Source organism: Agrobacterium tumefaciens, assembly GCF_009649785.1.
Taxonomy (GTDB): domain Bacteria; phylum Pseudomonadota; class Alphaproteobacteria; order Rhizobiales; family Rhizobiaceae; genus Agrobacterium; species Agrobacterium tumefaciens.
In genome coordinates this window covers 115,343-172,652 of the sequence record NZ_WJOK01000007.1, presented here as the reverse complement: position 1 = coordinate 172,652, position 57,310 = coordinate 115,343, and the positions used below count along the sequence as shown (strand labels likewise).

General features: G+C 59.8%; 52 protein-coding genes (2 of these 52 cut by a window edge). 31 read left to right on the top strand and 21 right to left on the bottom strand.

Going from position 1 to position 57,310, the window contains the following annotated elements; all coding sequences use genetic code 11:
* Positions 1-11, bottom strand: the beginning of a protein-coding gene (locus GH784_RS09785) for an alpha/beta fold hydrolase (RefSeq protein WP_065704297.1). The gene continues 817 nt to the left of window position 1, outside the view; 11 of the gene's 828 nt are visible here — the first part of the coding sequence; it begins with the start codon at positions 9-11; the stop codon falls past the left edge of the window.
* Positions 12-140: 129 nt separating this feature from the next.
* Here GH784_RS09785 and GH784_RS09780 point away from each other — a divergent pair, with 129 nt between their 5' ends.
* Both GH784_RS09780 and GH784_RS09775 read left to right on the top strand, forming a co-directional pair.
* A complete protein-coding gene (locus tag GH784_RS09780) occupies positions 141-1,127 on the top strand; it encodes a GlxA family transcriptional regulator (RefSeq protein ID WP_065704531.1) in 987 nt (328 codons plus the stop codon).
* Positions 1,128-1,248: 121 nt separating this feature from the next.
* Complete coding sequence (locus GH784_RS09775) at positions 1,249-1,980, top strand: FadR/GntR family transcriptional regulator (RefSeq protein WP_003511162.1); 732 nt, start codon at positions 1,249-1,251, stop codon at positions 1,978-1,980.
* Between the two features lie 27 nt (positions 1,981-2,007).
* Here the strand turns inward: GH784_RS09775 and GH784_RS09770 are convergent, their stop codons facing one another.
* Complete coding sequence (locus GH784_RS09770; protein WP_065704529.1) at positions 2,008-2,643, bottom strand: LysE family translocator; 636 nt, start codon at positions 2,641-2,643, stop codon at positions 2,008-2,010.
* 331 nt (positions 2,644-2,974) lie between these two features.
* Here GH784_RS09770 and GH784_RS09760 point away from each other — a divergent pair, with 331 nt between their 5' ends.
* The 4 genes from GH784_RS09760 to GH784_RS09745 are packed head-to-tail and all read left to right on the top strand — an operon-like array spanning position 2,975 to position 6,483.
* Positions 2,975-3,997, top strand: coding sequence for an ABC transporter permease (locus GH784_RS09760; protein WP_065704295.1), 1,023 nt, complete (start codon positions 2,975-2,977; stop codon positions 3,995-3,997).
* Positions 3,997-4,884 (top strand): ABC transporter permease, encoded by an 888-nt coding sequence (locus GH784_RS09755; protein WP_003511156.1) that lies wholly within the window; start codon positions 3,997-3,999, stop codon positions 4,882-4,884. Before GH784_RS09760 ends, GH784_RS09755 begins: the two co-directional genes overlap by 1 nt.
* A gap of 4 nt (positions 4,885-4,888) precedes the next feature.
* Positions 4,889-5,725 (top strand): ABC transporter ATP-binding protein, encoded by an 837-nt coding sequence (locus GH784_RS09750; RefSeq protein WP_013761686.1) that lies wholly within the window; start codon positions 4,889-4,891, stop codon positions 5,723-5,725.
* Complete coding sequence (locus GH784_RS09745) at positions 5,725-6,483, top strand: ABC transporter ATP-binding protein (protein WP_003511153.1); 759 nt, start codon at positions 5,725-5,727, stop codon at positions 6,481-6,483. The genes GH784_RS09750 and GH784_RS09745 overlap by 1 nt, the downstream gene beginning before the upstream one ends.
* Positions 6,484-6,765: 282 nt before the next feature.
* Here GH784_RS09745 and GH784_RS09740 read toward each other — a convergent pair whose 3' ends face one another.
* From GH784_RS09740 to GH784_RS09730, 3 genes are all read right to left on the bottom strand, one after another.
* Positions 6,766-8,364: an ABC transporter substrate-binding protein gene (locus GH784_RS09740; RefSeq protein ID WP_025595510.1), complete on the bottom strand. Its 1,599-nt coding sequence runs from the start codon at positions 8,362-8,364 to the stop codon at positions 6,766-6,768.
* Positions 8,365-8,442: 78 nt separating this feature from the next.
* Entirely contained in the window at positions 8,443-9,072 is a 630-nt protein-coding gene (locus tag GH784_RS09735) for an SGNH/GDSL hydrolase family protein (RefSeq protein WP_065704292.1), read from the bottom strand.
* A gap of 4 nt (positions 9,073-9,076) precedes the next feature.
* The gene (locus tag GH784_RS09730; protein WP_003511150.1) at positions 9,077-10,225 is read right to left on the bottom strand and encodes a mandelate racemase family protein; all 1,149 of its coding nucleotides are present in this window, start codon (positions 10,223-10,225) and stop codon (positions 9,077-9,079) included.
* Between the two features lie 385 nt (positions 10,226-10,610).
* Here GH784_RS09730 and GH784_RS09725 point away from each other — a divergent pair, with 385 nt between their 5' ends.
* A complete protein-coding gene (locus GH784_RS09725) occupies positions 10,611-11,639 on the top strand; it encodes an LLM class flavin-dependent oxidoreductase (RefSeq protein ID WP_065704527.1) in 1,029 nt (342 codons plus the stop codon).
* A 61-nt stretch (positions 11,640-11,700) separates the two neighbouring features.
* Here GH784_RS09725 and GH784_RS09720 read toward each other — a convergent pair whose 3' ends face one another.
* On the bottom strand, positions 11,701-13,008 hold the full coding sequence (locus GH784_RS09720; protein WP_065704290.1) for an NtaA/DmoA family FMN-dependent monooxygenase: 1,308 nt from the start codon (positions 13,006-13,008) through the stop codon (positions 11,701-11,703).
* A 359-nt stretch (positions 13,009-13,367) separates the two neighbouring features.
* Between GH784_RS09720 and GH784_RS09715 the strand changes: the two genes are divergently transcribed.
* The 8 genes from GH784_RS09715 (at position 13,368) to GH784_RS09680 (ending at position 23,084) form a co-directional block, all read left to right on the top strand.
* Positions 13,368-14,423, top strand: a complete 1,056-nt coding sequence (locus GH784_RS09715) for an ABC transporter substrate-binding protein (protein WP_065704287.1) — start codon at positions 13,368-13,370, stop codon at positions 14,421-14,423.
* A gap of 7 nt (positions 14,424-14,430) precedes the next feature.
* The gene (locus GH784_RS09710) at positions 14,431-15,327 is read left to right on the top strand and encodes an NmrA family NAD(P)-binding protein (RefSeq protein WP_065704284.1); all 897 of its coding nucleotides are present in this window, start codon (positions 14,431-14,433) and stop codon (positions 15,325-15,327) included.
* Positions 15,318-16,487 carry an LLM class flavin-dependent oxidoreductase gene (locus GH784_RS09705; RefSeq protein ID WP_065704280.1) on the top strand — a complete coding sequence of 390 codons (1,170 nt, stop codon included), beginning with the start codon at positions 15,318-15,320 and terminating at the stop codon, positions 16,485-16,487. Before GH784_RS09710 ends, GH784_RS09705 begins: the two co-directional genes overlap by 10 nt.
* A 93-nt stretch (positions 16,488-16,580) precedes the next feature.
* Positions 16,581-17,780, top strand: a complete 1,200-nt coding sequence (locus GH784_RS09700; protein ID WP_065704278.1) for a M20 aminoacylase family protein — start codon at positions 16,581-16,583, stop codon at positions 17,778-17,780.
* 34 nt (positions 17,781-17,814) lie between these two features.
* On the top strand, positions 17,815-19,404 hold the full coding sequence (locus GH784_RS09695) for an ABC transporter substrate-binding protein (RefSeq protein WP_065704276.1): 1,590 nt from the start codon (positions 17,815-17,817) through the stop codon (positions 19,402-19,404).
* Between the two features lie 296 nt (positions 19,405-19,700).
* Complete coding sequence (locus GH784_RS09690) at positions 19,701-20,039, top strand: DUF3088 domain-containing protein (protein WP_026330699.1); 339 nt, start codon at positions 19,701-19,703, stop codon at positions 20,037-20,039.
* Between the two features lie 41 nt (positions 20,040-20,080).
* The gene (locus GH784_RS09685; RefSeq protein WP_065704274.1) at positions 20,081-21,676 is read left to right on the top strand and encodes an ABC transporter substrate-binding protein; all 1,596 of its coding nucleotides are present in this window, start codon (positions 20,081-20,083) and stop codon (positions 21,674-21,676) included.
* A 55-nt stretch (positions 21,677-21,731) separates the two neighbouring features.
* Positions 21,732-23,084, top strand: coding sequence for an LLM class flavin-dependent oxidoreductase (locus GH784_RS09680; RefSeq protein WP_003511124.1), 1,353 nt, complete (start codon positions 21,732-21,734; stop codon positions 23,082-23,084).
* 16 nt (positions 23,085-23,100) lie between these two features.
* Here the strand turns inward: GH784_RS09680 and GH784_RS09675 are convergent, their stop codons facing one another.
* The 7 genes from GH784_RS09675 to GH784_RS09645 form a co-directional block, all read right to left on the bottom strand.
* On the bottom strand, positions 23,101-24,072 hold the full coding sequence (locus tag GH784_RS09675) for a LysR substrate-binding domain-containing protein (RefSeq protein WP_065704272.1): 972 nt from the start codon (positions 24,070-24,072) through the stop codon (positions 23,101-23,103).
* A 19-nt stretch (positions 24,073-24,091) separates the two neighbouring features.
* Positions 24,092-25,330 carry an acyl-CoA dehydrogenase family protein gene (locus GH784_RS09670; RefSeq protein ID WP_019564762.1) on the bottom strand — a complete coding sequence of 413 codons (1,239 nt, stop codon included), beginning with the start codon at positions 25,328-25,330 and terminating at the stop codon, positions 24,092-24,094.
* A 69-nt stretch (positions 25,331-25,399) separates the two neighbouring features.
* Positions 25,400-26,455: an aldo/keto reductase gene (locus GH784_RS09665; RefSeq protein ID WP_003511118.1), complete on the bottom strand. Its 1,056-nt coding sequence runs from the start codon at positions 26,453-26,455 to the stop codon at positions 25,400-25,402.
* An 18-nt stretch (positions 26,456-26,473) separates the two neighbouring features.
* Positions 26,474-27,409, bottom strand: coding sequence for an ABC transporter ATP-binding protein (locus tag GH784_RS09660; RefSeq protein WP_065704270.1), 936 nt, complete (start codon positions 27,407-27,409; stop codon positions 26,474-26,476).
* Entirely contained in the window at positions 27,387-28,385 is a 999-nt protein-coding gene (locus GH784_RS09655) for an ABC transporter ATP-binding protein (protein ID WP_065704268.1), read from the bottom strand. The genes GH784_RS09660 and GH784_RS09655 overlap by 23 nt, the downstream gene beginning before the upstream one ends.
* Positions 28,382-29,377 (bottom strand): ABC transporter permease, encoded by a 996-nt coding sequence (locus GH784_RS09650; RefSeq protein WP_065704266.1) that lies wholly within the window; start codon positions 29,375-29,377, stop codon positions 28,382-28,384. Before GH784_RS09650 ends, GH784_RS09655 begins: the two co-directional genes overlap by 4 nt.
* Positions 29,374-30,363 (bottom strand): ABC transporter permease, encoded by a 990-nt coding sequence (locus tag GH784_RS09645; RefSeq protein WP_026330697.1) that lies wholly within the window; start codon positions 30,361-30,363, stop codon positions 29,374-29,376. The genes GH784_RS09650 and GH784_RS09645 overlap by 4 nt, the downstream gene beginning before the upstream one ends.
* A gap of 269 nt (positions 30,364-30,632) precedes the next feature.
* Between GH784_RS09645 and GH784_RS09640 the strand changes: the two genes are divergently transcribed.
* The 3 genes from GH784_RS09640 to GH784_RS09630 all read left to right on the top strand — a co-directional run bounded on the left by GH784_RS09640 (position 30,633) and on the right by GH784_RS09630 (position 34,556).
* A complete protein-coding gene (locus GH784_RS09640) occupies positions 30,633-32,240 on the top strand; it encodes an ABC transporter substrate-binding protein (RefSeq protein ID WP_065704264.1) in 1,608 nt (535 codons plus the stop codon).
* A gap of 112 nt (positions 32,241-32,352) precedes the next feature.
* Entirely contained in the window at positions 32,353-33,384 is a 1,032-nt protein-coding gene (locus tag GH784_RS09635) for an ABC transporter substrate-binding protein (RefSeq protein ID WP_065704525.1), read from the top strand.
* The gene (locus GH784_RS09630) at positions 33,381-34,556 is read left to right on the top strand and encodes an acyl-CoA dehydrogenase family protein (protein ID WP_065704262.1); all 1,176 of its coding nucleotides are present in this window, start codon (positions 33,381-33,383) and stop codon (positions 34,554-34,556) included. Before GH784_RS09635 ends, GH784_RS09630 begins: the two co-directional genes overlap by 4 nt.
* 57 nt (positions 34,557-34,613) lie before the next feature.
* On the opposite strand, the gene GH784_RS09625 is transcribed toward GH784_RS09630, so the two are convergent.
* Entirely contained in the window at positions 34,614-35,684 is a 1,071-nt protein-coding gene (locus tag GH784_RS09625; protein ID WP_065704523.1) for an LLM class flavin-dependent oxidoreductase, read from the bottom strand.
* Positions 35,685-36,083: 399 nt separating this feature from the next.
* Between GH784_RS09625 and GH784_RS09620 the strand changes: the two genes are divergently transcribed.
* From GH784_RS09620 to GH784_RS09600, 5 genes are all read left to right on the top strand, one after another.
* A complete protein-coding gene (locus GH784_RS09620) occupies positions 36,084-36,701 on the top strand; it encodes an alpha/beta hydrolase (RefSeq protein ID WP_065704260.1) in 618 nt (205 codons plus the stop codon).
* 217 nt (positions 36,702-36,918) lie between these two features.
* Positions 36,919-37,116: a hypothetical protein gene (locus GH784_RS09615; RefSeq protein WP_035199524.1), complete on the top strand. Its 198-nt coding sequence runs from the start codon at positions 36,919-36,921 to the stop codon at positions 37,114-37,116.
* A 171-nt stretch (positions 37,117-37,287) separates the two neighbouring features.
* Positions 37,288-38,457 carry an FMNH2-dependent alkanesulfonate monooxygenase gene (ssuD, locus tag GH784_RS09610; protein ID WP_003511099.1) on the top strand — a complete coding sequence of 390 codons (1,170 nt, stop codon included), beginning with the start codon at positions 37,288-37,290 and terminating at the stop codon, positions 38,455-38,457.
* A 195-nt stretch (positions 38,458-38,652) separates the two neighbouring features.
* The gene (locus GH784_RS09605) at positions 38,653-39,198 is read left to right on the top strand and encodes a flavin reductase family protein (RefSeq protein ID WP_003511097.1); all 546 of its coding nucleotides are present in this window, start codon (positions 38,653-38,655) and stop codon (positions 39,196-39,198) included.
* Positions 39,199-39,249: 51 nt separating this feature from the next.
* On the top strand, positions 39,250-40,194 hold the full coding sequence (locus GH784_RS09600) for an acyl-CoA dehydrogenase family protein (protein ID WP_065704256.1): 945 nt from the start codon (positions 39,250-39,252) through the stop codon (positions 40,192-40,194).
* Between the two features lie 7 nt (positions 40,195-40,201).
* Here GH784_RS09600 and GH784_RS09595 read toward each other — a convergent pair whose 3' ends face one another.
* Positions 40,202-40,651: an RrF2 family transcriptional regulator gene (locus GH784_RS09595; protein ID WP_003511094.1), complete on the bottom strand. Its 450-nt coding sequence runs from the start codon at positions 40,649-40,651 to the stop codon at positions 40,202-40,204.
* 304 nt (positions 40,652-40,955) lie between these two features.
* On the opposite strand from GH784_RS09595, the gene GH784_RS09590 reads away from it, so the two are divergent.
* The 7 genes from GH784_RS09590 (at position 40,956) to GH784_RS09560 (ending at position 49,030) form a co-directional block, all read left to right on the top strand.
* Complete coding sequence (locus GH784_RS09590; protein WP_065704254.1) at positions 40,956-41,960, top strand: LLM class flavin-dependent oxidoreductase; 1,005 nt, start codon at positions 40,956-40,958, stop codon at positions 41,958-41,960.
* 23 nt (positions 41,961-41,983) lie between these two features.
* Entirely contained in the window at positions 41,984-43,324 is a 1,341-nt protein-coding gene (locus GH784_RS09585; RefSeq protein ID WP_065704252.1) for an LLM class flavin-dependent oxidoreductase, read from the top strand.
* 85 nt (positions 43,325-43,409) lie between these two features.
* On the top strand, positions 43,410-44,597 hold the full coding sequence (locus GH784_RS09580; protein WP_065704250.1) for a M20 aminoacylase family protein: 1,188 nt from the start codon (positions 43,410-43,412) through the stop codon (positions 44,595-44,597).
* A 23-nt stretch (positions 44,598-44,620) separates the two neighbouring features.
* Positions 44,621-45,178, top strand: a complete 558-nt coding sequence (locus GH784_RS09575) for a GNAT family N-acetyltransferase (RefSeq protein WP_065704246.1) — start codon at positions 44,621-44,623, stop codon at positions 45,176-45,178.
* 13 nt (positions 45,179-45,191) lie between these two features.
* Positions 45,192-46,997, top strand: coding sequence for an amino acid ABC transporter permease/ATP-binding protein (locus GH784_RS27605; RefSeq protein WP_080671286.1), 1,806 nt, complete (start codon positions 45,192-45,194; stop codon positions 46,995-46,997).
* Between the two features lie 25 nt (positions 46,998-47,022).
* The gene (locus GH784_RS09565; protein ID WP_013761658.1) at positions 47,023-47,961 is read left to right on the top strand and encodes an ABC transporter substrate-binding protein; all 939 of its coding nucleotides are present in this window, start codon (positions 47,023-47,025) and stop codon (positions 47,959-47,961) included.
* Between the two features lie 133 nt (positions 47,962-48,094).
* The gene (locus GH784_RS09560) at positions 48,095-49,030 is read left to right on the top strand and encodes an ABC transporter substrate-binding protein (protein WP_035199520.1); all 936 of its coding nucleotides are present in this window, start codon (positions 48,095-48,097) and stop codon (positions 49,028-49,030) included.
* Between the two features lie 88 nt (positions 49,031-49,118).
* Here GH784_RS09560 and GH784_RS09555 read toward each other — a convergent pair whose 3' ends face one another.
* Complete coding sequence (locus GH784_RS09555; protein ID WP_060642327.1) at positions 49,119-50,444, bottom strand: NAD(P)/FAD-dependent oxidoreductase; 1,326 nt, start codon at positions 50,442-50,444, stop codon at positions 49,119-49,121.
* Positions 50,445-50,675: 231 nt separating this feature from the next.
* Here GH784_RS09555 and GH784_RS09550 point away from each other — a divergent pair, with 231 nt between their 5' ends.
* On the top strand, positions 50,676-51,152 hold the full coding sequence (locus GH784_RS09550) for an Lrp/AsnC family transcriptional regulator (protein ID WP_013761655.1): 477 nt from the start codon (positions 50,676-50,678) through the stop codon (positions 51,150-51,152).
* Between the two features lie 103 nt (positions 51,153-51,255).
* Here the strand turns inward: GH784_RS09550 and GH784_RS09545 are convergent, their stop codons facing one another.
* From GH784_RS09545 to GH784_RS09525, 5 genes are all read right to left on the bottom strand, one after another.
* Positions 51,256-52,911, bottom strand: a complete 1,656-nt coding sequence (locus GH784_RS09545) for an ABC transporter ATP-binding protein (RefSeq protein WP_065704244.1) — start codon at positions 52,909-52,911, stop codon at positions 51,256-51,258.
* Positions 52,911-53,762 carry an ABC transporter permease gene (locus GH784_RS09540; protein WP_013761653.1) on the bottom strand — a complete coding sequence of 284 codons (852 nt, stop codon included), beginning with the start codon at positions 53,760-53,762 and terminating at the stop codon, positions 52,911-52,913. Before GH784_RS09540 ends, GH784_RS09545 begins: the two co-directional genes overlap by 1 nt.
* Entirely contained in the window at positions 53,762-54,712 is a 951-nt protein-coding gene (locus GH784_RS09535; protein WP_003511075.1) for an ABC transporter permease, read from the bottom strand. Before GH784_RS09535 ends, GH784_RS09540 begins: the two co-directional genes overlap by 1 nt.
* Positions 54,713-54,910: 198 nt before the next feature.
* Complete coding sequence (locus GH784_RS09530; RefSeq protein ID WP_013761652.1) at positions 54,911-56,521, bottom strand: ABC transporter substrate-binding protein; 1,611 nt, start codon at positions 56,519-56,521, stop codon at positions 54,911-54,913.
* A gap of 88 nt (positions 56,522-56,609) precedes the next feature.
* Positions 56,610-57,310, bottom strand: the 3' portion of a protein-coding gene (locus GH784_RS09525) for an HAD-IA family hydrolase (RefSeq protein WP_065704242.1). The gene runs 13 nt beyond the window's last position; only the last 701 of its 714 coding nucleotides appear in the window; its start codon lies beyond the right edge, outside the window; the stop codon is at positions 56,610-56,612.

Here is a 57,310-nt window from a genome sequence, read left to right as displayed (position 1 = left end):
ATCGTTGTCATGGCTCTCTCTCCTGTTGCGGGTGGTTTGCTTGCGTCCCGTGGGAATAGAGATACTCTGGAGACAGCCGGGGCTGGATTGGCGCTTCTGACAGAAAACGAGCCGAAACTGACAAAACGGGGATGTGGGGCATGGCGGGTGTTGCGGGAAGTGCGCGGGAAGTCGGTCTGGTTCTCTACCGGGACTGTCAGGTCGCCATGGTGCACGGCATCACGGATCTTTTTGCCATCGCGTCGGTCTTCTCAGAGGATCGTGGTGGGCCGAAACTGCGCGTCAGCCACTGGAGCATGGGTGAGGGCGGTGAGTTTTCCCGCTGTCATGACACCGAGCCGGGCAGGCCGGGGCATCCCGATATCTTCGTCGTACCCGGCCGGCTGACCGGGCCAGCCGAAATCGACGAGGCCGGGCCCTATGCCCGCTGGCTGCTGGACCGGCATGCGCAGGGCGCGACGCTGGCCGCCAGTTGCGGCGGTTCCTTTATCGTCGCTGCGACAGGTCTTTTGGCCGGCCGCCCGGCCACGACCCACTGGCTGTTTGCAGAACGGTTTCGCGAGCGCTTTCCCGATATCCGCCTGGAGATAGACAAGATCGTCATCGAAGACGGCGATATCATCACTGCGGGTGGGCTGATGGCATGGACCGATCTTGGTCTGCGCATTGTTGACCGGCTGCTTGGGCCTTCGGTGATGATCGAGACCGGTAAATTCCTGCTGATAGACCCCTCCGGTCGGGAGCAGCGACATTACAGCAGTTTTGCGCCGCGGTTGACGCATGGCGACGAGCCGATCCTGAAGGTACAGCACTGGCTGCAGGCGCGCGCCGGGCGGGCGACCAGTGTCTCCGATATGGCCGCACATGCCGGGCTTGAGGAGCGAACCTTCCTTCGCCGCTTCAAGGCCGCCACCGGTATGAAACCTATCGAATATGTCCAGCATCTTCGTGTCGGCAAGGCGCGGGAACTGCTGGAATTCACCCGTCGTTCGGTAGACCAGATCGCCTGGTCGGTGGGATACGAGGATGCCGCTGCCTTCCGTCGTGTATTTCACCGTATTCTCGGCCTCTCGCCGGGCGAGTACAGAAACCGCTTTTCCAGCGGTTCGGCCATGGTGGCCGCCTGAGGGCAAATCCCGCTGTTGCGACATTGCCGCTTCGCAACGAGTTTGGTGCGAGAAGCGCGGCCCTTGCAATGTGGCGGGTGTTTGCTAACATGCCAGACAAGTTTAAAACAGGTGGGCCGGAATGGACGTTGAGAGCAGCACGAAGCCGGGAATATCGCTCGCGGCGAAAATCAGCTCCGCATTGCGGCGGGATTTGTCTGAAGGCGTGTTCCGTCCCGGCGACCGTCTCCCGAGTGAGAGCGCGCTGACACGCGAATATTCCGTCAGCCGCACCGTGGTACGGGAGGCCATCGCCATTCTGCGCGCGGATGGTCTCGTTGAGGCCCGCAAGGGAGCGGGCGTTTTTGCCATTGAGGTGAAGCCGGCCAAGGAAGTGCCTTTCAATGATCTCGCCGTGGGGCGGATCTCCTCGGTAATCGAACTGCTGGAATTGCGCACCGTCTTCGAAGTTGAGTCCGCCGGGCTTGCGGCATCGCGCCGTTCCGCCGTGCAGGTGGAGTCGATTGTCGATGCGCATCGGCGCGTTGGCGACTGTCTCGCCGCCGGGTTGCCGACGCGGGATGCCGATTTCGAGTTCCATCTGGCCATTGCACAGGCGACGCAGAACAGGCGATTCCCCGAGTTTCTTCAACTCATCCGCTCCGGCATCATCCCGCGTGGCGAATTACAGGGGGCGGCGCCCGGTTCCCGTCCGAAGGACTACAATCTTCATCTCCAGGAGGAGCATGCGAAGATCGTTGACGCCATCATCGAAGGCGATGCCGATGCTGCCCGCCAATATATGGCGGCGCATCTGCGCGGTAGTCTTGAGCGCTACAAGGTGCTTTTGCGCTCCCGTACAGCCGCTGAATAACTAGGAAATTTCAGCTTTCTCAGCAGGTTAAGCGCTCGCCCGTCGGTAGAAAGCCAGAGAGGCGGCAAGCGTCAAAAGTGCGCCGCCGCAAATGCGGTCGAGCCATAACGCCCCTGACTTCCGCAACAGTCTGACGGCCTGCGAGCCCAGCAGGGCATATCCGAACATGACGATGAAATCGATGCCGGCAAAAACCAGCGCAAGCACCGCATATTGCTGGATCTGCGGTGCTGCCGGATCGATGAATTGCGGCAGGAAAGCCGAAAAGAACAGATATCCCTTGGGGTTGGTCACGGCCACAAGGAAGCTTTTGAGGAAAATCGAGCGGGCGGAAGTGGCCCCGGAAGTGTCTGCCGATTGAAGAGCGCCATCGAGCGAGCCTCTGGAGCGCAAAAGCATGACGCCCAGGAAGGCGAGATAACAAACGCCGACCCATTTGACGACGCCGAACCAGAACTCCGAGGCGGCGAGCAATGCTCCCAATCCCAGTGCAACCGCGCCGATCAGGACGAAATCTGACAGCACCGCGCCGGCCATACCTGTAAAGGCGCGGCGAACCCCGAAACGCGAGCCATTCGCAAGCGCCAGCAAAACCGTCGGGCCAGGTGTGGCAATACCGATAAAGGCAACTATCGCAAATGCCAGAAGTGTCATTTCCGCCATGTCTTCCTCCCCGGTGAAGCAGGAGATATGCCGGTGCCGGACCGGCATCTCCACAGGCAGTTCGAAGCGAAGAATACAGGCTTTTGTCATCGCGGCAATATGTGTGATTCCTTTCTCCGGCAAAGCAAAGAACCGCTGGATTTCGGATGAAATCTCGGTCTTGAAAGGCAGCGTTGTTGCCTGCTTCACTCATTTTCCAAGCCTGCCGCAGGACCAATTTTATCGGCATATGCTTGACAGCTCTCCACACCTGTGACAACTTGCGAATAGTTGTCAGACAGGATTGCGCCTTTGTTATTTTGTGCAATCGACTTCTGGCAAGGGAGGAACCATGCCAAAAAGACGCCTTTCGCTGTATGGCCTGTCCGGCCAGATCGGAAGTATTGCGGTCACGCTGCTCGGATTGCTGCTGCTGACCTTTTTCATCGGCCGCCTGATGCCCGCTGATCCGGTGCGGGCCATCGTCGGCGAGGACGCGACCCGCGAAACCTATGAGCAGGTTTACCATGCGCTCGGTTTCGACCGTCCGCTCTGGCAACAATTCATCTATTATCTCGGCGATGTGTTCACCGGCGATTTCGGAACCTCGATCCGCACGGGCCAGCCCGTCATCCAGGATATCATACGCGTCATGCCGGCGACGATGGAGCTTGCGTCCTTCGCGATCCTGATCGGTGCCGGCCTCGGGATTCCCATGGGGGTTTATGCCGCCGTCAAGAAAGACCGCTGGCAGGACCATTTGGTCCGGGTGCTCAGCCTGTTCGGCCATTCCATGCCGATTTTCTGGACCGGTATGATTGCGCTGATCGTTTTTTACGCTCATCTCGGGCTTGTCGGCGGCGGTGGCCGCATGGACCAGTTCTATATCGGCCTCGTGGAGGAACGAACGGGCTTCCTGCTCATCGACAGCCTGCTGGCGGGCGATATGGAAGTCTTCTGGTCGGCCATCAATCACCTCATCCTGCCCGCCGCTCTGCTTGGTTATTCATCGTCGGCCTATATCACCCGCATGACGCGCAGCTTCATGCTCGACCAGCTGGGCCAGGAATATGTGACGACTGCGCGCGTCAAAGGCCTGTCGCAACGCCAGACGGTGTGGCTGCATGCTTTCGGCAATATCCGCGTGCAGCTCGTCACCATCATTGCCCTTGCTTACGGCTCACTGCTGGAAGGCGCTGTCCTTATCGAGACCGTCTTCGCCTGGCCGGGCTTCGGCCAATATCTCACCAGCAATCTTATCATCGGCGACATGAATGCCGTGATGACCTGCGTGCTTATCGTCGGCGTCATCTTCATCGGGCTCAATCTCCTGTCCGACATTCTGTACCGCTTTTTCGATCCGAGGACCCGCTGATGACGGCTCGTGCTGAAACTTCCTTGCGTCTTCCCGTGCCTTTGAACGCGCTGAAGAACATCATTGTCTTCCTGCTGAAAAGCCCGACATCGGCCTTCGGCCTGGTGATATTGCTGCTTCTCGTCATCGCGGCGATTTTCGCGCCCTGGCTTGCGACGCATGATCCTTACGTGCAGGATCTCGCCAAGACGCTGCAGCCGCCCGGTAACGGCCATTTCTTCGGCACGGACGAGCTTGGACGCGATATTTACAGTCGCCTTCTGTGGGGCGCGCGCATCACGCTGACCATCATCTCGCTGGTGTCGATCATTGTCGGTCCGGTCGGTCTGCTGGTCGGCACGGCCTCCGGTTATCTCGGCGGCAAGTTCGATACGGTGATGATGCGCATCACGGATATTTTCCTGTCGTTCCCGAGCCTCATCCTGTCGCTCGCCTTCGTGGCCGCGCTCGGACCCAGCCTCAACAATGCGATCATCGCGATCGCGCTCACCTCATGGCCGCCGATCGCGCGGCTCGCACGCGCCGAAGCAATGACATTCCGCAAGGCGGACTACATTGCCGCCGCAAGGCTGCAGGGTGCTTCGCCGCTGCGCATCATCATAAAATCGATCATGCCCATGTGCCTGCCTTCGGTCCTGATCCGTCTGACGCTGAATATGGCGACCGTCATTCTGACCGCCGCAGGCCTCGGCTTCCTCGGCCTTGGCGCGCAGCCGCCCCTGCCTGAATGGGGCGCGATGATCGCGACCGGACGCCGTTACATGCTCGACAGCTGGTGGCTCGTCACTTTCCCCGGCGTTGCGATCCTTTCCGTCAGCCTCGCCTTCAACCTTCTGGGTGACGGCCTGCGGGATGCGCTCGATCCGAAGCAGATGAACCGGAAATAGGGCCATGGAAAAACCAATCCTCGACGTCGAAAATCTTCGCATCCGTTATGGCGGCTCGCCCACCGAGGCCGTGCGCGGCATCTCCTTCACCCTTGGCCGGGAGCGTCTCGGCATTGTCGGCGAAAGCGGCTCGGGCAAGTCCACCGTCGGCCGGGCCTTGCTGCGCCTCCTGCCATCGGCGACGATAACGGCCGACAAGCTTGATTTTGATGGCCTCGATCTTCTGTCGCTCAGCGAGAAGGAGATGCTGAAGGTTCGCGGACGGCGCATGTCGATGATCCTTCAGGATCCAAAATTCTCCCTCAATCCCATCCGCCGTGTCGGCGATCAGGTGACGGAGACCTATCTGCGCCATTTCAAGGCGTCGAAATCGGAAGCCCGGGAAAAGGCGCTCGCCATGCTCGATGCGGTCAAAATCCGCGACGCCGCGCGCGTCTACGAGCAATATCCGCACGAGATTTCCGGTGGCATGGGCCAGCGCGTCATGATTGCGATGATGCTGCTTGCCGATCCTGATCTGGTCATTGCCGACGAGCCGACCTCTGCGCTGGATGTGACGGTGCGGCTGCAGGTTCTGAATATTCTCGATGGCCTCGTTCGGGATAGAGGCATCGGTCTCATCATGATCAGCCACGACCTCAATCTCGTGCGCAATTTCTGCGACCGGGTACTCATCATGTATGCCGGCCGGGTGGTGGAAACGCTTGCCGCGCGCGACCTCGATCAAGCGCAGCACCCCTACACGCGCGGCCTGCTCGCGGCGCAGCCGCGGATTGGCGGCACGCGTGCGCCACTTGCGGTGCTGGATCGCCGCCCCGAATGGCTGGAGGAGAAAGTATAATGGCCGTTTCCGTTGAAACCCGCGATCTCTCAATCACCTTCGGCAGCGGCCACACGGCGCTGAAAGTGCTGCCTTCGGTGTCCTTTCGCGTCGAGCCGGGCGAGTGTTTCGGTCTAGTCGGTGAAAGCGGTTCGGGCAAATCAACAGTGTTGCGCTGCGTGTCGATGCTGAATGATTTCTGGAGCGGCGAAATCCTCATCAATGGAAAGTCGGTTCGCGACATGCCGCTGATCGAGCGATGCCGCACGTTGCAGATGGTGTTTCAGGATCCCTATGGTTCACTGCATCCGCGCCAGTCGGTGCGCACCGTTCTCGGAGAATCGCTTGCCATCCATAAACTGGGCGATCGTGAAGAGCGCATGCGCAAGGTAATTACGGATGTCGGTCTGCCCGTGTCGTTCCTGGACCGCTTCCCGCATCAGCTTTCCGGCGGCCAGCGGCAGCGCGTGGCGATTGCGCGTGCGCTGATCCTTGAACCGTCGCTGCTTCTGCTCGACGAGCCGACCTCGGCGCTCGATGTTTCGGTGCAGGCCGAAATCCTCAACCTGTTGCAGCGCCTGCGCGAAGAGCGCGGCTTCACCTATATCATGGTGACGCACGATCTCGCCGTGGTCGACCACATGTGCGACCGCTTCGCCGTGATGCTGCGCGGCGAAATCACCGAAATCCTGCCGCGTGAGGCAATCGCCGGCAATGGCGCGACACATCCCTATGCGCGCGAACTGATCGGTGCCTCGCTGGAATATGAAGGCGCATGACACCTCCCAAAGCGTGATCGTCCTCCTCCGGGGCATCACGAATAATAAAATCCTCCTTCCTCGCCCGGCCTTCAGTGCCGGGCAATTTTTTTGGATGGCTACGGCGGGAGGGCGGGCCGCCAACTGCGCTTGGGCTGCTCACACAAGACCCCGGATCTCGTCCGGCGTTACGGAGTGCGGAGGCTTCGCTTGCGCCTAACACCTTGGGTGAATGGAGCTTCACTACAGCAAAAAGGCGCGGGGTTAGCCGCGCCTTTTCCTAATCGCAGATATGGCAGCCGATCACCGCTCCTTGCTCACCTCTTCAAAGCGCGAGAGCCATGGGCTGACGATCATACCCTTGATGTCGCTGCGGAAAGCGGCGGTGTCGACGACTTCGGAAAATGGCTGAATGGACATGACGATTTCGTCCATATAGGCCTGAAGGTCCTCGTAGAGCTTCGTCTGTTTCGCCACGTCGCGCTCGACAAGGGCTTCCTCGATCATCTTGTTCAGCTTTTCATCGAAGAAGCTCGTGCGCCAGCTCTGATAGTTGGTGAGCTTGGCGTCGTCCGCATTGTTCGGATTATAGGCGATGGAGCGCAGGTTGTTGTCCGGATGCGGCTGCTGACCGCCGCCGCCGCGGCCGAGAAGCAGTTCGAAGTTGCGCTCGCGCATGGCGCCGTAAATCTGGTCGCCGGAACCGCTGATCAGTTCGGCCTGGATGCCGGCCTGGGCCAGTGTGTTCTGGATGGCCGTTGCCGCTTTCATGAAGGGGTCTTCCGAGAGCACGCGCAACGTCGTCTTGAAACCGTTTGGATAACCGGCTTCAGCCAGAAGCGCCTTGGCTTTTGCGATATCGAGCTTGTAGCCCTGATCCGGCAGCGCGCCCATCACACCGGTGCTGAGAGAGCGCTGATGCAGCTTGCCGTAATAGGGCATGACCGCCTTGTCGAGACCGTCGTAGTCGATCAGGTAACGCAGGGCTTCGCGCACTTTCTTGTTCGCAAAGCGCTCGTCCTTCATCGAAACGCTGAGGTAATAAAAACCGGAGCCGGGTGTGGATTCGATGGCGATGGTCTTGTCGGCTTCGAGCGACTTCAGGTCCGGCGCCTGCAGGGAATAGGCGACATCGATATCGCCCTTTTCCAGCATCAGCCGCTGCGATTGCGATTCCGGCAGATGGCGCATCAGGACGCGCTTCATCTTGGCTTTTTCACCCCAGTAATCGTCGTTGCGGGTGAGAATGATATATTCGTTGGATTTCCACTGGGTCAGCTTGAACGGGCCGGAGCCCGCCGAATTGAGCGTCAGCCACGCGCCACCGAGATCGCCGTCCTTTTCGTTGGCAAGCGCCGTCTGGCTGTCGATGATCGAGCCGGGCCCATTCTGTGCAAGGATCATCAGCAGCAGGTTGGGATCATCAGGCTTCGGAATATTAAGCACGAAGGTCTGGTCGTTTTCGGCGACGAAAAGCTTGTCGGCATCCTCCAGCTTGAAACCGCGCGTTTTGAGGAAAGACGATTGCGCCAGATTGCGGGCGAGCAGACGTTTCAGGCTCCAAGCCACGTCCTTTGCCGTCACGGCGTTGCCCGACGCGAACTTGGCGTCGGCCCGCAGGTGGAAGCGGATCGATTTCCGATCCTCGGCGATTTCCCAACGTTCGGCAAGGCGGGGCTGGACGCTGCGGTCTTTGGGCGAAAGCACGACCAGCGTGTCGTAGATATTATTCAGAACCTGCACCGTCTCGCGGCCGGTAATGGCGGCTGGATCAAGGGTCAGGATATTGCTCATGGTCGTGGCGACGATGAGCTGGTCCTTCGGCGTTTCGGCAAAGACGCTGAGCGGCACGGCGCCGATCAGCAGTGCACCGAGGGCTGCGGTTGCAAGAAAATGTCTCATTTTTCCTCCCATACGGCCGGTTCATACGGCCTTCCACGTTTCGATCCGCGCGCCTGTTCCTCCACAGGCTTCGTGTGATCAGCCAAGAATGTCTCTGACCGGAGCGGCGAGCGCCCGGCCGATTGCGGCCGTTGCCAGCGCTTCCAGATGCACGCCATCCACTGGCGAGGCGCTGGCGACCGATCCGGCATCAAAGAAGTGATGCCCAAGTTCGGCGGCGAGTTTGTGATAGAGCGGCGCAAGCCGTAGTGATTGTCCGATATCGCGGCCGCCCGCCGGTTCTCCGGCGGGGCCCGCGACGCAGGGCGGTGGCGCGACGATCAGAAGCTTAGGCACTGCATCTCGCGGCTTGTAGATGAAGGTCTCGACGATTTGCGCCAGCCGCCGCATGCCCGAAACGGCGGCTTCCGCGCGACCGCCATTCACCGGCTTGATGTCGTTGGTGCCGAGCATGACGATGACGAGATCAAGCGGCATGTGGCACGAAAGCGCGACTTCAAGCGCCCGTGCGCCATTGCGGCAGGCCGGGCCGGCATGGTCGTCATAACAGGTGGTGCGTCCGCCAAGTCCTTCGGCATGAACCTTCGCCATTCCGGAAAGCTTTGCCTCCAGCACCTCCGGCCAGCGATGCTCAGGCCGGTGGCGGAGACCCGTTGCCGGGTCTGCGCCCCAGGTGAGGCTGTCTCCAAAGGCGAGCACGGTTTTCATAGCCTTATCTCACCCGGTTGTTGTCGATGAAATCGAAATCGATATCCTCGCCAAGGCCCGGTCGGTCGGGAACGTGAACGAACCCATCGCGGTCCATTGGGTCGGACAAAGACTTCAGATAGTCGTGGCCGTCATCATATTCGAGGAAGGGATGCAGGAGGCCGCGCTCGTACCAGCGGCAATTCTTGGTGGCGGCGACCACATGCAGGTTCATGGCCGTATTGCCATGCACCTCGCATTCCATGCCGAAGGCTTCGGCCAGATGCATGGTCTTGAGCGCCGGCGTGATGCCGCCGACGTCGTTGACGCCGGTGCGAAGAATATCGCAGGCGCCGGCCTTGATCCATTCTGCGCGGTGCCAGTGCTTGCCAGCAGCACTTTCCGGGCCGACGACGGGAATATCGAGATTGTCGGCGAGCCACTTGTAGGAGGAGAGCGACTGCTCATCCATCGGCTCTTCGATCCAGTCGAAGCCGAGCTTTTCAAGGCCACGTCCCAATGCCAGCGCATCGGTGCGGGAATACCAGTGAAAGGCGTCGATCATCAGGCGGATATCGGGCCCGACCGCTTCGCGCACGGCCGCGCAGGCCTTGAGGTCCATCTTCACATCCGGCGCCCAGCTGACGGGCGGCATCCAGGTGTGAAGCTTGATGCCCTTGTAACCGCGCTTCACCAGCGTTTCGGCAAACCGGCCGTAGTCTTCAGGCGTTGCTAGGCCGCCTTCCAGCTCGTCCCCGCACATGATCGAGCCATAGGCGAGCACCTTGTCGCGATAACCGCCGATCAACTTGTATACAGGTTGTCCGAGGCTGCGACCGGCAAGGTCCCAGAGCGCGCAGTCCACCACCGCCAGCGTGCGGTCCGTCAGCTGCGCCGCCGAGCCGCGTTGCCAGTGAGCAAGGTCCTGCCAAAGGCGTTCCCGGTCGCGATAATCCTCGCCGATCAGCACCTTCTTGACGAATTTTTCGATGACATGCGGGCGAACGATTTCCGGCGCTGTGAAGGAATGGCCTTCTTGCCCGTCTTCCGTGCGGATGGTCAGCATGGCCTGTTCCACCTGATGCGCCGGACCCGGATGTGCGTGACCGGCACTGTCCGAGTGCCGACGGGTCGTCGTGCGGAAAACACGGACCTCGACGTCGGTGATGATCATAATTCCTCCCTCATGCAGGTATCGCAGCGTTCGTGATGGCTGCAATGTCATACATGTATGCATTATTTGTCAACATGTATGATAATCTGTATTACATGTTGGGGAGGAAAATCAAGGGCATTCGCGCGGCGCTCGATACGTCGGCGTATTTAAAAGGATGGAGAGGGGACAAAGCGACCGCTCCTTGAGGATTAATCTATAATTTTAGTAGACTACTGAATCGCGCAACGATCTTTCAAAAATCGCCGGGACTATAAAAGACCATGCCGCGCCAGCGATGCCGGTCATCGTGCATTCTGCTTGGGTATGCGCGGTACAGGATGATGGCCGCACCTGCGCTGTCTGAGCTTCATCATGCCTCAACAAACATTCCCGGATGCACACCATGCCTATTTCCCATATCTCGCATTTTGCTTTTCTGGTTCCCGGCAACTATCACGATGATGATCCTGCGCAGGGGCTGGAGGAAACTCTGCAGCTTTTCGAAGCCGGCGAGGCGCTGGGTTATGATAGCGCCTGGGTCCGCCAGCGCCATCTGGAACGCGGCGTGTCCTCGGCCGCCACCTTTCTCGCGGCGGCGTCGCAGCGCACCAAGCGGATTGGCCTCGGCACCGCCGTCATTCAACTGGGTTATGAAAACCCTTTCAGGCTGGCGGAAGATCTCGCCACCGTGGATGTGCTGTCACACGGACGGTTGAATGTCGGCGTCTCTGTCGGCGCGCCGCCCTTCGCCCATCTGATTTCGGATTATGTCGATACGGCGCCCGATGCGGATTACAGCCATGCCCGCGCCGAGAAGCTCGCCAGGGCCTTGAGATCAGAACCGCTGTCCAGCGAAACGGAGGCGGGCAATGCAGCGGGCGCGCAGGTGCCGCGCCTTCGGCCCTTCGCCAAGGGGTTGACCGACCGGCTGTGGTATGGCGGCGGATCGCAGAATTCCGCTCGCTGGGCGGGGAAGGCGGGATTCAATCTGCTGACCGGCAATATCGTCAGCGGTGAAAATACCGATGATTTTCTGACGGCGCAGGCGGCCCTCGTTGCCCGGTTCCGGCAGGAATGGGCGCATGAGCGCCAGCCGCGCGTCGCCCTTGGCCGCGTGATTTTACCGACGGACAGTGCCAGCCCTTCGACACGCCGCCGTTATGCGGAGTTTGCGGCCGAGCGCGACAAGCGCACGCATACGCCGCATGGTGCGCGCCGCACGCTTTTTCTGCCTGATATTGTCGGGACGACGGATGAAATTCTGGAGAAGCTGTCGCGCGACCCCGTTCTGCCGTTTGTCTCGGAATTCCGTCTGGAACTGCCCTATGAATTCCAGCCGGAAGATTATCGCCAGATCGTGACGGATTTCGCATCTGTGCTGCCGCAGCTTTCCGGCGAAAGGCCGGTTTTGAAAGTGGCAACAGCTCAATAGTGCGTTCACAACGTCGCCATTCCTGCGCCGAGCGTGGGAATGGCGAACGAGGCGAACAGCGTCAGTTTGGTTGAGGCAGGTCGTATCTCTCGCGTATGGTCGTGCCTTCGTATTCGCGCGGATAAACGCCGCGGTCTTGCAGCACCGGCACGACTTGTTCGACGAATTCGGCGATATCGTCAGGGGCACGGGGCGGCTGCAATGTGTAGCCGTCAACCGTTCCGTCCTGCCAGAGATCGATGATGCCGTCCGCCACCTCTTCCGCTGTGCCGAGCAGCAGCCGGTGATGCCCCTCCGAGCGCCGCACGGCCTCGCGGGCGGTGAGCTTTTCATGGGTCAGCAGTTCGGAAAGGCCAAGCCCCATGCCGACAGCCCATTGCCGGTTCTGGTCGGGAATGAAGCGCTCGCCATCCAGTTTCGCATCGGGATCGAAATCGCGGGGATCGATACCGTTTTCCTTGGCGAAGCGTGCCAGAAGACCGTCTTCCGAGCCGGTTCCGCTGTAGAGTTCGTGTTTGCGCAGCGCTTCCTCGCGCGTCTCGCCGAGAATGACGACGAGGCCGGGAACGATGCGGATGCCGGAGGGATCGCGGCCGAAAGACACTGCGCGGTCACGGACCTTTTTGCCAAAGGCCTGGCCGGCGGGACGGGACAATATGTTGCAATAGATAATCTCGCCATGACGTGCCGCCAGATCGATGCCGCCCTCGGAAGCGCCCGCCTGGGCGATGACGGGGTGCCCCTGCGGTCCACGAGGGACGTTGAGCGGGCCTTTGACATGAAAATATTGCCCCTCGTGATCGATGGTCTCGGCCGTCGCCGCATCCCAGAAGCGGTCTTCCGATATCTCGCCTTCGCGGCGCGGATCCCAGCTCGACCAGAGCTTTTTCGCGACATCGAGAAATTCCGTGGCCTTGGCATATCGCTCATTGCGCGGCGGCAGCGGGTCGTTGCCGAAATTGGCGGCGACGTTCGGATTGAAGGAGGAGACGATGTTCACGATCAGCCGACCGCCCGTGACGATATCGATGGATTGCGTTCGTCTCGCAAAATTATAGGGCGAGTTATAGGTGGAGGACACGGTCGCCACGAACCCGATGTCCGGCACCTGTGCGGCAAGCGATGTGGAAAGGATGAGCGGATCGATGGTGTGAAATGGCCGGCTTGTCGGGTCGGTCAGCAATGCCGGGTGATCCGAAAGGAAAACGGCGTCGAACCGGCCTTTGTGAGCCAGTTCCGTCAGTCGCCGGTAATAGCCGATATCGTTGATATCGTGCCGGTCTCCGCTTCTGTATTTCCAGGCATTGGCGAGGTATCCGGTGGTATTGATGCCGACATTGAGATTGAGCCGGCGTTTGTTCGTGCTCATGCTGCCACTTTTTCTTTCAGGTCTGTTGGATTGCCGGCTTGCGGGTCCGGCGCAATTGCGGGGAAGCGTAACAGCCGGTGTTCCGGTCGCGAGTTAAAAATCCTTGCTGTCAGGAGAAGAAAAACTTCCGAGCCATGGCCGACGCTCCCAAGGAGAGGCTCACATCGCGTGCCGCTCTCAGCCGAAGTATCGCTCGCGAATGACGCCGTTTCCGAAAGGATATTTTACCGGAAGCACGAAGCCATGCTGATATGGAAACGAATTTCCTCAATGGCCTCTCAAATAGTACACTTTATCTATAGAAAATATTTTATGGCGTGTAGCGTGTCGTAGAGATCGCAATTGAGAGGACGAACGCCATGGCTGATGCGGCCCTTCGCCAGATAACCCACCCTGAAACCGTCTGGTACACGCGCTGCCCGGCGCCGACGCCGCTTTCCATCGCGGTGCAGCTTGGCTGGATCGAGGAGAGTTTCGCCGGCCACGGTATTACTGTGTCCTCCATTCGCGATGCGGCGGATCCGGCCATTCGCCAGAGCCATTTCGATCACCGTCTGGACTGGTCCTTCCGTCAGGGCGGCAATATTCCGCCTATCTGGGCAAAATCCGGCGGACGCCAGACGCGTCTGGTGGGGTTGACCAGGACCGACGAGTTTCAGGCGGTCATAGCGCTGCCAGCCAGTGGTATAACAAAGGGCGGCGAGCTGAAGGGCCGGCGCATCGGGCTGCCGAAACGACCGAACGAAACCATCGACTTCCAGCGCGCCACATCGCTCAAGGGCATCGTGTCGGCACTGACCGTTTCCGGCCTTTCCGTGGCGGAGGTCGAGCTGGTCGATCTCACCGCAACCGAGCCGGTGCTGCTCGGACCGCCTGACGACAGGTTCCATGGCCTGCACCGACGGCTGCCCTATGGGGAGGAGATCGCGGCACTGCATCGCGGAAAGATCGATGCGTTTTTTGTCAAAGGAGCGGAGGGCGTCACCGTCGCCAATCTCATTGGCGCGCACGTCGTCGTGTCGACCGGGTTTCACCCCGATCCGAAAATCCGCATCAATAACGGCACGCCACGTCCTTTGACCGTGGATGCCACCTTTGCCGATGAAAGGCCCGATCTCGTCGCCGACCTCGTGGCCACGGTACAGCGGGTTGCCGGCTGGGCGAATGACAATCCGGCGGAAGCGGTGCGTTTCATCGCCCGCGAGATCGGCGTCAGCGAGGAAGCGGTTATCGTCGCCAACGGGGCGGATGTGTACCGAAGCCTGAGGCTCGATCTCGATCCGGCGGAGCTGGATGCGCTCAGCCACTTCAAGGATTTCCTGCTGGAATGGAAATTCATCCCTGACGATTTCGATGTGAACGACTGGGCCGATCCGCGCGCCCTTTCTTTACTGCAACAGGCTGCGGCGAAGTGAGGGCGTCATGACAGCAACCATTCTTGTAACGGGTGCAACCGGCAAGCTCGGCCAACGCGTCGTCAGCCGCCTTTTGCAGAAAGAGGCGAAGGTTAGGGTGCTGACCCGGCGGGGTGAGGACGCGCTCAAGCTTTGGGGCGACAGGGTGGATATTTCGGAGGGTAATTTCTCCGATCCCGCCAGCCTGAAAGAGGCCTCACGCGCAACAGACACGGTGTTCCTGCTTTCCCCAATCGGTGAAACGCTGGCGGCGGACCAGAAAGCGGTCATCGATGCCGCTCTCTCCGCCAGCGTATCGCGGATCGTGAAAATATCCGGCTCCGACTGGACCATCGCCAATGCCGCACGCTCCATCTCGGGTGCCGCCCATGCCGAGGTCGAAAAACATCTGGCCGGGAGCGGCATTGCGCATACGGTGCTGCGGCCGAATGCCTGGATGCAGGTGGCGCTGGAACCCGTCGTCGCAGCACTACGCCAGGGGGAGGATGTGCCCGCCCGTTTCGGCGATGCGGCCGTTTCCTTCATTGATGCCGACGATATAGCCGATGTGGCGGTTCACGCCTTGACTGCGAGCACGTCTGTTTCCGGCGCCTTGGTGCTAACCGGCGGTGAAGCCTTGACGGCACTGGAAATCGCCCGCATCGCGGCCCGTATCCTGCATCGCCCCGTGGGGATATCGCATCATTCCGCTTCCGTTTTTCCGCCGCATATCGGAGCGTTCGAACAGACGGCGATTGGTGAATTTGGCCAACTCATCCGCGAGGGCCTCGCCGCCCCCGTCAACGACAACATCGAGCGGATTACCGGTCGGCAGCCCCGCAGCGTGGAGGCCTATTTGCGCGCCCGGCTGGCAGCGACCACCCCGCAGAGTAATCATTCCGAGGGAGAAAAGACATGGCGCTGACTGTTTCACTGCCTGAAGGTCCCGAACTGAAAAGCCCCACTGATTTCGAAGACAGCCCGCTCAGCCGCGCGGTGAAGCAGCCACTGATGCTGGGGCTGTTCCTCAATCTGCAGGACATCAACTTCTCCAGCCTGCCAACCAGCAATAGCTGGACCTTCGACTACAATGCGGAGCTGGTGAAGCGCGCGGAGGAGCTTGGTTTCGAAATCGCGTTCAGCCGCACGCAATGGCTGCCCAAGGGCGGTTATGACGGAGAATCCTCGCTCGACAGTTTCATCGCACTCGGCGCCATGGCGGCGGTCACGAAGAGTATTCTTCTAATCTCCACCATCCATGTGCTTTACGGTCCCCTGCATCCGCTTCATATCGCGAAATATGGCGCAACGCTGGATCATATCGCCAGGGGACGATGGGGCATCAACATCGTCACCGGCCACCGCGCCATCGAGCATGAAATGTTCGGCTGGCAGCGGATCGACCATGACAAGCGCTACGACATGGCGGGCGAGTTGTTCGATGTGCTGCATCGCCTGTGGGGAGAAACCGAAAACTTCTCCTACGAGGGCAAGCTTAACCCCTGGGCCATCAACAACGGCTGGATAACGCCAAAGCCCGCCTTTGGCCGCCCGCCGCTGGTGACGGCGACCGGCTCGCCGGCCGGTATCGATTTCGCCGCCCGCCATTCCGATCTGGTTTTCGTTACCTCGCCCGGCGGCGCGCATATCGATAGCGCGCTGGAAACGCTTCCCGATCATATCGCCACCATCAAGAACCGCGCCAGGGCCTATGGCCGTCATGTGAAGACGCTCATCAATCCGATCATCGTCAGCCGCGATACGGAGAGGCAAGCGATCGCCTATGCCGACGCCATCGAGGCGGGAAAACCGCAGCCCGGCACCCGTGCCTTTGCGACCAACAATTACGACAGCGACGCCCATGCCTGGCGGGGTCGCGGCGATGCACGCCAAAAGCAGGGGCGCAATCTCGGCGGCAATATCGAAATCATCGGCTCGCCGGAGCAGGTGGTCGAGCAGCTTGTCGGCTTGAAAAAGGCTGGCATCGATGGCGTGCAGCTGAATTTCTACGATTTCCGCGAAGATCTCGAATATTTCGCTGAGCGCATTCTGCCCTTGATGAAGGAGGCTGGCCTGAGGCTCTGACGCCTCTCCCGCCTCAGATTTCCAGTTCTGAAGCTTAGCACTTCGCAATCACAGAGATTGCGAGAACGATCTTTTTTGCCCTGAGGAGATACCGTGAATATTGCCGTCGATCCCGTCAAAACGCCCGCGCCGAAAGTCATAGACCGGATCGGGACCTATGTTCCCGAACTCGTCTCCATCCGCCACGATCTGCACCAGCATCCGGAAATCGGTTTCGAAGAGGTGCGCACCTCCGGCATCGTCGCCGAGAAGCTCACCTCCTGGGGCATCGAGGTGCATCGCGGTTATGGCAAGACCGGCGTGGTCGGCGTGCTGCGTGGCCGTCATGCTGGCAACCGTTCAATCGGGTTGAGGGCGGATATGGATGCCCTGCCGATGCCGGAAGAAACAGGGCTGCCTTATGCATCGGTCTATCCCGGTAAGTTCCACGGCTGCGGGCATGATGTGCACACCACCATATTGCTTGGCACCGCCCGTTATCTGGCGGAAACCCGTGATTTTGCCGGCACGGTGATTTTCATTTTCCAGCCCGCCGAGGAAGGACTGGGTGGCGCACGCGCCATGATCGCCGATGGGTTGTTCAAGGATTTCCCCGTCGATGAAATTTACGGGTTGCACAATTCCTCCCATGCAGCACCCAACCATCTGAAGGTCTCGCCCGGCACCATTCTGGCAGGCGCCGATTTCTTCGATATCCGGCTGAAGGGCAGGGGCGCGCATGCGGCTCACCCGGATGTCTCGCGTGATCCGGTGCCGGCGACGGGTGAACTCATCCAGGCATTGCAGACCATCGTCAGCCGCAATGTGCCGCCGACCGATCCGGCCGTCTTGTCGATCACCCGCATCGAGGCGGGATCTGCCTATAACGTCATCCCCGAAACGGCCTCGATTGCAGGCACGGTGCGGGCCTTCTCCGACAGCGTGCGCGAGACCATAAGGGGCCGAATCCGCACGATTTCCGATCACATTGCCGCCGCTTACGGGCTCACCGCCGAGGTGGATATTCGCGACATATTCTCGGTTCTGACCAATGATGACGCATCGGTGGAGATTGTGGCCGGGGTGGCGCGCGAAGTTCTCGGAGACGAGCGCGTTTCCACCGAGCCCAGCCGCTTCATGGGCAGCGAGGATTTCGCCGACCTCCTGAAACATGCGTCCGGTGCGTTTTTCACCCTCGGTCATTCCGGCACCGTGCCAGCCCATAATCCCGGTTTCATTGTCGACGATGCCATCCTGCCGGTCGGCGCCACCTTGTTTGCCCGGCTGGTCGAAACCCGGCTGAAGCCTGCCTGAAAATTTGAAAACAAGCCTGCAAGAGGAAACATCCATGGATATTACAAGACGTAAGACATTGCTTTTGAGTGCTGCGCTAGGTGCGGCCATGCTGCTGCCATCCGTGCCGGTGCTGGCGGCAGAAACGCCGAAAAAGGGTGGTATTGTCACCCTTGCGGGTCTCGGTGAGCCGACGACGCTTGTGCCGCTTTCCGATTCCAATACGCGAACGCGCGCGATTTCCAGCAAGATCCTGGAAGGGTTGGTACGCTTCGACAGCGAGTTCAAGCCGCATCCGGTTCTCGCCGAAAGCTGGGAAACCTCCACCGACGGGCTGCGCTACACCTTCAAGCTGCGCAAGGGCGTCAAATGGCATGATGGCAAGGATTTCACCGCACAGGATGTGAAATTTTCCCTGCTTGCCTTCAAGAAGGTGGGCCCACGCGGCCGTATCACTTTCGCCAATGTTGCTGATATCGAAACGCCCGATCCGCTGACGGCGGTAGTGGTGCTTTCCAAACCTGCGCCTTATCTTCTGAGGGCGCTGACTGGTGGCGAAACGCCCATTTTGCCGGCCCATGCCTATGCTTCGGAAAACTACAATGAGAGTCCGAACGGCAACGCGCCCGTTGGCACTGGCCCCTTTGTGTTTGAGGAATGGAAACGCGGCAGCTATGTGAAGCTCAGGAAGAACCCGAACTACTGGCAGGCCGATCTTCCCTATCTAGATGGCTTCGTGGCGAGGTTCGTCGCTGACGCGGCCTCCACCACCATCTCGGTGGAAACGGGCGAGGCGGATTATACCGCCGATGTCTCCTACAGCGATCTGGAGCGTTTGCGGCAGAATCCCAAGCTTTCGGTGGAGGTCTATACCGACTCCTATCTCAATAACGCCGCCATATTCGAGTTCAATCTGGAGAACCCGATCCTCGCGAAAAAGGAGGTGCGGCACGCGCTGGCACATGCCATCGACCGCAATTTCATCAACGACGCGATCTTTTTCGGCACGGCGAAACCCGCCGGTTCGAACATTCCAGCGGTATTCACCGCCTATAATGACGAGAAGCCCTTTACCTATCCCTTCGATCTGGCCAAAGCGAATGAGCTGCTGGACAAGGCGGGGTATCCGAGGGGTGCGGATGGCACGCGTTTTTCGCTGCGGCTGGCCTTCCTGCCCTCCGACGTTTTCCGCAAAACCTCCGAATATCTACGCTCGTCCTTCGGCAAGCTCGGCGTGAAGGTGGATATCGTCGAAGGCGATCTCGCGACCTTCATCAAGCGCGTCTATACGGAGCGCGGTTTTGACCTGACGGTGAACGGCATCAGCCGGTTGTTTGATCCGACAGCGGGCGTGCAGCGGCTCTACTGGTCCGATGGCATCAAGAAACCCGCGCCATACGTCAATGCCGCCCACTACAACAATCCCAGGGTGGATGATCTTTTCCGCGCCGCTGCGATTGAAGTGGATGAAACGAAACGGGCGGGGCAGTTCCACGATATCCAGAAAATCACCGGTGACGAATTGCCGAATTTCTCTATCGTCGCCCTGCCGACCGTCATTCTGCGCAACACCAGCCTGCAGTCTCTCGTCACCACCATCGACATTGCCTATGGCGATCTGTCGACGGCCTGGAAGAACGAGTGAGCGTTTTGCATATGGCAATAAAAAACCCGGCAATTTTGCCGGGTTTTTTATTGCTGAAAACGGCCCTCCGGCCTTTTTTCACTATCGCGGGATAACGGCGTTTTCGGGAAAAACGTTGCCTTTGGAACAGGCCGGCAGGAACGGTGATGCCAATTATCGGAACTCTAAAAAAATCAATTTCTTCAATAATTTAGGGCGAAGGAATTCTTCGTTTTGCGGGAAGAATAGCTTTCTGGACCTCTGATTTCTCTGCCTGCACTGTGTCCATGAAATCTCACCCGCACACGATGGATGCCATGGCCAAGGATACGCTTTTTTTGATCGCCCCCGGTTTTGAAGACCCCAAGCACCCCGGTGTCCGGTTCGTCTGCCCGCATTGTAACCAGATCGAAGGCCTGCTTGCCGCCTTTCCGGACCTTGCCGCCGGGATCGATATCCACCGGGTCGGTTTTCAGCGTCCGCGCGAAGCGGTCATCGCCGTCGTGGGTGAGGAAAACCAGTCGTTGCCGCTGTTCGTCTTTACCGGCGATGCACCAGCCGATGCGACGACCAAAGGCGACACGCACTTCATTCAGGACACGAAACGCATTTTGCAAATCCTCGCCGAGCGTCACGGGTTTCCGCAACTGCACTGAGATGCCGCACCCCGCACATCGGATTTTTATCGGAGATAGACATGACCTTTTCCAGACGCCAGTTTCATAAAATTGCACTCGCCGCCGGCGCTTTCGTGGCGCTTCCAGGTGGTTCTTTCGCTGCTGCTGAAGAGCCGGTTTCGGGCGGCACGCTCAAGATCGTCTATTTTCCCGAGCCGACGCAGCTCGTGGCAATCAATACCAGTGCGGGCGGTCCGCAGTTCATTGGCTCGAAGATTTACGACGGGCTTTTGACGTACGATTACGAACTTTCGCCCAAGCCGAGCCTTGCCAAAGAATGGAGCGTTTCCGCCGACGGGCTGGAATATGTCTTTCATCTGCAGCCGAATGCGAAGTTCCATGACGGCAAGCCGGTGACATCGGCGGATGTGGAGTTCTCGATCCTGCGGCTGAAGGAAGCCCATCCGCGCGGCCGGGCGACTTTCTCGCATGTTGAAAGCGTCGATACTTCCGATCCGCTGGTCGCGAAGGTGAAGCTTTCCAAGCCGGCGCCGGGATTGATAACCGCGCTCGCCTCGTCGGAATCGCCTGTTGTGCCAAAGCACATCTTCGAGACCTTCAAGCCGACTGACAATCCAAAACCCGCCCAGATCATCGGCAGCGGCCCCTTCGTCCTGAAGGAATGGGTGCCGGGCAGCCATATTCTTCTGGAAAAGAATGCCGACTACTGGGACGCGTCAGGTCCTTATCTCGACCGCGTCGTCATTCGCCTCATCAATGATGCGGGCGCTCGCGCGGCGGCGCTGGAAACCGGAGAGGGCGACATTGGCCCGAACCCGGTGGCGCTTGCCGATCTGGAACGACTGAAATCCATCCCGACGCTGAAGGTGGATGACCGCATCTACGCCTATGCCGGCCAGCAGAACCAGCTCGTCATCAACCTTGAGAACGAATATCTCAAGGAATTGAAGGTGAGGCAGGCTATTGCCCACGCGATCGACGTTCCGGCGCTGATCGATACCGTGCTTTACGGTTACGCCGTGCCATCGCCCACGCCGATCAGCCCCGGCCTTGCGAAGTTCCACAATCCGGATATCGGTTTTGCCAAATTCGACGTCGCGCTGGCGGAAAAGCTGCTGGATGAGGCGGGCTTTCCGCGCAAGGATGGCGGCAAGCGCTTCAAGCTCAGGGTCACCACCAACCCGTTCAACCCGCAGACCTATTCGGATTTCATAGCGCAGGCGCTTTCCAAGATCGGCATCGAGGCGGATATCCAGAAATTCGATTTCGGCACCTATGTGAAGGTCGTTTATACCGATCGCGCCTGGGACCTTTCAGTCGAATCCCTCTCCAATACCTTCGATCCGACGGCCGGCGTGCAGCGTGTCTACTGGAGCAAGAACTTCAAGATCGGCCTGCCGTTCTCAAACGCCAGCCACTACGCCAATCCGGAAGTGGACCGGCTGCTGGAAGCGGCCGCGGTGGAGCCGGATATCGAAAAGCGCGCAGCCTTCTTCAAGGAGTTTCAGGCCGTCGTCGCCAAGGATCTTCCCGTCATCAATCTCGTTTCGCCAATCCAGCCGGTCGTCGGCAGCGTCCGCATCAAGGATTACGCGACAGGGGCGGAGGGGCTCAGCGGCAATCTCGCCAAAGCGTGGGTGACGAAGGAGGCGTAAGCGCATCCTCACCTCTCGTTTAAAGCCGCGTCAAAGTTGAAAAGGGTTCATCGCCATGAGCAGAAAATCCGAGAAGCTGGTCCTCAATGCGTTCATCTATCCGGGTGGGCACCATGAAGCAGCCTGGCGCCACCCCGAGTCGGAGCCACTGCGCGTCACGGATATAAGGCTCTACCAGGATATCGCCCGCAAGGCCGAGGCGGCAAAGCTGGATGCCATTTTCTTTGCCGATGCGCCGGTGCTGGACGCCAATATCCGCTATGCCGCCCGGCACCGGCTGGAACCGATCACCATGCTGGCGGCCTTGGCGGCCGTCACCGAAAAGATCGGCTTCATTGCGACGGCCTCCACCACCTATTACGAGCCTTACAATCTAGCGCGGCTGTTCGCCTCGGTCGATCATATCAGCGGCGGCCGGGTCGGCTGGAACATCGTGACGACCTCGGCCGATGCGGCGGCCGGAAACTTCAATCTCCAGCAGCATCCGCCGCATGCCGACCGTTACCGGCAGGCGACTGAGTTCGTCGATGTGGTGACGAAGCTCTGGGACAGCTGGGAAGACGATGCCATCGTCGCCGACAAGGAGAGCGGTCTTTTCGCCGATACCGACCGCATCCATCCTGCCAATCACGAGGGCGAGTTCTACCGGGTGCGGGGCGCGCTCAACCTGCCACGCTCGCCGCAGGGCAGGCCGGTCTATGTGCAGGCCGGCTCTTCGGAGGACGGTCGTGGCTTTGCTGCCCGTTATGCCGAGGCAATCTTTACCGCGCATCAAACTCTGGAGAGTGCGCGGTCTTTTTATTCCGACATAAAGAGGCGCGTGGCGGCCACGGGGCGCAATCCCGCCCATGTGAAAATCCTGCCGGGGATCAGCCCCTTCATCGCCTCCACCGAAGAGGAGGCGCGAAAGCTCGAGGCGAGTTTCAACGATCTCATCCAGCCGGCCTTTTCGCTTGGGCAGTTGCAGCGCATTACAGGCATTGATCTCTCATCGGCCGATCTCGATCAGCCGTTGCCGAAGGAGGCGGTGGAAGCGACGCGTGCGCAGGCGGACAGCAGCCGGCATCAGCTGGTTCTCGATGTCATCGACCGGGAAAATCCGACGATCCGGCAATTGCTGCACCGGCTTGCCGGCGGGCGCGGCCACAAGGTGATTTCGGGAACCCCGGAACAGGTGGCAGACTGGATAGAGACCTGGTTCCGTGAAGGTGCTGCCGACGGCTTCAACATCATGCCGCCATGGCTGAATGGCGGGTTCGATATTTTCGTGGACGAGGTCGTGCCGATCCTCAAACAGCGCGGGCTGTTCCGCGAGGACTACGAGGGCGACACGCTGCGTGATCATTACGGCCTGCCCCGGCCGGAAAACATCCATACGACCAGGGAGTTGCAAAGGGAACGCGCCTGATGTGGGACGGGCGTGTTCAGGCGGCGGCTTCGAGAGAGCGTGTATCCTCGCGCAACAAGGCGAGTAGAGATGCGATTTCCGGCAGCCGCCGCCTGTCAGGACTGGTCAGAAGATGATACCGGCTGGCGGTCGGCTGAGGCACACCGAAAGGTGCGATCAGACGGCCGGTTCGAAGCTCTTCGGAAATGAGCGAGTGGCGCGCAAGGCCGATGCCGTGGCTGGACAAGAGTGCCTCTATCAGCGCGGTCTGACGCGAAAAGCGCGGTCCTGCTGCGGAAAGCCGAAGCGGAATGCGGCAGGCGCGCAGCCAGTTTGCCCATTCGAAGGCAGCATCGGTGCCGTTGCCGCGCAACATCGCAAAAGAGATATCCCGAAGCCGCTCGGGTTCACCACCAAGCTGGTAGCGGGTGGCAAAATCCGGGGTGCAGACGGCACTGACGGTGTCGGCAAAAAGCGGTTCGTGAATGAAACCGGGGATTTGTCCGTGGGTGGCGACGATCGCGCAATCGGCATCGAAATGCGTGAGGTCGATGGCGTCGCCCTCGAGAGATTCAATCGAGATATCTACGTCTCCAAGGGCTGGAACGATGGTTCCCAACCGTGGTGCCAGCCATCGGGCCGCAAAACAGCCTTCCGCCAGAACCCTCACCTGCCGCCGGCCGCCGGAGGCCATGAGATCGGAAAGACTGCCGATCATCGTCTCGAAAGCGTCCGCAAGGCCGGGGTAAAGCGTGCTGCCGGCCTCGGTCAGCACCAGCTCGCCGCGCTGGCGGCTGAAGAGTGTTTGCCCGAGATGGGTTTCCAGAATGCGCACCTGCTGGCCGATTGCGGCAGTCGAGACATGCAGTTCTTCCGCCGCCCGCGAGAAGCTGGCGTGACGCGCGGCCACGACAAATGCGCGCAGGGCCGTCAGCGGCGGCAGCCGGGAAAGCGTCGGCAACCGGAAAGCCGCTCTTGCGACCGAAGGAGGGATGAATTCCGTTCTCATGGCCGTTTTCCCTTTATCGCTAGAATACCCGGCCTTCCCTGAGGTGCGTCGTGGTGCCGTTGAGATAATAGTCGCCGATGACACGCGCCTTGTGGGCAAGCGGATTGTGGTTGTAGACCGTGCGGATGTTGCGCCAGTGGCGGTCGAAATTCCGCTCGCTGGACGTCGCCGATCCGCCGCCGAGTTCGTAAAGGTTGGTGGCGACCGTTAGTGAAAGCTGCGATGCGATGATCTGGGTACGGGCGGTGGCGAGAGAACCTTCCAGCAAAGCCGCTTCTATCGCCTCTTCGTCGCCGCTGGAAAAGGCGGCGGCGGTCCTGTCGAGCGTTCTTGCCGCCTCGCGGATCAGCGTCTTGACGGCGAAGGCACCGGCGCTGATCTCGCCGAGCATCTTCTGCACAAAGGGGTCCTGATTGGCGGTTTCGGCGCTGCTGTGGAGCGTGGTGCGCGCCTGGCGCAGAACATAGTCGATGCCATCGTTGAGTGCACCCTGAACGGCACCGGCGGCAGAGGCAGCGAGGTGCAATTGTCGCATGGCCGAGCTGTGGCGCCCGATCTGGCTGCCGAGCTTGCGGGTCGTCAGTTCATGCGGGAGCACCTCGACATTTTCAAGCAAAACGCCGCCGCTTGCCGTCATGCGCTGGCCCATGCTGTCCCAGTCGTCGAGGATGGTGATCCCGGGCCGATCAAGCGGAATGAGGACGCCGATCGGCTGTTCGTCGTCGCCGACAGCGCTAAAGGTGCCGAAATCTGCGAAGGCGGTGCCGGTCGCATACCATTTGCGGCCGTTCAGACGATAACGGTCGCCATCGGCGCTGAGGCGCGTGGTGATTTCGCCGGGACGTTTGGTGCCCTGTTCCGTGCTGGCGCCCGCAAAGAGCTTGCCGGTGAGGACATTTTCGAGGTGCCGCCGATCCTCGAGCTCGATCGGTGTGAGAGCGAGGTTTTCTGTGAAATTGAAATGGCTGCGGAGTGCGTGCGGAATATTGCTGTCGGCTTCCCCGAGGATCATCAGGACTTCTATATAGTCCGCAATCGAGCCTCCCGGCCCGCCTTTGGCCTCGGGGATGCGCAGCGTGCCGATCCTGGCTTCTTTGATCAGGCCGAAGATTTCGAAGGGAAGTTCCCGCTGACGCTCACGGCGAGCGGCATCCTTGGCGGCAACAGCCGCAATGTCCCTGGCGCGGGCCAGAATGTCGTCTCGGCTCGGCACGCTGGAATTATCGGTGGTTGCGGTCTGTATTTTAGGATTGGACATTGCGGATTTCCCTGAGCGGATGTGATGACCTGCGGCACGGTCGCGCCGCAGGCATTTTCTTCTGGACGATCAGGCGACCGCGCGCGGCTTGACGACCGGGCGGGGAGCCGGTTCGATATTGCGCGGCACGCGGCCTTCGACGGGATGGCTCGGATCGTTGAAGCCGGGTGTCGAGGGATGGCCTGTCGTCACAAGGCTGTCGACCAGCGCCTCGTCTTCCGCATCGATCTTCACATCGAGGGCGCGGACGTAACCGTCCCAATGGTCTTCAGTGCGCGGGCCGGTGATCGCGGCGGTGACGAACTTGTTGTTCAGCACCCAGGCGAGCGCAAAATCCGCTGCCGAAACACCCTTTGATGCGGCGTGCGCCGCAACCTTCTGGGCGATTTCGACCGACTCGGGGCGCCATTCGGTTTCCAGAACCCGCTTGTCGCCACGGCCGACACGGGTATCTGCGCCCGGCTGCTCACCCGGCTGATATTTGCCGGTCAGCACGCCACGTGCCAGCGGCGAATAGGAAACGACGCCCAGCCCGTAATTATGTGCCGCAGGCAGCTGCTCGGCTTCGGCCGTGCGGTTGACGATGTTGTAGAGCGGCTGGCTGGCGATAGGCCGGTCGATGCCGAGCTGATCGGCCAAATGCGAAATTTCGGCGATGCGCCAGCCCCGGAAGTTGGAAACGCCGAAATAGCGCAGCTTGCCCGCACGGATGAGATCGGCAATGGCGCGTACCGGCTCTTCCAGCGGCGCGTCGAAGACGGCGCGGTGGAAATAGAGGATATCGATGTAGTCGGTGTTGAGACGGCGAAGCGAATTCTCGACGGTCTCGATCACCCATTTGCGCGAATGGCCGCCAAGGTTCGGACCCTTGGTGTGGGAATTGACGAATTTCGTTGCCAGAACCCAGTGATCGCGACTGGCCTTGATACCGCGACCAACGACTTCTTCCGACTTGCCGTCGTGATAGACATCTGCAGTGTCGATGAAGTTGATGCCCTGCTCGCGTGCCTTGTCGATGATGCGGAAGGCCACGTCATCCGGCGTCGGGCCTCCGAACATCATCGTGCCGAGGCTCAGCGGTGAAACTTTCAGCGCGCTGCGTCCGAGATAGCGATAGTCGACCATTATGGTTGCTCCTTCAGTTTATTGGGCATGGTGGCAAGCCACGGCGTAGTTCTTGCCGAAAAGGGTGTAATCCGGCGCTTTTTCGCGACAGAGATCGGTGGCGAGCGGGCAGCGGGTGTGAAACCGGCAGCCGGATGGCGGGTTGTGGGGGCTCGGCAGGTCGCCGGAAATGGGCGCTGCCTGCTTGCGGCGCGCGGGATCGGGAACGGCTGCGAGAAGCGCACGGGTATAGGGGTGTTTCGGCGAGGCCCAAAGCTCCGCGGTCGGCGCGCTTTCCACGATCTTGCCGAGATACATGACGAGAACGCGATCGGAAAAATAGCGTACGACCGAAAGGTCGTGGGATACGAAGAGATAGGACAACGAAAGCCGTTTCTTCATCTCCACCAGAAGGTTGAGGATCTGCGCCTGTATGGAAAGATCGAGCGCCGAGACAGGCTCGTCGCAGACGACCAGTTCCGGCTCGAGAACGAGCGCCCGGGCAATGCCGATGCGCTGGCGCTGGCCGCCGGAAAACTCGTGCGGATAGCGGTCGAGTGCATCAGGCGGCAGCCCCACCTGCGCGACGATCGCCTCGACGATCTCCCGCTGTTGCGCCCTGTCGCCAATGCCGTGCACCTTCAACGGCCCGGTAAGGATGGTTCGCACCGTCTGGCGCGGATTGAGCGACGCGAATGGGTCCTGAAAGATCATCTGGATGCGGCGGCGGATGCCGCGCAGCTGCGACGACGACATCGCCGTGACATCGGCGCCCTTGAAGGTGATCCTGCCGGAAGTGGGCTCCACCAGCCGCATCAGCGACTTGCCGAGCGAGGATTTGCCGCAGCCTGATTCACCCACCAGCGCCACGGTCTCGCCCGCCTCGATGTCGAGCGACACATCGTCGACGGCGCGGACTGTTCCGCGTCCTCCCGAATAGTGGGTGGAAAGACTATGCACTGACAAGAGCGTCATCGGATACCTCTTGGGATGTGGGGGATACGAAGGGGCAGGCGGCGTAGCGGCCTTCCGAGACGAGCCTCAGCGGCGGTACGAACTGCCCGCAGAAACCGCGGGCGCTCGGACAGCGTGGCCGGAAGGCGCAGCCGCGCTCCCCCGTGGCCGAAACGATTGAACCCGGAATTTCGATGAGTGGCCCGTCGCGATAATGCTGGCCGTCTTCGGCGCGCGGAGAGGCAGCCAGCAGGCCGCGCGTATAGGGGTGGTAAGGATTGGAGAAAACCGGTTCAGGCAATCCTTCTTCCACCTTGCGGCCGGCATACATGACCATGACCCGATCGGCCCATTGCGCCACAATGCCAAGATCGTGGGTGATGAGGATGATGGCCATGTTGAGATCGCGGCGCAGATTGTCGAGCAGCTGCAGGATCTGCGCCTGTATCGTCACGTCGAGCGCGGTCGTCGCCTCATCGGCGATCAGTAGTTTGGGATTGCAGGCAACGCCGATGGCGATCATGACGCGTTGGCGCATGCCGCCGGAAAGCTGGTGCGGATAATCGTCCACGCGGCGCTGGGCGTCGGGAATATTGACGAGGTCCAGAAGCTCGATGGCGCGTTTGCGCGCCTGGTGCCTGTCGATCCTTTCATGGATGCGCAGCACCTCGATGATCTGTTCGCCCACCGTCAGGACCGGGTTCAGCGAGGTCATCGGTTCCTGAAAGATCATGCCGATATCGCGGCCGCGAATGCCGCGCCATTGCCGCTCGGAAAGCGGCAGGAGATCGCGGCCTTCGAGCAGAACACGCCCGCCGGTTTTTGCATGCGACGGCAACAGGCCGATCAGGCCGAGCGCAGTCAGTGATTTTCCCGAGCCGCTTTCGCCGACGATTGCCAGCATTTCGCCGGACTCCACATCGAAGCTGACGCCCTTGACCGGTTGGGCTGAGCCGAAGCTGACGGAAAGATCGTGGACTTCGATAAGTTTGCTCATCGGCGTTCCTCCGAAAAACGGGGGTTGAGCGCATCGTTGAGACCGTCGCTGATGAGGTTCAGCGAAATGACGGTGAAGACGATGGCGAGGCCGGGAAGGGCGGTCAGATACCAGGCGGTGCGAATGACGTCGCGTCCCGACCCGATCATCGAACCCCAGGAAACACGGTTGGGGTCGCCAAGTCCCATGAAGGAAAGGGCTGCTTCCATGAGGATCGCACCCGCCACCATGACGGAGGAGGTGACGATGATCGGCGGCAGGGCGTTGGGCAGAATTTCCTGAAACACGATACGCGCATGGCCATAACCGAGGCTTCGTGCGGCAAGCACATAGTCCTTCTCGCGGATGGCGCGGAATTCGGCGCGGGTCAGGCGCGCAACAAGTGGCCAGGTAATGATGCCGATTGCCGAGGTTACCGTGGTGACCGAAGGCTGGGCAATGGCGACGAGCACCACCAGCAGCACGAAGTTCGGCAATGTCTGGAAGATTTCGATGATCTTCACAAGAATATCGTCGATGATGCCACCGAAATAACCGGCGAAAGCACCGATTGTTATGCCGATCGTCAGCCCTATCAGGGTGGCGACGACACCGACGGTGAGCGAGATGCGTGCGCCATGCACGATGCCCGCCAGCACATCACGCCCCATGGAATCGGTGCCGAGCGGATAGGCTGGATTCTGGCCGGGCCAGAGGAAGGGGCGGGCCACCATTTCCAGCGGATCGCCCGGATAGATCAGCGGGGCCGTGACAGCGGCGATGAGGACGGTGGCAAGGAACAGCAGCCCAACGATGGCGTTGGGATTGGTCAGGAAAATCTTCAGTTCCCGCCGCAAGCCGCGCCGCGGCACGGAGACGGAGCGGGCTGAAAGCGCGTCCGGCGCATGGATATAGGGCCAGACTTTTTCTTCAGGTTTTTTAGGTTTGGGATTGCTCTCTTCGGCACTGAGTTCGGCCGCGTCGAGAACTGCTGATGTCTGGGAGGAATTCATCGGCTTTCTCCGATGCGGGGGTCGAGCCATGCCTGCAACAGGTCCACGGCGGCATTGACAATGATGACGACAAGGGAAGAGAGAAGCAGAATGCCGAGCAGCACGCTGAAATCGCGGGCCATGACGGCCTCGAAAGCAAGACGGCCAAGGCCTGGCCAGCTGAAGACCGTCTCGACCACGACCGCACCGCCCAGCAGGCCGCCAATATGCATGCCGGCCATGGTGGTGATTGGGATGAGCGCGTTGCGCAGAATATGGCGTGTGGTGAGCCGGAAAGGCGAAACGCCTTTTGCCCGTGCCGTGCGCACATAGTCCTGGGATTTGACTTCCAGCATCGCCGCGCGGGTGAGGCGGGCATAAATCGCCAGAAAATAAAGCGCCAGCGAAAGGGCGGGGAGAACGATATAGCGCAGCCTGTCCAGAAAAGCGTCGAGGCCGGTGAGGCTGCTGCCGATGGTGCTGTCGCCGCCAGACGGAAGCCAGCCGAGCTTGACCGAGAACGTGAGGATAAGCATCAGGCCGATCCAGAAGCCCGGCACGGAATAAAAGATTAGCGAGCCAATCGAAATGATCCGGTCCGGCAGCTTGCCGGAAAAGAGCGCCATGATGGAGCCGAGGAAAACGCCGACGAAAATCGCAATGCCAAGTGCTGCTCCCATCAGCGCCAGCGTGCCGGGCAACCGCTGGCCGATAAGATCGGCGACCGGCATGCCGTAGCGGGGTGAAAAGCCGAGGCTGAACTGGGCCAGATTGCCGAGATAGTTCATGAGCTGATGGACGACCGGCAGGTCGAGCCCGAAGCGTGAGCGAATTTCGGCCATGGTCTCGACGGTCGCCGAACCCGCTTCCGCGGCCAGCACGTCAGCCGCATCACCAGGCGCCAGCTGCAGCAGGAAGAAGTTCAGGATGACGATACCGAGAACCGTCGGGACGGCCTGAATGGCCACCCGCCTTGCCTGCGATAAAATCCGTTTCGAATTCGACATCGGCTCCAGTCCATTCGCTTGAAAACATGAAATCGGCCCGTAAAGGCGTTGGTATTAGTTGACTAATTTTATGGAATTTGTCAAAGAGTAATAGAATTATTTTCTGAAATTTACGGAAAAATGCGCCATAAAGAAAAGATAATTCCTATTTATGAGAATGGTTGGTGCTTCATGCCAATCTCACTCTCGTCTGCGGAACAAACTTCTTCCCAAGCGCGGCCGTTCAGTTTTGCCGGTTTTTCGCCGGTTCAATTAAGGAGAGGTATCGCATGACTGTTTTCAACCAGACGACGCGCCGCGGATTTCTGCTGGCGTCGGTGGCTCTTGGCGTGGTGTCGTTGCCGGGGCTGAAGCTCAACGCGGCGGAGCCGGCAAGCGGTGGCACAGCCACCCTACTCATCTCATCGGAGCCGCCGGTTCTGACGACGATCGCGCACACGGCCTATAATTCCGTCTACATATCGCCCAAGGTCACGGAAGGCCTGCTGACCTATGATTTCGACCTCAACCCCAAGCCGCTCCTGGCCAAATCATGGGATGTCAGCGGCGATGGCCTGCGTTACACCTTCAATCTGAGACCCGGTGTAAAATGGCATGACGGCAAGCCTTTCACATCTGCCGATGTGGCGTTCTCCATCAACACCATCAAGGAAGTGCATCCGCGCGGGCGCAATACCTTCCTGAACCTCACTGCTGTCGAGACCCCGAATGATCTGACGGCCGTGCTGGTTCTTTCCAAGCCTGCGCCGTATCTGATAACGGCGCTTGCCGCTGCTGAAACGCCTATCGTGCCCAAGCATCTTTATGAAGGCACGAAAGTCACCGAAAATCCCATCAATCTCGCGCCTGTTGGTACCGGCCCGTTCAAGTTCAAGGAATGGGTGCGCGGCAGCCATATCGTTTTTGAGCGCAATGCCGATTATTGGGATGCGCCGCGCCCCTATCTCGACAAGCTGATTGTTCGCTTCATTCCAGATGCGTCGGCCCGTGCCATCGCAATCGAAACCGGTGAGATCGATCTCGCTCCGAGCACCCCGGTCGCCTATAGCGATCTCGACCGGCTGAAGGAGCTGCCGAGCCTCGGCTTCGAGACCAATGGCTATCAATATACCAATTCGATCAGCCGCGTGGAGTTCAACCTCGAGAAGGACGTGTTCAAGGATGTCCGCGTCCGCCGCGCCTTCGCGCATGTCATTGACCGCAAAGTCATCTTCAACACGGTCAATTATGGCTATGGCGCGACAATCACCGGCCCGATCAATCCGAAGCTGACGAAATGGTTCGTGGACGATCTGAAGACCTATCCGATCGATCTGAAGGCGGCCGAAGCGCTGCTGGACGAGGCGGGATACAAGCGCGGCGCGGATGGTATCCGTTTCAAGCTCAATCTGGACTATGTGCCGAGCACCGAAGCCTATCCGCGTGGCGCGGACTATATTCGCCAGGCGCTGGCGAAGGTCGGTGTGGATGTGACGGTGCGGACGCAGGATTTCGCCACCTATACCAAGCGCATCTACACGGATCGCGATTTCGATTTTGCCTATGAGGGCATGAGCAATCTCTTCGACCCGACCGTCGGTGTGCAGCGGCTATACTGGTCGAAAAACTTCAAGAAGGGCGTGCCCTTCTCAAATGGCGCCGCCTACAGCAACCCCAAGGTGGATGCGCTGCTGGAAGCTGCCGCTGTCGAGATCGATCCGGACAAGCGCGTCGCGCAATGGAAGGAAATACAGCAGATCCTCGTCGATGACGTTCCTGCCATCGATATCGTTGCTGCACCTGAAATCACCATCTTCAACAAGCGCATTGCCGATCACACTATCGGTGCAGAAGGCGTCGCGGGCAGCTTGGCCTTCGCGCATATCGCGGCATCCTGATCGTCTCGCCAGCCCCTGCCCGCCGTTTGCGGCGGGCAGGGGCATCTCCCTTTCGTCGACGGGCACCGCAGCATCGCTTTCTGGTGTCATCGTTTTCATCGAGGCCAAAGCCATGAGCACGACACTTTCTGAAATCTGGTACACACGTTGCCCGGTGCCCACGCCCGTGGGGCTTGCGGCGCAGCTCGGTTATCTCGCGCAGACCTTTGAGGATGTGGGGATATCGCTGAAATCCATCATCGATTCACCGGATCGTTCTGTGCGGCAGAGCCATTTCAACCACACGCTGGAATGGTCCTTCCGCCACGGCGGTAATGTGCCCCCTATCCGCGCCCGCTCGGAAGGGCGCAATACGCGTCTTATCGGCATTACCTGGACCGATGAGTTCCAGGCGATCATCACCCTTCCGGAAAACGGTATCCGCTCGCTTGCCGATCTCGTCGGCCGCCGTTTCGGTGTGCCGCGCAGACCTGATGGGATTGTCGATTTCATGCGAGCGACAGCATTGAAGGGCATCGTTTCGGCGCTTTCGCTGGAAGGGCTGAGGGTCGAGGATATCGAGCTGAAGGATATCGTGATCAAGGATTCCGTGCTGGCGACACAGGAGGGACCATCCCTTTTCGGCCTGAAGCGGCGACAATCCTTCGGTGAGGAGATCATCGCGCTGTTGCGGGGTGAGGTCGATGCGATTTTCGTCAAGGGTACTGCCGGTATCGCCGCCGCGAACCTGATCGGCGCCGTGCAAGTGGCGGAATTCGGTTTTCACCCCGACCCGAAGATACGTATCAACTCCGGCTCTCCCCGCGTGCTGACAGTTGACGGACGACTTGCCGATGAGCGCCCCGATCTGGTGGAGCGGCTGGTTGCCGCCATTGCCAAAGCCTCGCTCTGGGCGGAGCAGCATCCGGAAGAGACCCGCCGTTTTATCGCGCGCGAGGCGGGTGCGACCGAAGAGCAGGTTCTGGCCGCCAACGGCCCGGATGTCCACCGCCATCTAGGTCTTGGCCTCGATGCAGACCTCGTCGCCGCCGTCGGCCATTACAAGGATTTCCTGCATCAATGGGGTTTCCTTGAAAACGACTTCGATCTCGCTGCGTGGATCGATGACCGTTTCGTCACGACCAGTGAAAGGGCGGTGGCATGAGCGGCGCTTTATCCGCCGTTCCGAGCCCGGAGCAGCACTTGAATCCCGTCGCCATCGCAACCGCGCTCGCCGAAGATTTCAGCCTGACTGCGGCGGAGTATGACAAAAGCGGCGAATTCGCCGCCGGTAATTTCGAGGCACTTTTCAAGTCTGGCCTGCTTGGTCTCGTGACGGCTGAAAAGGACGGTGGTTGGGGAGAGGGCATGGAAACCGCGCATGCCGTCATCGCCGCCATTGCCAAGGGTGATCCGTCAACCGCCCTCATCCTTGCCATGCATTACAGCGTTCATGCTGCCATCCGGCGCGGCAGGTGGCCGGCAGATCTCGCGGCAAAAGTGCTGGCCGCCAATAACAGGGAGCGGGCGCTTCTGAACAATGCGCAGGCAGAGCCGGGGATCGGTTCCCCGGCCCATGGCGGACTGCCGGAAACGACGGCGCGGATCGAGGGCGATTTCTGGGTGGTCAATGGCCGCAAGAGCTTCGTCACCGGCCTGCCGGGTCTGAAATGGGCGATTGTACTTGCCGTCACGACGGAAGAGGCGCCGCGTCTGATCCAGCTTCTGGTCCCGCTCGATGCGCCGGGCATCGGCCGGGAAAAGGCATGGGAAGCGACAGGAATGTATGCCACCGCCAGCGACGATCTCCTGCTTGAGAATGTGAGGGTGCCGCTCGCCGATATCGTTGCCGAACAGCCGGCGGACGAGCCGTTGCGGCGGGATGAGGCGGACGGTTACAATTTCTTCGTGCTGCTGGCCTCCGTCTATCACGGTGTCGCGCTTTCGGCGCGTGACGCCCTCTTGCGCCATCTGACAGGCCATGTTCCGGCAAGCCTCGGCGCGCCGCTGTCATCCATTCCGCGCATTCAGGAAGGTGTGGGCGAGATCGAGGTACTTCTTGCGGCCAACAGGCGTCTGCTCCGCTCCGTCGCGCGTGATATCGATGCGGGTGAGAGGGTAGGCACGGATGCGCTCGCCGTTCGTCATGTGGTGATCGACAATGCGCTGGCAGTGACGGATCTGGCGCTGGAGCTTGGCGGCAATCGCGGCCTTCGCCGGGACTATAATCTCGAGCGGCATCACCGCGACGCCATAACGGCAAGGGCGCATGCGCCGCAAAGCCACATGATCCGAACTATCCTCGGCCGTCAGAGCATCAAGGCTGTTGGCGGCTGACCGTAGAAGACATGGGCGGCTTTGTTTGGCAGGCCGCCCATGTTGACGCCGCCCGCATCAGTCCCGGAGTAGCGGCAACAGCTTGTCGCCCTGCCGTTCAATTTCCTGAAGATAGGGCGTGTCGGAAAGCACGAAATGGGTGATGCCAAGCGCGCGGTATTTGCGCAGCGACGCGGCGACGTCTTCCGCCGAACCGACGAGCCATGTCGTTGCGGCACCGCCTCCGCCAAATTTGCCGGGTGCGGTATAAAGATTGTCGTCCAGCACATCGCTCTGCGTGTGCAGATCCAGCAGGCGGCGCTGGCCGACCGCGACACCTTGCAGATGATCGTTCCAGCGCACGCCATTGTTCGCAGCCATCTCCGCCACCTTTGCTTCCGCATCGCGCCAAGCCTCAGCCGCGGTTTCGCGCACTAGCGTGGTGATCCGCAGACCGAATTGCAGCGGCGGCAGGTCACGGCCGAGGGTCTCACTGAAATGTCTGAGACGTTCGATCCTTTCGCGCACGCCGGCGAGCGGTTCGCCCCAGAAGAGCTGGACATCGGCTTCAGTTGCGGCAACCTGTTCGGCGGCCTCGGACGCGCCGCCGAAATAAAGTTTGGGATGTGGCCGGCCGGCACTCTCGCTGATGCGCGGCGAGACGGTGGAGTTCTTGACCCGGAAATGGTCGCCATTGAAAGTGACGTTTTCCTCAGTCCAGAGCCGCCGCACCAGCCGCATGAACTCCTTCGTGCGCGCATAACGCTGCGCCTGATCGCCTTCTTCGTCGCCATAGGCCGCAAGCTCGTCCCTGCCGGAAACGACATTGATTCGTACCCGGCCACCAGAAAGCTGATCGAGCGTGGCGGCGGCCGATGCGAGATTGGCCGGCTTCCAGTAGCCGGGGCGGATAGCGATCAGTGGCTCGAAAGTGGTGGTACGCGCGGTAAGCGACGCCGCAACCGTAAAGGTATCCGGACGCCCCCAGCCTGTGCCGATCAACGCGCCCTTCCAGCCATGGTTTTCCAGCGCCCTGGCATGGGTAGTTAAAGTATCGAGGCTGTTGTGGTTTTCGCTGACGGCGTCGCCCCGATGTCCGGGTTTGACGTCATTGGGGATGTACCAGAGAAATTCGCTCGTGCTGCTCACATTATCCGCCTGAATTTTCGCTTTATGTCGCGGTGGAATGGCCCTGCCGAGGCTCGGCATTTGCCATTTTGAGGTTCGGGAGGTTGAGGTCTCCGACAGTGCGAGAATGACAAACCGGCGGCGGCACGGCCAAGCAGCGGCGTTTCTTTTGGAATGCGGCAGAGGAAAAGCTTTCCGCGCGGTTTGCTCGATTAGAACATATTTTCTATGGAAAATATTTTAGGCAATGATTCCACATGCGCAGTGCCAAGGCTGCTGCCGAGAACGTATTTTTTGCCGCAACGGAATTGTCTGGATCGATTTTTCTCGAGTTCGGAAAAGCTGAGCAAGGCAATAGTCGACTAAAATTGCGAAATTCACCATTCTTGGCACACCCCGCCCGCAAACCACGGAGTAGGCATGTGTACCACCTTGATTGTCCCCGGCCTCAACGGTTCGGATGAGGGGCATTGGCAGCGGCACTGGCTGCTGGAAGATTCGGAGGCGCAGCTGGTCGATCAGCAGAATTGGGAATGCCCGGTTCTTGAATACTGGCTTGAGCGTCTGGAAGCGGCGCTCGCCGCAACCGAAAGCGCCTATATTGTCGCCCACAGCCTGGGTTGCCTGCTCGTCGCCAATATGGCGACACGACCCGTGGCCAGCAAAATCAGGGGTGCGCTTCTGGTGGCGCCCGCCCATCTCGACAGAGTGGAGGCAATGCATCCATGCATCGTCCGCTTCGGCGCATTTCCTCGGTCGCCGCTCACCTTCCCCAGTCTCGTCGTAGGTAGCATGAACGACCCCTATATGAACCCGGACGAGTTAGCCCGCACCGCTGCTGACTGGGGAAGCGATATCGTCAATCTCGGCTCCGTTGGACACATCAATATTGCCGCCGGTTTCGGCCGGTGGTCCGAGGGCTATGCTCTTTTCGCACGCCTGAAAGCGGCGTCCGAAATCAAGGCCAGCAGATCGAGGAAGCGCGGATCACCCGTTCTGCACGGTGCGCTGCTGCAGGGTGATGCCGGCGCTCTATAGTCTTTTCGTCCCAAGTCCGTGCTTTCAGCGGCCATCGTGTCGGTGCCATTGCGATGACCCCTTTATTGGCGGTTCGAAACGGAATTTTTCCCGCTGCCGCAACCTTAGTCCACGTTTGCCGGCAATCCGCCAATTATAGAATAGTAATTTTATGGAAAATATTGACCAATCTGGGCGCTCGCCGGAGGATAGAGCGAATTGACCAAAGGAGGCGCACATGCCGCAGGGACTTCATGCGTTTACTGTCGATCTGTTCGGTCTGGCCAGGCGTAGGCCGCGAGGGGTTGATCAGGGCAGTCTCCAGCCGCTGGATCATTCCGGTCGTATCAAGCGGGAAAAGAGCGATCTCGACCTTGAGCGGGAAGAGATTTACGAAATGAATTTTGCGATGCTCGGACTTTATCCGGTCCTCTGACACAGGGAGGCGAAAGGTTTGTTTTCGCTTCCCAGACCCATTTCCCAGCGGAGATAAACTCTCCTTGCGGCACGGAAATTGGAACAAAATTTCTTAAACGCGGCGGGGAATTGGCTACCCTTTTAGTACCCAGCCGAATTGCCCGATGGGCGGATTGCAAAGGACCTGTCGATGAGCACAGCTGACAAACCACTCGATTTTCTGTGGTTCATACCCACCTCAGGCGACGGCAGCTATCTTGGCTCCGACGATCTGTCACGTCCCGCCGATCCCGGCTATTTTCGGGAAATAGCGCAGGCTGCGGATCGGCTCGGTTATTCCGGGGTGCTTATTCCTACCGGCGTCGCCTGCGAGGAATCCTTCATCCTCGCGGCCAATCTCGCCGCCTATACCGAGAAACTGAAATTCCTCGTCGCCATCCGTCCGGGCGTTGCCTCGCCGGCCTATTATGCGCGGCTGGCCTCCACGCTGGACCGTGTTTCCCATGGTCGGCTGCTTCTCAACATCGTCGTTGGCGGCAGCGCGCAGGAGCTGGCTGGTGATGGCATCTTCCTGCCGCACGACGAGCGTTACGACCACGCTGACGAGTTCTTCCAGGTGTTCAATTCGTTGATCGAAACTGGCAAGGGAGATCTCGACGGCAAATATATCAAGGCACAGGGTGCCAGGCTCGGCCTGCCACCGGTGCAGGAACCGCGTCCGCCCCTTTATTTCGGCGGCTCCTCCGATGCCGGGATCGAGTTCTCGGCCGGTATCACCGACAAGTATCTGACCTGGGGTGAGCCGCCGGCACAGGTGGCGGAAAAAATCGCCAAGGTTCGCGCCGCCGCAGCGAAAAAGGGGCGAGAAGTGACATTCGGCATTCGCCTGCATTTCATCGTGCGCGAAACCGATGAGGAGGCCTGGGCCGATGCGGACAAACTGATTTCCAAGCTTTCCGACGAAACCATCGCTTCCGCTCAGGAGGCCTTCTTAAAGGCGTCGGATTCGGTCGGTCAGGCAAGGATGCGGGCGCTGCATAATGGCCGGCGTGACCAGCTTGAAGTCTCTCCGAACTTGTGGGCGGGAATCGGTCTTGTCCGCTCTGGCGCCGGCACCGCGCTGGTGGGTTCGCCGAAGACAGTTGCGGCACGGCTGCGGGAGTATCAGGCGCTGGGCATCGATACCGTCATCGCATCGGGCTATCCGCATCTGGAGGAAGCCTATCGTCTATCCGAATTGCTGTTTCCGGAAATCGGGCTTGATGGGCCACGTAATCAGATCCGTTCGTCTTTCGGCACAAAACAGGTTTTCGGCGGCGGCGGCCACGGCGGTAACGTCAAGCTGGTATCCGGCTCGTGATCAATCGCCGGAAGGCAGGCGGCCCTGTCTTCCGGTTAGCCTTTCCTATGGGCGTCATTCGGCGGAGCGTTCACGGGAGAGCGGCATATAAAACATTATTTCCATAGAATATAAGTATTATGGAATACGATGTCTATTTCACGCCCCGCCGCCGCTGCTAACTATTGAGCAACAAGCTGTTTTCAGGAGCGATCGATGACATTGCAATATGCGGCCAAGGATCAACAATTCATCAATCTCCGCGATCCCGTCTCTGGCAAGGCGCCGGATGCCGATAGCCTTAAGGCGGCGCTCAGGACGCTGGGCGGCGGTGTCAGTGTCATTACGGCGGGCGAGGGTGATGCGCGCACGGGTGCTACGGTAACATCCGCCACAGCCCTGTCGGTCGATCCGCCAAGAATTCTGGTTGCGCTCAACCGCTCCTCCTCCACATGGCCTGTGGTGCAGCGCTTCGGCCATCTGGCGGTGAATATTATCGGCCCGAACCATCAGTTCATCGCCAACCAGTTTGCCGGTGTTGGCGGTCTGAAAGGTGTGGACCGTTATCGCGGCGCGGAATGGACCCGTCTGGCGAGCGGCGCGCCCATCCTCGAGGACGCCGTTGCCGCGATCGATTGCACCATCGAGGAGGCGATCGAGCGCCACAGCCACGTCATCATCATCGGCAAGGTGGAGGCGATCCGCATCGGGTCGGGTCACTCGCTGGTCTATCAAAACGGCCGTTATCATTCGCTGGACTGAGCTCCGGCCTTTCCGGCGCTTTCACTGGGTCATTCTTTGAGGGAGTTGAGCATGGGATCTGTCACGCCGCTCGGCGAAAGAATTCGTTTCGTGTCCCCGCGTCTCGGCGCGGATGGGGATGTACTGACCGTTGCCCGGACGATTGCCGAAAAATGCGCGGTGGAAAGTGCCGCACAAATCCACGCGCGGATTGCCCGTTCCGGCCTTCTCGCCCTCTCCGTTCCAAACGATCTGGGCGGGGCGGACATCACAAACGACGTTCTCTCGCAAGCTCTCTCGATTATTTCCGCGGCGGATGCGGAGGCGGCGCATGCGCTTGCCGAACACTTCACGGCGCTCGAATTCATCAGGAACGCCGGTAGCGAAGAGCAGCGCAAAACCCTCTTCGCCCGCCTCGATCTTGGTGAGACTTTTGCGCTTGCCTCATCTGACGCCGGCGTGGATCAGGCGGTTCTGTTGACTGGCGACGACTATGGCTTGCGGCTGCCCGCTGACATTGCCCGATCTGTTACCTCAGATGCAGACTGGATCGTTGTCCCGGCAGTCAACGCGGCAGGGCAGGCCGTGCTCGTTGTTCTTCGCAATCGCCCGGATACATCGTGGGACGGCCTGCTGCGCGCCGATCAGGTCGCGTTTCTTGCGCAGGGCGCTGGAAATCTGGCAGCCTCCGTTTTCACCCTTCTGAAGGCCGCCGTGGCTCTGGGTGAGAAACAGCGTGAGCTTTCAGCGTTGCTGATTGACAGATTGGCCGAGGACGGTGATGCGCGCCCCCTTATCGGCGAAATATTTCTCGCAATCGAATTGCTGAAGGCACAGATTTCCCGCCTCGCGGCCAATATCGATGCGGCGCAGGTGGGGGCGGAAAGCGTGACCTTTCGCTCTGTCCGCAACAATGCCATCACGCTGGAAATTCTAATGGCCCGTCTCGGCCTTATCGATGGTGCAAGCGAATCCGGCCTGATTGCGACCCTGGGAGACGATCTGCGCCGGCAGTAAACGGCGCTTACTCGCCTGCCGGAATAAATTGCGCGTCTTGTCCGCCTTTTGCCACGAATTGTGCGAGCGTCATATTGTCCAGGATTGTTGCGATGGCGTCCCGCACGTCCGTCATCGAAACCCTGACCTGACAGGTCTCGGGATCGTCGCAGTCGTCGCAGGCTTCAAAAGCGGTGCGGCTGGCACAGCGGATGGGGGCCAAGGGCCCGTCCAGCGTTCGGATGACCTGCCCGATCATGATTTCCGATGGCATTTTCGACAGCGAATAACCGCCATTCGGTCCCTTCTTGGAACGCAGAATGCCGCTGTTGCGCAGTTCCAGAAGAATAGTATCCAGAAATTTTTTCGGAATATTGTTGCGGGTTGCAATCTCGGTCACAAAGGCGGTCTCGCCCTGGGGCAACCGCGCCAGATCGACAAGAGCCTTCAGTCCGTATTTGCCTTTTTTGGTCAACATCGCATGATCCGCAAAGAGGGCCAGCACCTTCTGAGTGCCGGGTTATGGTGTTCTCAACTTACTAAGTAGTTTTTACCGAATTCCCGCGCAAGTCCGTTTCGTCCCGGCTCGATGCACAAAGCGGCTTTACACCATCGTTTTTCGCCCTGTTTCCTCATCGTTTCGGATTGCTTTGCCAAAGACGCCTGCCGAAACCATAGCGGGAAACAATATTTTCTCTGATCGCGTCGCAACGTGGAACGAACGTCCTTTATTACTATATAAAATCAGTAGACAAAGTATGCATCAAAAGACATGCGAGGTGATGATGTATACTCTCAGTTTGCTGGACAAGAGCCCTGTTCCAACGGGTGAGAACGCGGCAAGCGCGTTCCGCGACACGATCAATCTCGCCAAACGCGCCGAAGAACTGGGCTATCGCCGATTCTGGGTGGCAGAACATCACAATTCGCCGGAGCTTGCCGGTTCCGCGCCGGAAGCGCTGGTTGCATGGATTCTGGCGAAGACCTCTCGTATCCGCGTCGGCTCGGGCGGCGTGATGCTGCAGCATTACAGCCCCTACAAGGTCGCCGAGGTTTTCAACGTGCTGTCGTCGCTTGCCCCCGGTCGGGTCGATCTCGGCGTCGGCAAGACACCGGGCGGGCTGCCGCTTGCGACGTCTGCCCTACAGCAGGCCTATGATCCCGCTCGCAAGCCGGATTTCGAAACGGCTTTTGGTGAGCTTACCACATTTCTCTCCGGTGCCGCGCCGAAGGGGCATGCGCAGGCCGGGTTGCAGGCAACACCGGTGCCGCCGGTTGCGGTGGAACGGTTTCTGCTCGGTGCCAGCCCGGAAAGCGCAAGGCTTGCAGCTTCCAAAGGATGGAATTTCGTCTTTGCCGGCCACCTCAATGGTGATCCGGAGGTTCTTCGCAGCAGCCTCTCGGCTTTCCGTGAGGAGAGCGGCGGAAGGGCGCCGATCCTTGCCCTCTCCGTCTTTGCCGCCAGTGATCCCGACCATGCGGCGCGGCAGGTGGAAGGTCAGCGCATCTACCGGGTGTTCCTCAGCGACGGCAAGGCGTTCAACCTTGGCCGCCGTGAACAGGCGGAAGAATTCGCCCGCCAGTCCGGCGATACCGATTATCGCATCGAGGAGCGTAAGCCCAACGTCCTGCATGGCGGGCCGGACGATATTCACAAGGCGCTGCGCGCGCTTTCCGATGAGCACGGTATCGAGGAATTCATCGTGGAGCCGCCGCATGTGGGGGCCGATCAGAGGCTCGCCTCGATCGAATTGCTGGCCACACACCGCCTTTCCAGGGCCGCGTGAACTTGTCCTCAGGAGGAAATGACATGACGAAAAAGACAATCCATTTCGGCATTATGCTCCAGGGCCCCGGCGGGCACATGAACGCCTGGCGGCACCCGAAAAGCCCTGTTGATGCCAGCGTCAACTTCGATTTCTTCAGGAAGAACGCGCTGAAGGCAGAAGCCGCCGGCATCGCCTTCGCCTTCGTTGCCGACGGGCTTTACATCAACGACAAGTCCATTCCGCATTTCCTCAACCGGTTCGAGCCTTTGACCATCCTTTCGGCGCTCGCCTCCGTCACCTCGAAGATCGGTCTTGCCGGCACGGTTTCGACCTCCTACAGCGAGCCCTTCACCATCGCGCGCCAGTTCGCCTCGCTCGATCTTCTGAGCGGTGGCAGGGCCGGCTGGAATGCAGTGACGACGCCACTCGAAGGTACGGCGAAGAACTACAGCCGCAACCATCCCGAACATGCGCTGCGTTACGAGATCGCCGATGAATATCTGGAGGTGATCAAGGGCCTGTGGGACAGCTGGGACGACGATGCCTTCGTGCGTAACCGCGAGACGGGACAGTTCTTCGACAGGCAAAAACTCCACACGCTCGGCCACAAGGGTCGCTTCTTCCAGGTGGAAGGCCCGCTGAACATCCAGCGTTCGCCGCAGGGGCAGCCGGTGATTTTCCAGGCGGGTTCTTCGGATGCCGGTATAGGGCTTGCGGGTAAACATGCCGACGCCGTTTTTACTAATTCTGCGTCGCTCGAGGAAAACCAGACATTCCTCAAGCGCGTGAAGCAGAGTGCTGTCGCGCAGGGCAGATCCGCAGCCGACGTGAAGATTTTCCCTGGCATCGGGCCGATTGTGGGCGAAACGCAGGAGGAGGCGGAAGCGAAATACGACATCATCCGCAACCTCATCACCATCGAGGATGCGCTCGCCTATCTCGGCCGTTTCTTCGACCACCACGACTTCAGTGTCTATCCGCTGGATGAGCCTTTCCCCGAACTTGGCGAGATCGGCAAGAACAGCTTCCGTTCGACGACCGACCGCATCAAGCGCCGTGCGAAGGAAAAGAGCCAGACGTTGCGCGAAGCGGCGCTGGAGGCGGCGACCCCGCGCGAAGGTTTCATCGGAACTCCGGACAAGGTGGCGGACGAGATCATCCGCTGGGTTGAGCACGATGCGGCCGACGGTTTCATTCTGGGCTTCCCGGTGATTGCCGAAGGGCTGGATGATTTCATCCGCCTCGTCATACCGGTGCTGCAACGGCGCGGATATTTCGAACCGCATCTGGAAGGCAGAACGCTGCGTGAGCATCTCGGCCTGCCTTTCAAGGACAGCATCTATTCCCACGCTGAAAGCGGTTCCAGCAAGGCGATCGCATAAAAGCGGGGTCGGGCGGCAGCCATTGCCGCCCGGAGAGAATTTCAAGGTGCTGTGCGGGTAAAGCGCAGCGCAGGAGACCAGAACCATGAATATCCGCATTGACGGCGCGCGTCCGCAGGACGACGCCGAACGGGGAATCCTTGCCTTCATCGAGGAAAGCATCGCCATCCGGCACGATCTTCACCGACATCCGGAGCTTTCGCTTGGGGAAAAGCGCACGGCGGCGCTCGTTGCCCGTTATCTCCTCTCCTTCGGATATGAGGTGACCGAGGGTGTCGGGGGCCATGGCGTCGTCGCCACCTTGAAACGTGGTCATGGTGACAAGCGTCTGGGTATCCGCGCCGATATCGACGCCCTGCCCATCGTCGAGGAAACCGGTCTTGCCTATGCCAGCCAGACACAGGGTGTGATGCATGCCTGCGGTCATGACGGTCACACGACTATCCTGCTCGCCGCTGCCCGTTATCTAGCTGAAACATCGAGTTTTTCCGGCACGCTGACGCTGATTTTCCAGCCCGCCGAGGAAATCGGTGCGGGTGCTAGAGCGATGATAAAGGACAGGCTTTTCGAGCGGTTTCCCGTCGATGCCGTGTTCGGGCTGCACAATTGGCCGGGTGTCGAAACCGGACAATTCGGCTTTGTCGAAGGGCCTGCCATGGCCTCCGTCGACAAGGCGAAGGTTCGGATCATCGGCAAGGGCGGGCACGGGGCGGCGCCGCATGAAACGGTTGATCCGGTTCTTGCCTCGGCAAGCTTCGTCACCGCCTTGCAGAGCATCGTCTCGCGCAATGTCGACCCGCGAGACATGGCGGTGCTGACGGTAGGCTCCATCCATGGCGGAACTGCTTCCAACGTCATTCCCGAGAGTGTCGAACTGCAGATTACCGCGCGGGCCTTTTCGCCCGCCGTGCGCGACAGACTGGAGGAGCGGCTTCCCGCCCTTGCCAAAGCACAGGCGGAAAGCTTCGGCGCAAGCGCCGATGTCACCTACTCCCGTGGCTTCCCGCCCGTCATCAATCACATCAGGCAGACAACGTTTGCCCGCGACGTCGCCAAACGGCATTTTCCAGCCGAACAGGTTGCAGAAGGCTTTCAGCCGCGAACGGCGAGCGAGGATTTCGCCTTCATGCTTCTGGAGCGGCCGGGCTCCTATCTCTTCGTCGGCAATGGCGAGAGCGCGCCGCTGCACAGCCCTCACTACGATTTCAACGATGCGATCATTGCGCCTGCGGCACGCTTCTGGGTGCGTCTGGCCGAAGCATACCTCTCCTGATGCAACGAGTTTAGGACAACGAGATGAGCGACAGTTTTCTCTACACATCGGTCAAGGATCCGCTCGCAACCCCGCTTCTGGAGGAGTTGCTGTTCGAATATGACAGCCGCTACGGCACATATTTCAACGCGGAAGGCGCCAAGGCGGAACTTAACAAATATCCGCCGGAGGCTTTCAGCCCGCCGTCGGGCAATTTCCTGCTGCTCTTGCGTGGCGGCAAGGCGATCGCCGGCGGTGCCTTCATGCGCTACGACGAGGAAACCGCCGAGTTCAAGCGGGTCTGGACCCATTCGGCCCACCGCCGGCAGGGGCTTGCCAAAATAGTGCTTCAGGAGCTGGAGCGGCAGGCGATCCGGCAGGGTTACGCCCGTGTCTATCTGACCACGGGCTTCCGCCAGCCGGAAGCGGTCGGCCTATATCTCACCAACGGTTATCGCGCGTTGTTCGATACGTCGGCCGATCCTGAAACGATCAGGTCGCTGCCTTTCGAAAAATGGCTTGCCGATAGCGCCTCCGCCTCCGTTGCGGAAAGCGCGTCGATACCGGCGGCCCGGCCGCATTCTTCCCCGGCCCACCCGTGAAAGGCTTTTTCCGATGACGATAGCCTCTGATTTTCCGCATGTTGCATTGAACGACCAGAAGGGTGAACCGATCAAGGGTGGGTATTCCCATTTCCGCATCGTGCCGGCCCGCTACCCCTTGCGGACGGTGGGAACGGTCTTCTCAGTACTCATCATTGCGGCCGTTCTGCATTCCGTTTTCGGCAATCCGCGCTGGGGCTGGGATGTCTTTGCGGAATGGTTTTTCGCTGAACCGGTGTTGGTCGGCTTAGGACGGACGCTGCTGCTGACCGCGCTCGGTGCGGTGCTCGGCTTCGCGCTGGGAACGCTGCTGGCGCTTGCGCGCGTTTCACGCTCGCCGCTGCTGGTTGCCGTATCCTGGACCTATATCTGGATTTTTCGATCCATCCCGCTGATCGTGCTTTTGCTGATCCTCAACAACCTCGGTTATCTCTATGAGACCGTGACGATCGGTGTGCCCTATACCGGCATCAACTTCTTCAGCTGGAATACCACGCAGCTGATGACGCCGTTTGCGGCCGCCGTTCTAGGGCTGACGCTCAATCAGGCCGCCTTCGCATCCGAAATCGTCCGTGGCGGCATTCTCTCGGTTGATCAGGGGCAGCTTGAGGCTGCCGCAGCACTCGGCCTTCCCCGGCGGCGGCAGGCGTCCCGCATCGTTCTGCCGCAGGCGATGCGCTCCATCTTGCCCACCGCCTTCAACGACATCATTGGCCTCGCCAAGGGGACTTCGCAGGTCTATATCCTTGCCCTGCCGGAGCTGTTCTACACGATCCAGATCATCTATCGCCGCAATCTGGAAGTGATCCCGCTGCTGATGGTCGCGACCGTCTGGTATCTGGTGATACTGACGGCGCTTTCGATCGTGCAGCACCATATCGAGCGGCATTTTTCACGCGGTGCACTGCGCAACCCGCCGCCATCGCTGTTCGCCACGATTTACCGCACCTTCCTGCCGCGCAAACCCTTGCCTGAAGCCGTGGAAACGGTGGCCACGACAGCCGTAAGGCCCGAGCGTTCGGTGCCTGCCCGTGCCGTGAGCTTTCAGCTCGGAAATCGTGGCGGGTCGGTCAATATTCATGGCGTTTCGAAATCCTTCGGGTCGCTGAAGGTGCTTGATGATATCAGCCTTTCCATTCCGGCAGGCAGTGTCACCACCATTCTCGGCCAATCCGGCTCCGGCAAGTCCACATTGCTGCGCTCCATCAACCATCTCGAGCGCGTCGATGACGGATTTATCGCCATAGACGGTGAACTGGTCGGTTATCGTCAAAAGGGCGATACGCTTTATGAGCTGAAGGAACGGGAAATCCTCAAGCGCCGCGCCGAAGTGGGCATGGTGTTTCAGAGCTTCAACCTGTTCCCGCATCTGACCGCGCTTGAAAACATCATCGAAGCACCCATAGCCGTTCGTGGCATATCGAAAGAGCAGGCGCAGACCGAGGCGCGCGATCTTCTGGCTCGCGTCGGCCTTGCCGAAAAAGCTGGCGCTTATCCCCGTCAGCTTTCCGGCGGTCAGCAGCAACGCGTGGCGATCGCCCGGGCGCTGGCGTTGCGGCCGAAGGTGTTGCTGTTCGATGAGCCGACATCCGCGCTCGATCCTGAACTCGTCAACGAAGTGCTTGATGTCATCAAGGAGCTTTCCCGCTCCGGCGTCACGCTCATCATCGTTACCCATGAAATCGGTTTTGCCCGTGAAGTCTCCGACAGGGTCGTCTTCATGGAACAGGGCCGCATCATCGAAACAGGCACGCCGGACCAGGTGTTCAACAGCCCGGAACATCCCCGCACCGCCGAATTCCTCGCAAAAGTTCTCTAATCAAAACAACAAAGGAAACACTCGCATGGCTTTTTCATCGAAATTATTGTCGTTCCTTGCAGGCGGTCTTTTCACCGCTACCACCGCGCTGATACCGGCTGCGCATGCGCAGGAAATCGACCTGTCGCCGGAGCAGAAGGGGCGAGTGCGCGCCGAGAAGGTGGAAGAAGCGATCAAGCTTCTGCCCGCTGGCCACAAGTTCGTCGCGGATGGAAAGTTGACGGTCGCGACCGTGCCTTTCCGGCTGCCGCTGGTCGATTATGCCAGCGATACAAAAACGCCTATTGGCGTGGAGCCGGATATCGCCCAGCTGGTTGCTGACAGTCTTGGCCTTGAACTTCAGCTAGTTCCCATCGCCTGGGCCGATTGGCCGCTGGGCCTCACCTCCGGCAAATATGATGCCGTCACCTCCAACATCACGGTGACGGAAGCCCGTAAGGAAAAATTCGACTTCTCCAGCTACCGCAACGACCTGCTCGGCTTTTACGTGGGCAGCAACAGCAAGGTGACGAGCATCAGTAAGCCCGAGGATGTTGCCGGGTTGAAGGTTATCGTCGGCGCTGCCACCAATCAGGAGCAGATCCTGCTGAAATGGATCAAGGACAACAAGGCCAAGGGTCTGGCCGACACCGATGTGCAATATTACGACGATCAGGCCGTGCTCGATGTCGCCCTGCAATCCGGCCGCGCGGACGCCTATCTCGGCCCCAACGCGACGTCAGCCTTCCAGGCAGCAAGCCAGAAGAAGACCAAGCTCGTTGGTACCTTCTCCGGCGGCTGGCCGGAAGCGGCGGAAATCGCTGTTGCCTCCAAAAAGGATGCCGGAATTGCCGCAGCCATCACGGCGGCACTGAACGCCCAGATCAAGAACGGCAATTACGGCAAGGTTCTCGCCCGCTGGAACCTCGGTTCGGAAGCCATCACCGAATCCCGCACCAATCCGCCCGGTCTGCCCAAGAGCTGAGTGCTGGTTTGCTGCCAGAAAGCTGAGTTTCCACAAAGCTGAGTTGAAGGTGGGACATCACTCAGCCGGTAGCGCGGGCCTCCTCCCGTCCGCGCTACCTCCGTCCTGCAATTCATTTTATCGGGGAGCCAGAATGGCACTCACCTCTCGTCTTGCCACAGTCACGTTCGGCGTTTTTCTCTCTATCGCCGCTTTCGGGTCGGCTTTCGCAACTGATGTCTTCGATCTTTCGCCAGACCAGCCTGGCCGGATCAGGGTAGAAAAAGACCCCGCAGCGATCGCCGCCATCCCGAAAGATTTCAAATTCATCACCCCGGGCAAACTCACGGTCGCGGTTGCACCTGGCGGACCACCGCTCGCGACCTATGCGACGGACGCCAAGACCGTGGTGGGTGCCGATCCGGACTATGCGCTTGCGGTGGCTGATAGTCTCGGCCTTGAGCTTGAGCTGGTTGCTGTCGCCTGGGCCGACTGGCCGCTGGGGCTTGCCTCCGGCAAATACGATGCTGTCATCTCCAATGTCGGGGTGACCGAGCAGCGCAAGGAGAAGTTCGACTTCTCCACCTATCGTCAGGGCCTGCACGGCTTTTTCGTGAAGTCCGACAGCGGCATCACCGCCATAAATGAGCCGAAGGATGCGGCGGGCCTGAAGATCATCGTCGGCGCTGGAACCAATCAGGAGCGTATTCTGCTGAAATGGAATGACGAGAATGTAGCCGCCGGTTTAAAACCGCTCGAGCTGCAATATTATGACGACGAGGCCACCCGGCTTGTCGCGCTTTCTGCCGGGCGGGCCGATGTGATCGTCCAGCCGCATGCGCAGCTGGTCTTCATCGCCGCGCGTGACAAGACCATCAAGCGTGTCGGAACACTCTCCGCCGGCTGGCCGGAACGTTCGGATGTCGCCATCACCACCCGCAAGGGTTCGGGACTGGCCGATGCGCTGACGCTCGCCACCAACGATCTGATCAAGAGCGGCGCTTACGCGAAGATACTGGAACGCTGGCAGCTTTCGGAAGAGGCCTTGCCGGAATCGAGAACCAACCCACCCGGCCTGCCGAAAAGCTGACCGGTCGAATAAATGCGGTGGACGGCAGCACCCGCAGGTCATGCCTGCGGGTGCTGTTTTGATTCGTCTGTTGGCCTGCGCAGAACAATCAGAAATCCGCGACCTTGCCCCATGACGAGTCAAGGAAACGGCTGGGATGATACGGGGCGGGGTCAACGATCGGGGTTGAACCCGTCACGATATCGGCGATCAGGTGGCCAGCGCCGGGGCCGATGCCGAAACCGTGGCCGCTGAAACCGGCGGCGAGGATGAAGCCGGGCAATTCGCTGGTCTCGCCGATGGCGGGCACACCATCCGGCGTGCTGTCGATGAAGCCGGCCCAGGCAGCGGATATCTGGGTTTTGCGGAGTGCAGGCAGAAGTTCCAGCGCCCTTTTGTGGGTCTCACGGATGGCGGCGGCATTCGGTTTCGGATCGAGAATACGAACCCGTTCCATCGGCGTCGGCGCATCGAGCCGCCAGTGTTTCAGCGTTTCGTGCCCACCGCGAATCCCCTCCAATCCACCCGGTCGCAGGCTGCGCCAGCGCTTGAGGAACATCGGAACGAATTCGCGTGCAAACCGCATTTGCTGCGCGGTCGGGTCGATGCGACCGAGGCCGCTGATGGCGAGCGTGTAACCGCCGTTGCTCCGGCGTGTTACAGAAACGGCTTTTGTATGCAGCGCATCCGGCAGTCCTTCTGCACCTGCCGTGACGGACAGAATTGAGGAGCGGACAGCGGCCTGCGGAAAACGAATTCCAAGCTGGCGGCAGAAGGACGAGGCCCAGGCGCCGCCGGACATGATGGCGGTTTTGGTGCGGATCGTGCCTTTTTCGGTAACGACGGCGCTAACGCGGCCACCTTCCGTCTCCAGACCGCGCGCGGCGCAATTCTGGTGCACCGTTCCGCCCAGCTTCATGAGGGCACGCGCGACGGCCGGCGCCGCCATCGAGGGATCGGCGGTGCCGTCCGTTGGCGAAAAGACGCCACCCTTCCAGCGTTTTCCAGTTGCGCGTCCGCGGTTGCTCGCCTCATCCGCGCTCAACATATGCGTCGTCACGCCTGCGGTGATGGCAAAGTCGCGCCAGCGCGCCCAGCCGGCAATTTCAGCTTCGTTGTCGCTCAGGTAGAACAATCCGCAGCGGCGAAAACCGGTGTCTTCGCCGCTTTCTGCGGCAAACCGTTCCCAGAGCGTCAGGCTCTGCGTTGAAATCGGCAATTCGCGGGCGTCGCGGTTCTGCTGCCGGCACCAACCCCAGTTGCGGCTGGATTGCTCCGCGCCAACAAGACCTTTTTCGACAAGAGCCACTTTCAGGCCACGCCGGGCGAGGTAATAGGCTGCGAACACGCCGACGATACCGCCGCCAATAATGACGGCGTCCGCCGATTTCGGCAGTTCCGGTGATGTCGTGATCTGTTGCAGCGGCGCAGGCATGGTGGGGCTCCTTGTATTCGTCTTAATTTACCTTGGTCGCCGGGTAAACGCTGCCAGACTGCGCCGATTGCCGGAATCTCCTGCTGTTCGTAGCCATGTCTGCAACTCTTTATGCTGGATGAAAAAAACATCCCCGCGTCGACAGGGCACGCTCATGTGATAAGATTTCCATGGCCGCGTCAGAATTTTATGCCGCGCGCACGAAAAAATATAAAAGGGGTTCCGCACGTGATGAAACTTGACCGGATCGACATCAAGATCCTTTACGAACTCCAGAAAAATGGTCGCATCACCAATGTCGAGCTGGCGGAGCTTGTCAATCTCTCGCCAAGCCCCTGCCTGATGCGCGTCAAGAAGCTTCAGGCCGAGGGCTATATCGAAGGTTATTCGGCACAGATCAACATCAACAAGCTCGGCCAGACGCTGACGGTATTCACCGAGATCACGCTCAAGAACCACCGCCAGATCGACTTCGCCCGTTTTCTCGGCGTTATCGAAAAGATCGATCAAGTGGTAGAATGCCACCTCGTTTCAGGCGGTTACGATTACCTCCTGAAATTCGTCACCTCCGGCATCGTCGAATATCAGTCGATCATGGAGCGGCTGACGGACATGGATGTCGGTATCGACAAATATTTCAGCTTCGTTGTGCTGAAATCTCCGATCATCAAATCGCATATGCCGCTGACCAGCCTGTTTCCGCTTTGAGGTGGAAGACGTCCCTTTGCAGGGGCGCCAGAATGTCGAGACGCGTCGCTTCGTACTCAACGTCATCCTGGGGACGAGCCCGAGGATGACGAAAATGATGTTGTCACCTCTTGGAAAACGCTCGCACCAACTCTGCATCCTGCTGAAGATTGTCGAGCCATTTCGGGTCGAGCTTCGGTACCGAGGAGAACAGGAGCTTCGAATAGGGATGGGTCGGCGACTTGATCGCTTCCGTTGCCAGATGCTCCACTTTCTGCCCGCCATACATCACGACGATTTCGTCGCAGATGGTTTCCACCACAGAGAGATCGTGGCTGATGAAGATGTAGGAGAGGTTCAGCTCTCGCTGGAGTTCGCCGAGCAGGTCGATGATCGCGGCTGCGACGACCGTATCAAGCGCCGAGGTAATTTCATCGCAAATGATGAGCGATGGTTCTGCTGCGAGTGCGCGGGCGAAGTTGACGCGTTGCTTCTGTCCGCCCGATAGGCCGGAAGGATGGCGGTGGCGAACCGAGCGCGGCAGCTTCACCATATCCAGCAACTGGTCGATCCGGGCGTCGCGCGCCTTGCCTCTCATGCCGTGATAAAAGGTCAGCGGCCGGCCAAGAATATCCTCGATGGATTTGGCCGGGTTGAGCGCCGTATCGGCATATTGGAAGACGATCTGCATGCGGCGCAACTGATTGCTGGTGCGTCGGCGGGCATCGGCATCCAGCTGCCGACCTTCGAAGATGACATGACCGCTGGCGGCGGGCAGAATGCCGGCAATGGCGCGCGCCAGCGTCGATTTTCCGCAACCGGATTCGCCGATGATGCCGAGATTGCGTCCGGGATAGACTGCAAGGCTAACGGAATCGACCGCACGCACCAGCGGCATATGGTCATCGCCTTTCGTTCCATATCCGGCGATCAGCTTCTCGATATCCAGCAGCGGCTTCGCGTCAATTTGTTTTAGCGGCGCTACGGTGCGTACCTTGTCGTTAAAAGCGGTGAGCAACTCCCGCGTATAAGGATGCTGGGCATTCTCGAGAATATCCGTGGTCGTGCCGGTTTCCTGTATCTCGCCGCCTTTCAGCACCACGATCCGGTCGGCAATCTGGGCGACGACTGCGAGATCGTGCGAAACATAAACGCCGCCGATACCGCCCTTGCGCATCGCTGATTTGAAGGCGCGGAGAACCTCGATCTGTGTCGTTACGTCGAGTGCCGTAGTCGGTTCGTCGAAAATGACCAGGTCCGGGTTGCCGATCAGCGCCATGGCTGCGGAGAGACGCTGAAGCTGGCCGCCGGAAACCTGGTGCGGATAACGGTCGCCGATGGTTTCGGGATTGGGCAGCGACAATGCCTTGAACAGTTCCACCGCTCTTTGGCGCGCCTCCTGCGGCGGCATCAGATCGTGGATGCGGGTGACCTCTATGACCTGGTCGATGATCTTTTGCGCCGGATTGAAGGCGGCTGCGGCGCTTTGAGGGACGTAGGAGATTTTCGTACCGCGGATCTTTGCCCGTTCCATTTCGGAAAGCTGTACCATGTCGCGGCCTGCCACCGTGACGCTGCCGCCGGAAATACGGCAGCCTGGGCGGGCATATCCCATCAATGTCAGTGCAATGGTGGTCTTGCCGGAGCCGCTTTCGCCGATCAATGCGACGATCTCGCCATCGGCGATATCGATGTCTACACCCCTGATGATTTGGATGCGGCGGCCGGAATCGGTGGTCGCCTCGACTTTAAGTCCACGGATTTCAACAAGATTTGTCATTATTCGCTCCTGTCGCGGATTTTCTGCGGCAGATTGTCGATCAGCAGATTGACGCTGATCGTCAGGCTGGCAATCGCCAACGACGGAAAGATCACGGCTGGCGCGGCAAAGGGCAGGCCGCCGATGTTTTCACGCACCAGCGCACCCCAGTCTGCATTCGGCGGCTGCAGGCCAAGACCGAGAAAGGAAAGGCCCGACAGAAGCAGCACGATGAACACAAAGCGCACGCCGAGATCGGCCAGCACGGGACGGATGATGTTGGGCAGGATTTCGGAGCTGATAAGGTGCAAGAGGCTCTCGCCGCGCACGCGGGCCACGGTGACGAAATCCATGGTGTTGACATTGACGGCGAGCGCCCGGGCAAAGCGATAGGCGCCGGGCGTATAGATAACCGACAGGGTGACGATCAGCACAGGAATGGAGGAGCCAACGGCAGCGACAACCACAAGTCCGAAAAGCTTGCTTGGAATGGAGTTCACCGCATCGAGAAAACGGCTGAGGGCCGCATCGAACCAGCCGCCGACCACGGCAGCGCTCATGCCGAGAACGACGCCCGACACGCAGGCGATCGTGACGGCCGCAAGTGAAATGCCGACCGTGAAACGCGCGCCCATGAGAATGCGGGAAAACACGTCGCGGCCGAGATAGTCGGAGCCGAGCCAGAGATCGGAGGTCATCGGACCGAAATAATCCAGATCGACGATTTCACCGACGGGATGCGGGATGAGATAGGGCGCAAAGATCGCAACCATGGCCCAGAGAAAAATGACGAGAAAGCCGAAAACGCCGACGACATTGATTTTGTAACCCAAGCGCGAGGTCCCCGAAGTTGTTTTGATATTGTCGGTCATCAGCGCAGCCTCGGATTGGACATGATGGCGATGATATCGGCGGTTGTGATGAGGAGGAGATAACCGACGCAGAAAATCATTGCGCAGCTCTGGATCAGAGGCAGGTCGCGGGTCGCGACGCCATCAACCATCAGCTTGGCGATGCCTGGATAATTGAAGATAGTCTCAACGATGATGACGCCGCCGACGAGATAGGAAAGCGACAAAGCAACCGCATTGACGATGGGGCCAAGCGCATTGGGAAGTGCGTGGCGCAGGACGATGCGCATGCGCGGTGCGCCCTTCAGGAGCGCCATTTCCACATAGGGCGTATCGAGCGTCTCGATGACGGCGGCGCGGCTCATGCGGATCATCTGTGCCGACACGACGAAGGTGAGCGTGATGACCGGCATGGCGTAAACCCGCAGCACATCGAACACGGTATGCACCTCGCTGACCAGCGACAGGGCTGGCAGCCACTTCAGATATACGGCGAACAGCAGAACCGCGAGCGTCGCGATCATGAATTCCGGCACCGAAATGACACCGATGGTCAGGATGGTGACGGCGCGATCATAAAGCGTTCCACGCAGCATGGCGGAGCTGATGCCGAGCGTCAGGGCCAGCGGCACGGCGATAACAGTGGTGATGCCGGCAAGCTTCATGGAGTTGACGAAACGTGGGCCTATGAGGTCGGCGATCGCCATATTGTTGGCGTAGGACGTGCCGAGTTCGCCGTGCAGCAGGCCAAAAAGCCAGCGGACAAAACGCAGAAGGGCCGGGTCGTCGAGATGCATGGCGGTGCGCAGACCGGCCACGGCCTCCGGCGTTGCCGACTGGCCAAGAAGGATCGTTGCCGTGTCGCCGGGCAGCAGGCTGGTGGCGGAAAAGACGATAAACGATACGATAAGCAGCGTCGTCAGCATGACGACCAGCCGCCTGGCGATAAGGGAGAGTATCCGGCTGTTCATTTACATGCTCCTGCGACCTGCCTGGATCATGATGATTTCAGGCCCGATCGACCTGAAATCATCATGATCCAAATTATATAGCTGTAGCGAGATATCAGGCGAAAACCGCTTGTTTTTCAAAGTGTCGCTCCAGCTGTGGAGGCTTCCCGCACCGGCGGAAAGGTTGCCGGGCGCGTCGGCGCCCGGCCCCTTGGTCTATCAGGCCTCGAGCCAGACGTATTCAGCAAACGCGTAACCCATCATGCCGCCGAGCGGATTGGCTTCCAGACCCTTCAGCTTGGAGGTGATGGCGTCGACATTGGTGATATAGGCGGGAATGATGGTGCCGGCTTCGTCGGCGATCATCTTTTCCATTTCGAAGTAGATCTGCTTGCGCTTGTCCATGTCCAGCATACCGCGTGCTTCGAGCATCATCTTGTCGAACTTCGGCGACTTGTACTGGCTTTCGTTCCACGGCGCGTCGGAGGCGTAAAGCAGCGAGAACAGAATATCCGGGGTTGGGCGCGGGTTGATGTTGCCGAAGTGAATAGGCGCCTTGAGCCAGTAATTGCTCCAGTAACCGTCCGAGGGAACGCGCTGCACATCCAGCTTTACACCGATTTCTGCGGCCGACGCCTGGATGATCATCGCCATGTCCACGGCAGAGTTTGCAGCATCCGAGGTGATGACCGGGATGGACTGACCGATAAGACCCGCTTTTTCAAAGTGGAACTTCGCCTTATCAGGATCGAAGGCCTTCGGCTTGAGGTCCGGATTGTGGTAGGGACTCATGGGCGGCACTGGCTGGTCGTTACCGACTTCACCGAGGCCACGCAGAGCCGCCTTGACGATCTGCTCGCGGTTGACGATCGACTTCATGCCGGCGATGAAATCGGCATTGTTGCCGGGCGTCTGGTCCAGCCGCATATTGAGGTTGGTGTAGTTGCCGGACGTTCCCTTTGACAGAACGATGCCTTCCTGCTTGTCGAGCAGGCGCAGCGAACGCGGATTGATAGCCGCTGCGAGGTGGATATCGCCCGAAATGAGGGCGTTAACGCGGGCATTGTCTTCGGCAATCGCGAAAAATTCGAAGCTATCGACGTGCGGACCACCCTGTTTCCAGTAATTGGTGTTTTTCGACATGATCGAGCGGACGCCGGGTTCGAATTTCTCCAGCTTGAAGGCACCGGTGCCGTTCCCCTTGGAGAAATCGGTCGCGCCATCGGCAACGATCATGAAGTGATGCAATGCCAGGATGGCCGGCAGGTCTGCATTCGCGTTTGCCAGCGTGATCTCGACGGTGCTCTTGTCGATCGCCTTGAAGCCGGTCATCTGGGCGGCGATCTTGGCGACCTTCGAACCGACGGCCGGGTCAAGGTGACGCTTCAGCGAATAGACCACGTCATCGGCGGTCAGTGCCTTGCCGTCATGGAAGGTGACGCCGGAACGCAGCTTCACGGTCCAGGTCTTGGCGTCCTTCGTTTCGATGGATTCGGCCAGCTCCATCTGGGGCGTGCCGGAAACATCGAGGAAGCTCAGCCGGTTATAGAGCGCGCAGCAACGAACGTAATCCGTCGAAAGCGAGGCTTTTGCGGGATCGAGCGTGTCGGCCGTGGAGGAGGACCAGCCGGCCGCCTTCAGCGTGCCGCCGGAAACGGGAGTGGCCGCCAGCGCCTGCGAGGCGCGGCCGAGAATGGCCGAACCGGCGGAAAGTGCTACGCCGCCGGCCAGCATCATGTGAAGCAGCTCTCGCCGCGTCGCGCCGCGACGGATAGCCTGTTCAACGGCGGCATCGTCAGAGCGGGTCCAATTTGTAATCCTGTCACTCATGGTCTTCCCCTTTTGTATGATTTGTTGAAATGGCATCTGCAGTAATTTTCGGTATCCACGCCCCAGTGCGCGTCATGCCACAGGCGGTTCAGCGGCCCGAGTGTCTCGTGGCCTCGGCAAGGCCGGCCATCGAGGTGAAGTGGTAGTCCGGTTCGGTAAAGTTCTCCGGCTCGATGGTGCCGCCATATCCCTTCTGGGCGTGGCGGCGCTCTATCCAGCAATTGGTCATCCCGAGTTTCCGTGAAATGCCGATATCGTGGTACTGGCTCTGCGCAACGTGCAGAATGTCGTCCTTCGATGCGCCTTCGCTTTCAACGAAGGCGAAAACCTTCTCGAAGAATGCGGGATCCGGCTTTTCCGTGCCGGTATCATCCGCTGTGAAAGCGGCGTAAAAGGGACTACCGAGTTTCTTCGAGAAATACTCGAAGGCCCAGCGCTGGGCGTTGGTCATGGCAATGAGACGATGCGTTTTTGCAAGCTCGGCCATCGCGGCACGACTGTCTTCAAAGCCTTTCCAGTTTTTTGCTGCGTCGCGCAGGCGCTCACCCAGAGCGCGCTCCGCCGGCAAACCGAGTTCCGGAGCGATGATCAGGTAGACGCGGACGAGATCGTCCGGAAACAGATCGGTGGCGTCGGAGTAACGCGCCGCGCGGTAAAGGCCGAGCGCCTTTTCACCGTCGACCTCAACGCCGTTTTCAGCGCCGATCTGGATCAGGGTCGATTTCATGCCACCTTCGAAATCGATGAGAGTTCCCACCACGTCGAAGCTCATATATTTGAAGTCGCTCA

Bases quoted from the DNA above. Each gene is read 5' to 3' on its own strand.
- GH784_RS09630 (WP_065704262.1), top strand. From the start codon at position 33,381: ATGAGCGGCGCTTTATCCGCCGTTCCGAGCCCGGAGCAGCACTTGAAT.
- GH784_RS09695 (WP_065704276.1), top strand. From the start codon at position 17,815: ATGGATATTACAAGACGTAAGACATTGCTTTTGAGTGCTGCGCTAGGT.
- GH784_RS09705 (WP_065704280.1), top strand. From the start codon at position 15,318: ATGGCGCTGACTGTTTCACTGCCTGAAGGTCCCGAACTGAAAAGCCCC.
- GH784_RS09760 (WP_065704295.1), top strand. From the start codon at position 2,975: ATGCCAAAAAGACGCCTTTCGCTGTATGGCCTGTCCGGCCAGATCGGA.
- GH784_RS09615 (WP_035199524.1), top strand. From the start codon at position 36,919: ATGCCGCAGGGACTTCATGCGTTTACTGTCGATCTGTTCGGTCTGGCC.
- GH784_RS09550 (WP_013761655.1), top strand. From the start codon at position 50,676: ATGAAACTTGACCGGATCGACATCAAGATCCTTTACGAACTCCAGAAA.
- GH784_RS09750 (WP_013761686.1), top strand. From the start codon at position 4,889: ATGGAAAAACCAATCCTCGACGTCGAAAATCTTCGCATCCGTTATGGC.
- GH784_RS09770 (WP_065704529.1), bottom strand. From the start codon at position 2,643: ATGGCGGAAATGACACTTCTGGCATTTGCGATAGTTGCCTTTATCGGT.
- GH784_RS09575 (WP_065704246.1), top strand. From the start codon at position 44,621: ATGAGCGACAGTTTTCTCTACACATCGGTCAAGGATCCGCTCGCAACC.
- GH784_RS09655 (WP_065704268.1), bottom strand. From the start codon at position 28,385: ATGAGCAAACTTATCGAAGTCCACGATCTTTCCGTCAGCTTCGGCTCA.
- GH784_RS27605 (WP_080671286.1), top strand. From the start codon at position 45,192: ATGACGATAGCCTCTGATTTTCCGCATGTTGCATTGAACGACCAGAAG.
- GH784_RS09725 (WP_065704527.1), top strand. From the start codon at position 10,611: ATGCCTATTTCCCATATCTCGCATTTTGCTTTTCTGGTTCCCGGCAAC.
- GH784_RS09680 (WP_003511124.1), top strand. From the start codon at position 21,732: ATGAGCAGAAAATCCGAGAAGCTGGTCCTCAATGCGTTCATCTATCCG.
- ssuD (WP_003511099.1), top strand. From the start codon at position 37,288: ATGAGCACAGCTGACAAACCACTCGATTTTCTGTGGTTCATACCCACC.
- GH784_RS09715 (WP_065704287.1), top strand. From the start codon at position 13,368: ATGGCTGATGCGGCCCTTCGCCAGATAACCCACCCTGAAACCGTCTGG.
- GH784_RS09645 (WP_026330697.1), bottom strand. From the start codon at position 30,363: ATGTCGAATTCGAAACGGATTTTATCGCAGGCAAGGCGGGTGGCCATT.
- GH784_RS09545 (WP_065704244.1), bottom strand. From the start codon at position 52,911: ATGACAAATCTTGTTGAAATCCGTGGACTTAAAGTCGAGGCGACCACC.
- GH784_RS09740 (WP_025595510.1), bottom strand. From the start codon at position 8,364: ATGAGACATTTTCTTGCAACCGCAGCCCTCGGTGCACTGCTGATCGGC.
- GH784_RS09530 (WP_013761652.1), bottom strand. From the start codon at position 56,521: ATGAGTGACAGGATTACAAATTGGACCCGCTCTGACGATGCCGCCGTT.
- GH784_RS09565 (WP_013761658.1), top strand. From the start codon at position 47,023: ATGGCTTTTTCATCGAAATTATTGTCGTTCCTTGCAGGCGGTCTTTTC.
- GH784_RS09720 (WP_065704290.1), bottom strand. From the start codon at position 13,008: ATGAGCACGAACAAACGCCGGCTCAATCTCAATGTCGGCATCAATACC.
- GH784_RS09745 (WP_003511153.1), top strand. From the start codon at position 5,725: ATGGCCGTTTCCGTTGAAACCCGCGATCTCTCAATCACCTTCGGCAGC.
- GH784_RS09635 (WP_065704525.1), top strand. From the start codon at position 32,353: ATGAGCACGACACTTTCTGAAATCTGGTACACACGTTGCCCGGTGCCC.
- GH784_RS09640 (WP_065704264.1), top strand. From the start codon at position 30,633: ATGACTGTTTTCAACCAGACGACGCGCCGCGGATTTCTGCTGGCGTCG.
- GH784_RS09665 (WP_003511118.1), bottom strand. From the start codon at position 26,455: ATGGTCGACTATCGCTATCTCGGACGCAGCGCGCTGAAAGTTTCACCG.
- GH784_RS09535 (WP_003511075.1), bottom strand. From the start codon at position 54,712: ATGAACAGCCGGATACTCTCCCTTATCGCCAGGCGGCTGGTCGTCATG.
- GH784_RS09650 (WP_065704266.1), bottom strand. From the start codon at position 29,377: ATGAATTCCTCCCAGACATCAGCAGTTCTCGACGCGGCCGAACTCAGT.
- GH784_RS09730 (WP_003511150.1), bottom strand. From the start codon at position 10,225: ATGATCATCACCGACGTCGAGGTCCGTGTTTTCCGCACGACGACCCGT.
- GH784_RS09560 (WP_035199520.1), top strand. From the start codon at position 48,095: ATGGCACTCACCTCTCGTCTTGCCACAGTCACGTTCGGCGTTTTTCTC.
- GH784_RS09620 (WP_065704260.1), top strand. From the start codon at position 36,084: ATGTGTACCACCTTGATTGTCCCCGGCCTCAACGGTTCGGATGAGGGG.
- GH784_RS09595 (WP_003511094.1), bottom strand. From the start codon at position 40,651: ATGTTGACCAAAAAAGGCAAATACGGACTGAAGGCTCTTGTCGATCTG.
- GH784_RS09710 (WP_065704284.1), top strand. From the start codon at position 14,431: ATGACAGCAACCATTCTTGTAACGGGTGCAACCGGCAAGCTCGGCCAA.
- GH784_RS09585 (WP_065704252.1), top strand. From the start codon at position 41,984: ATGACGAAAAAGACAATCCATTTCGGCATTATGCTCCAGGGCCCCGGC.
- GH784_RS09660 (WP_065704270.1), bottom strand. From the start codon at position 27,409: ATGACGCTCTTGTCAGTGCATAGTCTTTCCACCCACTATTCGGGAGGA.
- GH784_RS09555 (WP_060642327.1), bottom strand. From the start codon at position 50,444: ATGCCTGCGCCGCTGCAACAGATCACGACATCACCGGAACTGCCGAAA.
- GH784_RS09600 (WP_065704256.1), top strand. From the start codon at position 39,250: ATGGGATCTGTCACGCCGCTCGGCGAAAGAATTCGTTTCGTGTCCCCG.
- GH784_RS09690 (WP_026330699.1), top strand. From the start codon at position 19,701: ATGGCCAAGGATACGCTTTTTTTGATCGCCCCCGGTTTTGAAGACCCC.
- GH784_RS09590 (WP_065704254.1), top strand. From the start codon at position 40,956: ATGATGTATACTCTCAGTTTGCTGGACAAGAGCCCTGTTCCAACGGGT.
- GH784_RS09540 (WP_013761653.1), bottom strand. From the start codon at position 53,762: ATGACCGACAATATCAAAACAACTTCGGGGACCTCGCGCTTGGGTTAC.
- GH784_RS09685 (WP_065704274.1), top strand. From the start codon at position 20,081: ATGACCTTTTCCAGACGCCAGTTTCATAAAATTGCACTCGCCGCCGGC.
- GH784_RS09755 (WP_003511156.1), top strand. From the start codon at position 3,997: ATGACGGCTCGTGCTGAAACTTCCTTGCGTCTTCCCGTGCCTTTGAAC.
- GH784_RS09580 (WP_065704250.1), top strand. From the start codon at position 43,410: ATGAATATCCGCATTGACGGCGCGCGTCCGCAGGACGACGCCGAACGG.
- GH784_RS09775 (WP_003511162.1), top strand. From the start codon at position 1,249: ATGGACGTTGAGAGCAGCACGAAGCCGGGAATATCGCTCGCGGCGAAA.
- GH784_RS09780 (WP_065704531.1), top strand. From the start codon at position 141: ATGGCGGGTGTTGCGGGAAGTGCGCGGGAAGTCGGTCTGGTTCTCTAC.
- GH784_RS09675 (WP_065704272.1), bottom strand. From the start codon at position 24,072: ATGAGAACGGAATTCATCCCTCCTTCGGTCGCAAGAGCGGCTTTCCGG.
- GH784_RS09605 (WP_003511097.1), top strand. From the start codon at position 38,653: ATGACATTGCAATATGCGGCCAAGGATCAACAATTCATCAATCTCCGC.
- GH784_RS09670 (WP_019564762.1), bottom strand. From the start codon at position 25,330: ATGTCCAATCCTAAAATACAGACCGCAACCACCGATAATTCCAGCGTG.
- GH784_RS09735 (WP_065704292.1), bottom strand. From the start codon at position 9,072: ATGAAAACCGTGCTCGCCTTTGGAGACAGCCTCACCTGGGGCGCAGAC.